Genomic DNA, 57,671 nt, shown 5'->3' on the forward strand with positions numbered 1-57,671 from the left:
CAGCGGATGCGCCTTGTTGCTGTCGACGGGATAAATGAATGTCATGGGCGAACTCCTCCCCGGCCATTTTGGTCCAGCCGGTCAACGCTTCCGCCGATCATTATAGTATATAACTAATCGGGGGAAGCGGTTTGAAAGTCCCCCTTCCCCCCTCTCTCCGGGGAGAGGGGGAGCAAGCAGTCTCAATTCAATTTCTCGATCGCAACCGCGACGCCCTGGCCGACGCCGACGCACATGGTGGCGAGCGCGAGCTTGCCGCCGCGCTTTTCCATGCCGTGCACGGCGGTAAGCGCAAGGCGCGCGCCGCTCATGCCGAGGGGATGACCGAGCGCGATCGCGCCGCCATGCGGATTGACGAAGTCGGCATCGTCCTTGACGCCGAGTTGGCGCAGGCAGGCGATGCCCTGCGAGGCGAAGGCTTCGTTGAGCTCGATCAGGTCAAAGTCGCTGATCTTCTTGCCGAGCCGTTCCATCAGCTTGCGGGTCGCCGGCACGGGGCCGATGCCCATGATGCGCGGCGGCACACCGGCCGAAGCAAGGCCGAGGATGCGGGCGCGCGGCGTGAGACCATGCTTCTTCACCGCGGCTTCGGAGGCCAGGATCATCGCGGCGGCGCCGTCATTGACGCCGGAGGCGTTGCCGGCCGTCACCGTGCCGGGATTGCGCACGATCGGCTTCAGCTTGGCGAGACCCTCGAGCGTGGTTTCGGGACGCGGATGCTCGTCCTTGTCGACGGTGATCGGACCGGCCTTGCCGCCGGGAATGGTGATCGGTGTGATTTCCTCGGCGAAATAGCCGGCCGCGATCGCAGCACCGGCGCGCTGCTGCGAGCGGATGGCGAAGGCATCCTGGTCGGCGCGCGATACCTGGAACTCCTCCGCGACGTTCTCGCCGGTCTCCGGCATGGCATCGACGCCATACTGCGCCTTTAGCAGCGGATTGATGAAGCGCCAGCCGATGGTCGTGTCGAAAATCTCGGCGGAGCGCGAGAAGGCTTCCTGCGCCTTGCCCATCACGAAGGGCGCGCGCGTCATGGATTCCACACCGCCGGCGATCGCAAGCTCGACCTCGCCCGAACGAATGGCGCGGCCCGCGGCGCCGACCGCATCGAGGCCGGAGGCGCAGAGCCGGTTCAGGGTCTGGCCGGGAACCGAATCCGGAAGACCCGCGAGCAAGAGCGCCATGCGCGCAACGTTGCGGTTGTCCTCGCCGGCCTGGTTGGCGCAGCCGAAGAAGACTTCGTCGACCTGCGCCCAGTCGAGGTTGGGATGCTTGGCCATCAGCGCCTTGATCGGGGCTGCGGCGAGATCGTCGGCGCGCACCTTGGCGAGCGACCCGCCGAAGCGGCCGATCGGGGTCCGCACGGCATCGCAGATAAACACATCACGCATCGTTGTTCTCCCTGAATGCCGCGGTTCGGCCGGATTTCTTCAATGACGGCGGAGTTTTAGGAGGGCGCCCGCGGCAGGTCAATTGACGGTTTCGCGCGTGTTCCGAGGCGCTAGCGCATGCCGCTATGCGGACAACGTGGAAAACCCGCTTCTTCCGGCCAAAGCGATAGGACCGTTGGGACGAAATTTTGTAAGTTGCGCCGCCTATGACAGTGCAACAGCCTATTCCCGCACCCGCCCTTGAACCCGCCGCGCCGCAAGCGGAGATGGCCGCGCGCGTCACGCCGATGATGGAGCAGTATCTGGAGATCAAGGCGGCGCATCCGGGCCTGCTGCTGTTCTACCGGATGGGCGATTTCTACGAATTGTTCTTCGAGGACGCCGAGATCGCCTCCAAGGCGCTCGGCATCGTGCTGACCAAGCGCGGCAAGCATCAGGGCGCTGACATCCCGATGTGCGGCGTGCCGGTCGAGCGCTCCGAGGATTATCTGCATCGCCTGATCACCGCCGGCCATCGCGTCGCGGTGTGCGAGCAGACCGAGGATCCCGCCGCCGCCAAGGCGCGCGGCAACAAGAGCGTGGTCCGTCGCGGCGTGGTGCGGCTGGTCACGCCGGGCACGCTGACCGAGGACACGCTGCTCGATGCGCGCGCCAACAACTATCTGCTGGCGATCGCGCGCGCCCGGTCCTCCGCGGGCGGGGACCGGTTTGGACTGGCCTGGATCGACATCTCGACCGCCGAATTCATGGTGACGGAGTGTGGAGGCGGCGAGCTTGCCGCGACGCTGGCGCGCATCAATCCGAACGAGGCGATCGTCACCGACGCGCTGTATAGTGACAACGAGCTCGGGCCGACCTTGCGCGAGCTGCCGGCGGTGACGCCGCTGACCCGCGACGTCTTCGACGGCGCCACCGCCGAGAAGCGCCTGTGCGACTATTTCGCCGTCGCGACCATGGACGGCCTTGCGCAGCTCACGCGCCTCGAGGCGACGGCCGCGGCGGCCGCGGTGACCTATGTCGACCGCACCCAGGTCGGCAAACATCCGCCGCTGTCACCGCCGGCGCGCGAGGCATCGGGCGCGACCATGGCGATCGATCCCGCGACCCGCGCCAATCTCGAACTGACGCGCACGCTGGCGGGCGAGCGCCGCGGCTCGCTGCTCGACGCGATCGACTGCACGGTGACCTCCGCCGGTTCGCGCCTGCTCGCGCAGCGCCTCGCAGCGCCGCTGACGGATGCAGCAGGCATCGCAAGACGGCTCGATGCGGTCAGCGCCTTCGTTGCCGATTCGGCCGCGCGCGAGGACATCCGCAGCATCCTGCGCGGCGCGCCTGACATGTCGCGCGCCCTGGCGCGGCTGTCGGTCGGCCGCGGCGGCCCGCGCGACCTCGCAGGAATCCGCGACGGCATTGTGGCCGCCGATCAGGTGCTGGCGCGGCTCTCTGAGCTCGATCAGCCGCCGCAGGAGATCGCCGCCGTCATGGCGGCCTTGCAGCGACCCTCGCGCGAGCTTGCGACAGAGTTTGCCGCAGGGCTCGCCGAGCAGCTCCCGCTGATCAAGCGCGACGGCGGCTTCGTGCGCGAGGGTTACGAGCCCGCGCTCGACGAAGCCCGCAATCTACGCGACGCCTCGCGCCTGGTGGTGGCCTCGATGCAGGCGCGCTACGCCGACGACACCGGCGTGAAAGGTCTGAAAATCCGGCACAACAACGTGCTCGGCTATTTCGTCGAAGTCACCGCGCAGCACGGCGACAAGCTGATGTCGGCGCCGCTGAACGCGACCTTCATCCACCGCCAGACGCTGGCGGGCCAGGTGCGCTTCACCACATCCGAGCTGGGCGAGATCGAGGCCAAGATCGCCAATGCCGGTGACCGCGCGCTCGGGCTTGAGCTCGAGATCTTCGAGCGGCTCTGTGCCAAGGCGCTGGCGATCAGCGACGATTTGCGCGCCGCCGCGCACGCCTTCGCGCTGCTCGATGTCGCAACGTCGCTGGCAAAACTCGCTGTCGACGAGAATTACGTGCGGCCCGAGGTCGACGGCTCCCTTGGCTTTGCCATCGAGGCCGGCCGCCATCCCGTGGTCGAGCAGGCGCTCAAGCGCAACGGCGAGCCGTTCATCGCCAATGCGTGCGACCTGTCGCCGGCGCCGGGACAAAAGTCCGGCCAGCTCTGGCTGCTCACCGGCCCCAACATGGCCGGTAAATCGACCTTCCTGCGCCAGAACGCGCTGATCGCCCTGCTCGCCCAGATCGGCAGCTTCGTGCCGGCCTCGCGGGCGCGGATCGGCATCATCGACCGGCTGTTCTCGCGCGTCGGCGCTGCCGACGATCTCGCCCGCGGCCGCTCGACCTTCATGGTCGAGATGGTCGAGACCGCGGCGATCCTGAACCAGGCCGGCGAGCGCTCGCTCGTCATCCTCGACGAGATCGGGCGCGGGACGGCGACCTTCGACGGTCTCTCGATCGCCTGGGCCGCGATCGAGCATCTGCACGAAGGTAACCGCTGCCGCACGCTATTCGCCACGCATTACCATGAGCTGACCGCGCTCTCGGCAAAGCTGCCGCGCATGTTCAACGCCACGGTGCGGGTGAAGGAGTGGCAGGGCCACGTCGTGTTCCTGCACGAGGTGCTACCTGGTTCGGCCGACCGTTCCTATGGCATCCAAGTGGCGAAGCTTGCGGGACTCCCGCCCGCGGTAATCACGCGCGCAAAATCCGTGCTGGCCAAGCTCGAGGCCCAGGACCGCGGCCAGACCGCACGCGCGCTGGTCGACGATCTGCCGCTGTTCGCGGTGCCCTCGCGCGCCGCCGCCGAGGCGGCGCCGCCAAGCGAAGCCGAACTGCTGATGGACGCGGTGAAGGCGCTGCACCCGGACGAGATGTCCCCGCGCGAGGCGCTGGACGCGCTGTATGCGTTGAAGGCCAAGCTGCCGAAGCAGTGACGATGCGGTAGGGTGGGTTAGCCGAAGGCGTAACCCACCCTACGAATCCTATGCCGGCGCCAGCCGCTTCCGCCGCCCGTTCCACCACAGCGTCAAATTCCAGGTGATGCAGGTCGCGAGCGCGAGGCTCAGTCCGACGGTGGAGCCGAAGTTGAGCGCGCCGAGGTGAAGCACGGCGATCGCCATGCCGAATCCGAGCAGGCCCCACGCGGAGTTGGCGAGCACGGCCGCGGTCGGCGGGCCGCCGATGCGCGGATGCAGGATCACCATCATGCTGGTGAAGACGATCGGGTACAGCGCGATGACGCCGGAGACCCGCGGGCCGACCCAGCCCGACGTCGAGACCACGATCGCGACCAGTGTTGCAACCAGCGAGGCGCGGAACGGAATGTCGTACCAGCGGCGCGTGACTAGCGGCATCTTCACATGGCGGTAGCGCGCCAGCAGCGGAATGCAGATGCCGAACGCGATGAGGTTAACGGCAAGCCCGGCAGTCAGCGTCCAGTCGAACAGACGGATGATGGACGCAAGCACGATCCAGACACCGACCGCCGTGCCACAACTCACCGCGAGATTCTGCCGCTGTGCCAGCACGACGTAAGTGAGCCCGAGAACGATCGTCGCCGCGTTGACCGGCAGGCTCGCCAGCGCGCCCTGCGCAATGAAGGCGGCGTCATGGTCGAGTGCAAGGAAGACGTAGGAGGGACCGGCCGAGATCGGCAGGGTCGCGACCAGCGCTCCGATCACCGGCCCCGAACGCTCGGTGATAACAGACGCCGACACGACGAACGCCGCAGCGATCGCCATGCGGAGGAGGAGAAGGAGGATGAAGTGGAGCTCGGGGGGCATTTTCTTGTTTGTGGTCCCGGACAAGCGAAGCGCTGATCCGGATGGAAGGCGAAGCACTTTGTCCGTCATTCCTAGGCGCGCGAAGCGCGAGCCCGGAATCCATAACCACAGGCCGTGGTCGTTTTAGAAGGCTGGGGCAACGACCGTCCGAAAACACAACGGCCTGGGGTTATGGATTCCCGCCCCCCGTGCGCAATTGCGCACTAGGCGGGAACGACACCGATTGTTGGGCATTGCGCTTCACATCCGCTGCATCGACACCGAAATCTTCGGGCCGTTCTTGATGGTCTGATAGACCACGCAGTAGCGTTCGGTGAGCTTGAGCAGGAGATCGAGCTTGTCCTGCGGCGCTGATGTGTCGACCTCGAAGCGCAGGCGGATCTCGGCGAAGCCGACCGGCGTCTCCTTGTCGACACCGAGCGTGCCGCGGAAATCGAGATCGCCCTCGGCATAGACGTTGCCGCTTCTGAGCGGCACCTCGATCGCGGTTGCAACCGACTTCAGCGTGACGCCGGCACAGGCGACCAGCGCCTCCAGCAGCATGTCGCCAGAGCAGAGCTCGAGGCCGGAGCCGCCGGTGGCCGGATGGAGGCCCGCAACGGCAAGCGCGCGGCCGGTCTCGACCTTGCAGGCGATGCCCTCGCTGTCGGTCGAGCCCTTCGCCTTCAAGGTGATCATCGCGGCTTTGGGATCGGTCTTATAGCGCTCCTTGATCGGAGCCTGCATCTGGCGCAGTTCCGCAGCGTCCATTCCTGATCTCCTCCGGCGGGTCATTAGCTGAGAAGCGGTATAGAAGGCGATGGATCTCGTGTCAGCCCACGATTGATGGAAGCTGCCATGAGCGGCCAGGTCACAACAATAAAAAAACCTAGTCTATTCATGATGTTATACTAAGGACCGAGACCAGATCCGCGGCCATTCCACGGGCTGGCCGGGCTCGTCTGCCGCTCATGCCGCGAATGTCTCGTGACAGCGCCTGTCACCTCTTATATCCGGTGAGGCATGGACAGCGTTGCGACCCAGCACAAGGCAGAGGTGGATGACCGCTTCGACACCGCACGGATCACCGCCGCGGTCGATGCGCTCGCTGAAAAGCATGAAGGGCGCGAGGACGCGTTCCGCTCCGCGCTGGCGCAGCTTCTCAAGGCCGAGCTGATCGCGGCCCGCGCCGAGGCGCAGCAGATCCTGCTGAAAGACCGTCACGGCCGGCGCTGCGCCGAACGGCTGTGCCACGTGCAGGACGAGATCATCCGCATCCTGTACGCGGCCGCGACCCAGCATCTCTACCGCTCGCCGATCCCGAGTGGAGCCGAGCGCATGTCGGTGGTCGCGACCGGCGGCTATGGCCGCGGCCTGATGGCACCGGAATCCGACATCGATCTTTTGTTCATCCTGCCCTACAAGCAAACCGCCTGGGGCGAGCAGGTGGCGGAAGCCATCCTCTATTGCCTGTGGGACATGGGGCTGAAGGTCGGCCACGCCACGCGCTCGGTCGACGAGTCGATCCGCCAGGCGCGCGGCGACATGACCATCCGCACCGCGATCCTGGAGACGCGCTTCCTCACCGGCGACAAGCCGCTCTATGAGGAGCTGGTCGCCCGTTTCGACAAGGAAGTGGTGCAGGGCACCGCGTCCGAATTCGTCACCGCGAAACTCGCCGAGCGCGAGGAGCGGCACCGCCGCGGCGGCCAGTCGCGCTATCTGGTCGAGCCCAACGTCAAGGACGGCAAGGGCGGCCTGCGCGACCTGCACACGCTGTTCTGGATCGCAAAATACGTCTACCGCGTCCGCGACACCAACGAGCTGGTCGAACGCGGCGTGTTCGACGCGCAGGAATACCGCACGTTCCGCCGCTGCGCCGATTTCCTCTGGTCGGTGCGCTGCAATCTGCACTTCTACTGCGGCCGCGCCGAAGAGCGCCTCTCCTTCGACCTCCAGCGCGAGATTGCGGTCCGCCTCGGCTACACCTCGCATCCCGGCATGCAGGACGTCGAGCGCTTCATGAAGCACTACTTCCTGGTGGCCAAGGAGGTCGGCAACCTCACCGCCATCCTTTGCGCCAAGCTCGAGGACCAGCAGGCCAAGCCCGCGCCGGTCTTGAGCCGGATGATGGCGCGGCTGCGGCCCAGCGCGGTGAAGCGGCGGGTGCCCGAAAGCGACGACTTCATCGTCGACAACAACCGCATCAACGTCGCCGCGCCCGACGTCTTCAAGCACGATCCGGTCAACCTGATCCGCATCTTCCGCCTGGCGCAGAAGAACAACCTCGCCTTCCACCCCGATGCGATGCGGGACGTGACGCGCTCGCTCAGCCTGATCAACGGGACCTTGCGGGAAAATCCCGAGGCCAACCGCCTCTTCATGGAGATCCTGACGTCCGACAACGCGGAGATCGTGCTGCGACGGATGAACGAGACCGGCGTGCTCGGCCATTTCATCCGCGCCTTCGGCAAGATCGTCTCGATGATGCAGTTCAACATGTATCATCACTACACCGTCGACGAGCACTTGATCCGCTGCATCGGCTTTCTCCAGGATATCGAACGCGGCGGCATCGAGGAGTTCACGCTCGCCAGCGACCTCATGCGCAAGACCCGGCCCGAGCACCGGCCTGTGATCTACATCGCGACGCTCCTGCATGATGTCGCCAAGGGCCGGCTCGAGGATCACTCGATTGCCGGCGCCAAGGTGGCCCGCCGGCTCTGCCCGCGGCTCGGCTTCAGCCCGGCCGACACGGAGCTCGTGGCCTGGCTGATCGAGGAGCATCTGACCATGTCCACGGTCGCACAGTCGCGCGACCTCTCCGACCGCAAGACGATCGAGAATTTCGCCGCGGTGGTGCAGTCGGTCGAGCAGATGAAGCTGCTTACGATCCTGACCACGGCCGACATCCGCGGCGTCGGTCCGGGGGTGTGGAACGGCTGGAAGGCACAGCTTCTGCGCTCGCTTTATTATGAGACCGAGCCGGTGCTGACCGGCGGCTTCTCGGAAGTGGACCGCGGCAAGCGTCTCGCGGCGGCGCACGCCGAATTCCGCATGGCCTTCGCCGAATGGCCGAAGGACGAGCTCGACGCTTACATCGGCCGGCACTATCCGGCCTATTGGCTCAAGGTCGAGCTGCCGCGAAAAATCCGTCACGCCCGTTTCGTGCGGTCGAGCGAACAGGCCGGCCACAAGCTCGCGATCAATGTCGGCTTCGATGAGGTGCGCGGCGTCACCGAGCTGACGATCTTCGCCGCCGACCATCCCTGGCTGTTGTCGATCATCGCGGGCGCCTGCGCCTCAGCCGGCGCCAACATCGTCGACGCCCAGATCTACACCACGACCGACGGCCGCGCGCTCGACACCATCTCGATCTCGCGGGAATACGACCGCGACGAGGACGAGGGCCGCCGCGCCACGCGGATCGGCGAGATGATCGAGGACGTGCTGGAAGGCAAGCTACGCCTGCCGGAGGTGGTGGCACGGCGCACCGTGCGCAGCAAGGCGCGCCCCTTCGTGATCGAGCCGGAAGTCATCATCAACAACCAGTGGTCCGACCGCTACACCGTCATCGAGGTGTCCGGCCTCGACCGACCCGGCCTGCTCTACGAGCTGACCACCGCGATCTCGAAGCTCAACCTCAACATCGCCTCGGCCCATGTCGCGACCTTCGGCGAGCGCGCGCGCGACGTGTTCTACGTCACCGACCTCCTCGGCGCACAGATCAACGCCCCGACGCGCCAGGCCGCGATCAAGAGCGCGCTGATCCATGTGATGGCCGGCGACAAGGCGGTTCAGCCGGCGGCGTGAGGGCGGACATCGCGCACAATTCCCTCCACTCGTCATTCCACATTGCGCAATAGCGCAATGGGGGCGCCGCGTAGCGGCGAGCCCGGAATCCATTGTGCCACCGGTTGTGCGGTTGAATGGATTCCGGGCTCGCGCTCCGCGCGCCTCGGAATGACGAAGGAGATGTTGACGCGCCTGACCGCTACACCTCCACGCCCTCGTGCCGCAGCAGCCAGCGCTTGCGTTCGAGGCCGCCGCCGTACTTCACCAGCGAGCCGTCGGCGCCGATCAGACGGTGACAGGGCAGCACCACGCTGATCGGGTTGGAGCCGTTGGCGTGGCCGACGGCGCGGACGGCCCTCGGCATATGAAGCCTCAACGCAAGCGCGCCGTAGCTGAGCGTCGTGCCCACCGGGATCTTCGCGAGCGCCGTCCAGACCTTGCGCTGGAACGGCGTGCCGGCGACCCGCCAAGTGACTGTCGCGAGCTGCGCAAGATCGCCGTCGAAATAGCCGGACAGCGCAGCCTTCATGCCGGCCGGTGCCGACTCTTTGCGCAGATCCACCGCGCCGTAATGCAGGCGCAGGAGCTCGCGCATGCGGTGCTCGTAGTCCTCCCAGTCGAGCGCGCGCAGCACGCCTTCGGCATCAGTGACGAGCAGCGCGATCCCGATCGGCGTCTGCAGGCGATCGAGGCCAAAACTCTCGGGCGGATGTGTCGATCGACCGGTCATTGCGACACCCTTACAGGGAACACGTATCGCACGTGCCACACCGGGCATGCTAGCGTCCACCCGAAAGCTGACGCTTGAGTGGGGAGCGACCGCCCTGGTTGCATTTGTTCCTCGCCCAAAGACGCTACGGCGCGGGGCCACGATCCTTGCGCGGTACCTCGCCTTCCTCCACAATCTTCGGCAGCGATGGCGACCGTTGCAATCAACGGGAAAAGACCGTCGGCAGAAAATTCCGTCAGGAGGAACATCCCAACATGAACAATCGCAGGGCCTACATAGCTGCCGCGGCGGTGCTCGCTTTCGCATTCTCCGCCAGCCAAGCACTCGCACAGAAGAAGTATGACACCGGTCCCAGCGACACCGAGATCAAGATCGGCCAGACCGTGCCGTTCTCCGGCGCCTACTCGGTCTACGCCAATATCGGCAAGACCCAGGCCGCGTACTTCAAGATGATTAATGATCAGGGCGGCATCAATGGCCGCAAGATCAATCTGATCCAGTATGACGACGCCTATTCGCCGCCGAAGACCGTCGAGCAGGTGCGCAAGCTCGTCGAGGGCGACGAGGTCCTGTTCACGTTCCAGCTCATCGGCACCGCCGCCAACGCAGCCGTGCAAAAATATCTCAACGGCAAGAAGGTGCCGCAGCTCCTGGCCTCGACCGGCGCTGCGCGCTTCAACGATCCGAAGAACTATCCCTGGACCATCGCCTACAATCCCAACTACGTGTCCGAGGGGCGCATCTACGCAAAATACATCCTCGCCAATCACCCCAACGCCAAGATCGGCGTGCTCTACCAGAACGACGACATGGGGCGCGACTATCTCGCAGGGCTCAAGAGCGGCCTCGGCGACAAGGCCGCCAGCATGATCGTCGGCGAGGTGTCCTACGAGGTCACCGACCCCACCGTCGACTCGCAGGTGGTCAAGCTGAAGTCGATGGGCGTCGACCTGTTCTATGACGCCTCGACGCCGAAGTTCGCGGCACAGGCGATCAAGAAGCTTGCCGACCTCGGCTGGACGCCGGTGCACATTCTCGATATCAATGCGAGCCCGATTTCGGCGACGCTGAAACCTGCGGGCCTCGACATCTCCAAGGGGATCATCTCGACGCAGTACGGCAAGGAGCCGAGCGATCCGCAGTGGAAGGACGATCCGGGCGTGAAGGCGTTCTTCGCCTTCATGGACAAATATTTCCCCGAAGGCGACAAGCTCAACACGGTCAACACCTATGCCTATTCCGTGGCCGAGCTACTGGTGCAGGTGCTGAAGCAATGCGGCGACGACCTGACGCGGGAGAACGTCATGAAGCAGGTCGCCAACATCAAGGACTTCACCCCGAGCTTCGCGCTGCCCGGCATCAAGGTCAACACCGGGCCGAACGACTATCGCGTCAACAAGCAGATGCAGATGATGAAGTTCAATGGCGAGCGCTGGGAGCTGTTCGGCCCGATCATCGAGGACTCCGGTCCGTCGGGTTAGCCCCACGGCCGAATTTGTAGGGTGGGTTAGCCCTGCGGCTGCGCGAAGCGCAGTCCGCTAGGCGTAACCCACCTCTTTCCTTTCCGCGTGGCGCAAGAAGTGGTCGGTTACGCTTCGCTAACCCACCCTACGAACTGCGCGGATGCGCCGACCTTGCGCAGCAACAACGGCTCCGCCACACTTCCGTGCAGCGATGGCGTCCAGCGCGCAACAGCGCATCGGACAGACCATCGGCAATAACAATTCGAGGAAATTGCGAATGAGGAATGGAGTTCTGCACCTGGTCGCCGGGACGGCACTGGCTTTGGCGCTGTCGGTCTCAGCGGCCAGCGCCCAGAAGAAATACGATCCGGGTGCCAGCGACACCGAGATCAAGGTCGGGCAGACCGTGCCGTTCTCAGGTCCGGCGTCGGCCTATGCCACGATCGGCAAGGCCCAGGCCGCCTATTTCAAGATGATCAACGATCAGGGCGGCGTGAACGGACGCAAGATCAACCTGATCCAATATGACGACGCCTATTCGCCGCCGAAAGCCGTGGAGCAGGTGCGCAAGCTGGTCGAGAGCGACGAGGTGCTGCTGACCTTCCAGATCGTCGGCACGCCTTCCAACGCTGCCGTGCAAAAATACCTCAATGCTAAGAAAGTGCCGCAGCTCTTTGCGGCGACCGGCGCCTCGAAGTTCACCGATCCGAAGAACTTTCCCTGGACCATGGGCTACAATCCGAACTACTTCGTCGAGGGGCGCATCTACGGCCAGTACATCCTGAAGGAGCACCCGAACGCCAAGATCGGCGTGCTCTATCAGAACGACGATCTCGGCAAGGACTATCTGAACGGCATCAAGGCGGGCCTCGGTGACAAGGCCGCCAAGATGATCGTGGCGGAAGCGTCCTACGAGGTCTCGGATCCGACCGTCGACTCGCAGATCCTCAAGATCAAGGATGCAGGTGCAGACCTGTTCTTCAGTGCCACGACGCCGAAGCAGGCGGCGCAGGCGATCAAGAAGATCGCCGAGATGGGCTGGCATCCGGTGCAGATCGTCGACATCAACGCCACCTCGGTCGGTGCGGTGATGAAGCCGGCGGGGTTAGAAGCCGCCAAGGGCGTGATCAGCGTCAACTACGGCAAGGATCCGCTCGATCCGACCTGGAAGGATGACGCCGGCATGAAGAAATATTTCGACTTCATGGCGAAGTACTATCCCGACGGCGACAAGGATTCGAACTTCAACGTCTATGGCTATGGCACCGCCCAGCTTCTGGTCCACGTGCTGCAGCAGTGCGGCGACAACCTGACGCGCGAGAACGTCATGAAGCAGGCCGCCTCGCTGAAGGACGTGACCGGCGACGTCGGGTTGCCCGGCATCAAGGCCAACACCTCGCCGACCGACTACCGCGTCAACAAGCAGCTTCAGATGATGAAGTTCAACGGCGAGCGCTGGGAGCTGTTCGGCCCGATCCTCGAGGATACGGGCCCGGCGGGTTAGGTCGCTTGGACTCTGGAGCTAGTCTTCTTGAGCCACATTGTACGCTCTCTCGCTCCCTCCTCCCTTGCGGGGGAGGGTTGGCGAGGGGGCGCCGCACGGCACGGCTTATCCGTGATGCCGTGATCGGCCTCGCTTCTAATTCAGTCATTGCAAGAGTTTGCGTTCGGAACGCCGACCTCTCCCGGGGCCACCCCCCTCTCTCGCCCTCCCCCGCAAGGGGGGAGGGAACGCAGCGGAATGCTTGGCTAGAACCACGTCTCATCGAGACGGGATGCAGCTCCTACTCCCTCCCTCTTATTTCCTCTCTCTTATTTCGGTATCTCGCCAAAATTCTTGCCGACCGGCAGCACCGCGTGTCGGATCAGCCGCGAGTCCTCGACCGCGGCCTGCCGGTGCTTCACCGCTTCGCGATAGACGGGGTCGCGGATCATCTCGACGAAGGCGGCGACGCTTGGGTATTCGGCGATGAAGCAGTGGTCCCAGCGTTCCTCCTGCGGGCCGATCAGCATCAGCTCGAATTTGCCTTGCCACACGATGCGGCCGCCGAGACGTTCGAACACCGGCCCGCTCTCGCGACCATAGGCCGCATAGGCTTCCGCGCCGGTCGCCTTGCGGCCATCGGGATAGGCCGCCTCTTTGCGCAAGCGCACCAGGTTGAGCATGTGGATCGGACCCGGGCGGTTGTTGTCCCGGAATTGCGCGAAGATTTCCTTGGTCGGATCGATATGGCCCATGCGAGTTCCCTCATCTTGGTGCCGCCGATCCTAGCCTCGCTGCCTCGCCTTCGAAACTGCTGCAGACGAATGCCGCACCTCCTAATCACGCGTTAAACTTTGGGTAACCGGGCCTTAAACAGCGACAGCTAGCGTGCGGCAGGGCGGGCTGACCGGGCGTTTTGCGTATGGCGTGGGGAAAGAAAAAGGGCGGCGGACGGAAAGAGCCGCTATTTGGCTTGCCCGCGGCGCTCGCCGATCTGCGCCTGACGGCAGCCGACCGCATCCCGAACGCCGAGGAGAAGCCGAAGAAGTCAGCCAAATCATCCGCCAAGCGTCGAAGCGACGATTCCGATGCCGAGCCGCCGCGCGAGCGCAAGGCGCCAGCCAGCCGCAGCGCCGCCAAGCGCCGGTCGAAGTCGCGCGGAAACCTCAGTATCGGCCGCCTGATCTATTGGGGTGCAGTGCTCGGCCTGTGGGGCGTGATCGCCGTGATCGGCGTCGTGATCTGGGTCGGCGCCCATCTGCCGCCGATCCAATCGCTGGAAATTCCCAAACGCCCGCCGACGATCCAGATCGTCGGCATGGATGGCAGCATGCTGGCGCAGCGCGGCGAGATGGCCGGCGCGAATGTCGCACTGAAGGATCTGCCGCCCTATTTGCCAAAAGCGTTCATCGCCATCGAGGACCGCCGCTTCTATTCGCATTTCGGCATCGACCCGCTCGGCATTGTCCGCGCAGCCGTGACCAATATCCTGCATCGCGGCGTGTCGCAGGGCGGCTCGACGCTGAGCCAGCAGCTCGCCAAGAATCTGTTCCTGACCCAGGAGCGCACCTTCCAGCGCAAGCTGCAAGAGGCCGAGCTCGCGATCTGGCTGGAGCGCAAGCATTCCAAGAACGAGATCCTGGAGCTCTATCTCAACCGCGTCTATTTCGGCTCCGGCGCCTATGGCGTCGAAGCCGCGGCGCAACGCTATTTTGGCAAGTCGGCGAAGAACGTCACCATTGCCGAAGCCGCGATGCTGGCGGGCCTCGTCAAATCACCCTCGCGGCTGGCGCCCAATCGGAACCCGGAAGGCGCCGAACAACGCGCGCAGGTCGTGCTTGCGGCGATGGCGGATGCCAAATTCATCACCGAAGCGCAGGCCAAGGCCTCGATCGGCCACCCTGCGATCAACGTGAAGCCGGCGGGCGCCGGCACCGTCAACTACGTCGCCGACTGGATCGGCGAGGTGCTGGACGATCTCGTCGGCCAGATCGACCAGAGCATCACGGTCGAGACCACGATCGATCCGAAACTCCAGAGTGTGGCGGAAGCCGCCATCATCGACGAGCTGGCGGCGAAAAGCGTGAAGTTCAACGTCAGCCAGGGAGCGCTGGTGGCAATGACGCCTGACGGCGCGGTGCGTGCCATGGTCGGCGGCCGGAACTATTCCGAGAGCCAGTACAACCGCGCGGTAACCGCCAAGCGCCAGCCGGGCTCCTCGTTCAAGCCATTCGTCTATCTGACCGCGCTCGAGCAGGGCCTGACGCCCGACACCATCCGCCAGGACGCGCCGATCGAGGTCAAGGGCTGGAAGCCCGAGAACTACACCCATGAATATTTCGGCGCGGTGACGCTGACCCAGGCACTCGCGATGTCGCTGAACACGGTCGCAATTCGCCTCGGCCTCGAGGTCGGGCCGAAGAACGTGGTGCGCACCGCGCACCGGCTCGGCATCTCCTCGAAGCTGGAGCCGAACGCCTCGATCGCGCTCGGCACCTCCGAGGTCTCCGTGGTCGAGCTGGTCGGCGCCTATGCGCCCTTCGCCAATGGCGGCTTCGCCGTATCGCCGCATGTGGTGACGCGGATCAAGACGGTCGACGGCAAGCTGCTCTACATGCGCCAGCCCGAGGAGCGCAACCCGGTGATCGAGCCGCGCTACGTGGCGATGATGAACACGATGATGCGGGAGACGCTGATCTCCGGCACGGCGAAGAAGGCGGAAATCCCCGGCTGGCAGGCGGCCGGCAAGACCGGCACGAGCCAGGACTATCGCGACGCCTGGTTCATCGGTTACACCGCCAACCTCGTCACCGGCGTCTGGCTCGGCAATGACGACAACTCGCCGACCAAGAAGGCGACCGGCGGCGGCTTGCCGGTGGAAGTCTGGTCCCGCTTCATGCGCACGGCGCACGAGGGCGTGCCGGTGGCAGCCTTGCCGAGTTCGCAAGTCGGCTGGGGTCTGTCGAACCTCGCCCAGGCCGCATCGCAAGTGTCGGCACCGATACCTCCGCCTCCAGCCGCCAACAATGCTGGCTATCGCCCGGCCCCAACGCGCACGGCGGTGCGGCCGGAAGCGGCGGCAGGTCTCGATGGCTGGCTGATGGACCGGCTGTTCGGCGGGAATAGGTAGCGCCTCAAGCGCGACGAGATCCGGTCTGCAACAAAAACGTCGAAAACAACCCCATGCAAAGTAGCCGGTGAGTTCCGGCGCGATGCTCGGTGAATTCCATCAAACCACTGATACGGCGGATCAAATCAGGGGCGCCGCGCCATCATCGCAGCGTGCGGGTCCGTCGAGCGAAACGCGCAGACGTCGCCTCATTCGCAACTGTCATTCCCCGCGCAGGCGGGGAATCCCGTATTCCAGAGACATCGGGATTCACAACGACTGCCGCGGCATACTGGATCGCCCGCTTTCGCGGGCGATGACGGCTTCAAATACGGCCGACGGCTTACAACCGGGCTAATGAACCCTATTCGTCGATCCCATACCGGTGCAGATCATTGCCGTGGGTGTCGAGCCACTTCTTGGCGCGCTCGACGGACGGACAGATCCTGTCGCAGACGCGCCAGAACCGCGACGAGTGGTTCATCTCGACGAGATGGGCGACTTCGTGGGCGGCGAGATAGTCGAGAACGTAGGGCGGCGCGAGGATCAACCGCCAGGAGAACGACAACGAGCCCGCCGAAGTGCAGGAACCCCAGCGGCTTGATTGATCGCGAATCGAGAGCCGCTTGACCCTGACGCCAAGCTCGGCGGCATAGGCTTCAGCCGAGCGCTGCAGATCGCGGCGCGCTTCGCGCTTGAGGAAGTCATGGACGCGGCGGTCGACGTGCTCGACGCCGCCCGCGACGCAGAGAATGCGCTCGCCGCTATCGCGCACTTCGGTCCACACCGTGCCGCGGATGCCGGCGCGATGGACGATGCGGTGGTGCACGCCGCGCAGCGGTATCACCGTGCCCGCCTGGAAGGGTGCCGCCTTCGGCAAGCGGCCAAGACGGGCCGCGATCCACGCACCGTGGCGCTGCGCGAAGTCTTTGGCGTCGGCAAGCGTACCCCGCGGCGGCATGGTGAGGATGGCTTCGCGATCACTCGGATGAATTCTGAGCGTGTAGCGACGCGCGCGACGGTGCCGGCGCAATCGGATGGCAAAAAATTGCGATCCGTGGGTGATGACGAGGGTCTTTGGTTCGTGGGGCCGCCGATAGAGGAGAGCGCGAGTGGCCATGTCTGTCAGTCCGGGGGGCAGGAGTTGGCCCGGATTCTGCCATAACCGCCGCCAGGGAAAGCGCTCGGCGCAAAAACAAATCATTTGCCCAATATACAGGGGTTGGCCGTCCGGGAGACCCTACAGACTGGGGTTGGAACCCCAATTTTTCGCCCTCGCGTGACGCATGCGGCCTCCCCAAGGGTTGAGGAGAGACTCACTCCTATAAGGCTACCTAAATACCGCGAATCTGGCGGGAACTTACCCTCTGTCGAGGCCTCCGACAGGGCCCAATTTCCAGCGGGAAAGCCGAAGAACGCGGTTATTCGGCAGCGAGAGCCTGCGCTGCCTTCGGATTCGCGGCCGAGACCATGAAGTCATGAATCCGCGGCACGATTTCCGACTTGAAACGCGAGCCGTTGAACACGCCGTAATGTCCGACGCCCTTCTGGACGTAATGAACACGGCGATGATGGGGGATCGAGCTGCACAATCCATGCGTTGCTTCGGTCTGGCCGAGACCTGAGATGTCGTCATTCTCGCCTTCGACCGTCATCAACGCCACGCGGGTGATCTTCGAAGGATCGACCCGTGTTCCACGATGGGTCATCTCACCCTTCGGCAAGGCGTGTTTCACAAAGACGGTATCGACCGTCTGAAGATAGTACTCGGCGGAGAGATCCATCACCGCGAGGTATTCGTCGTAGAAGTCGCGATGCTTGTCGACGAGGTCGCCGTCGCCCTTCACCAGATTGGCGAAGAGCTGCTTATGTGCATCCATGTGACGGTCGAGATTCATGCTGATGAAGCCGTTGAGCTGCAGGAATCCCGGATAGACGTCGCGCATCATGCCCGGATGCGGGAACGGCACCTTGGTGATGACGGTGTTGCGGAACCAGTCGATGCCACGCTGTTCCGCGAGCTTGTTCACCGCGGTCGGATTGCGGCGGGTGTCGATCGGACCACCCATCAGCGTCATCGACAACGGCACGAACGGGTCGCGCTGCGCTTCCATGATCGAGACGGCGGCGACGACGGGGACCGAAGGCTGGCACACCGCCATCACATGAGTGTTGCCGCCGAGCACGTGGAGCATCTCGATGACGTAGTCGATGTAATCGTCGAGATCGAAGCGGCCCTCGCTGAGCGGGACCATGCGCGCGTCGGCCCAATCGGTGATGTAGACCTCATGCGCCGGCAGGAAGGCTTCGACCGTGCCGCGCAGCAGCGTCGCATAGTGGCCGGACATCGGCGCGACGATCAGCACGCGCGGCTGCGGGCTGCGCAGCGGGCGCGTGAACTTGCGATCGAAATAGAGCAGCTTGCAGAACGGCTTTTCCCAGACCGAGCGGATCTCGACGGGGACGCGGATGCCGTTGACCTCGGTGTCGTCGAGCCCCCATTCCGGCTTGCCGTAGCGGCGCGTGGTGCGCTCGAACAGCTCGCAGGCCGCGGCCACCGACTTGCCGACATCGGTGTGCGTCCAGGGATTCATGGGATTCTGAAACAGAATCTTTGTGGCGTCGGTGACCGCGCGTGCCGGATTCAGAGAGGCGTGCGCCATCTCGTACATCCAGTACATCGGCGTCGTCAGGACCGGACTGCCTTCGGCCGCCAGGGGCGGTGCGCCGCCAAACTCACCAATGGGCATATTTAATTCCTCTCGCATCGCAGCATACTGCCGAATGCGCAATATTGCGTCAATGCACGGTTCCGTACATCTACGTGCTCTGGATCGCTAAAACAGGGAGAATCCACGGGAAAGTGACGCTATTCGCCGCTCGAGAGCAGCGACCCGTGCTTCTTGGCGCTGCGCAAAAGGGCAAGGAATGCCCCGAAGGATGCAATGAGAAGGCAGACATTGATCGCCAGGGCATCCAGCATCAGGTCGGTCCGGAAGGTGTGCTCGATCAGCAACGCCCGCATCCCTTCGAACACATAGGTCGGCGGCAGCGACCAGGCGACGTATTGCAGCCAGACCGGCAGCACGCTGACGGGATAATAGATGCAGGCGAGCGGCATGATCGCGAACATCAGCGTCCAGACGATGCTCTCGGCCCCGAGTCCATTCCGCAGGACCAGGCCGGAGACGAAAATCCCGACCGCCCAGCTCGTGAAGATCAGATTGCAGAAGAAGGCGATCAGCGGCAGGCCGAGACTGTAGACATTGAAGTGAAACAGGAACAGCGCGAGAAGCGTCATCGGGATGATGCCGATCGCAAGCCGGATCAGACTCATGGTCATGAGCGCGAGCAGAAACTCGATCGGCCTCAAGGGACTCATCATGAGGTTGCCGATGTTGCGCGCCCACATCTCCTCCAGGAAGGAGATGGAGAAGCCGAGCTGCCCACGGAACAGGATGTCCCAGAGGATGACGGCGCCGATCAGCGTGCCGCCGGCGCGCGCAAAGAAGTTGGCGTTCTGCGCGATGTAAAGCTGGAGAAAGCCCCAGGTGAGGACCTGGAGCGCCGGCCAGTACAGGAGCTCCAACAGCCGCGGCCAGGACGACAGCAGCAGGTACCAGTACCGCAGGATCATCGCGCCGATGCGCTGCATGGACAGGCCGTGATGGAGGAAGATCTCGCTCATCGCTGCACCGAGCAGCCCGTCCGTAACCAGGAGCCCGGATGCCGCGAAGCGAAATCCGGGGCCGCTGCATACGGATGGTTTGGTCCCGGATTTCGCTGCGCTTCATCCGGGCTACGGCCGAAACATAGAGGCTTGCTCATCGCGCCGCCTCCTCGCGCAGGCCATTCACGCGGCCGCGCGCGACATCCAGGAACACATCCTCCAGCGTGGAGCGGTTGTAGCGGGCCATGATCGCCTCGGGCGTATCGTCGTCCTCGATGCGGCCGCGCTTCATGATGATGACGCGGTCGCAGAGCCGCTCGACCTCGAGCATGTTGTGCGAGGCGAGCAGGATGGTGGCGCTGTTGTCCTTGCGGTAGCGCTCCAGATGCGCCCGCACCCAGTCGGCGGTATCAGGGTCGAGCGAGGCGGTCGGCTCGTCCAGCAAGAGCAGCTCGGGCTGGTTGATCAGTGCTTTGGCGAGCGCAACGCGGGTCTTCTGCCCGGCGGAGAGCTTGCCGTTGGCGCGGTCGATGAAATCGGTGAGATCGAGATCGTCGGCCAGCTCCGCGATGCGGTCGGACAGGTTCTTCACCGCATAGAGCTTGCCGAAGATGGTGAGGTTCTGCCGCACGGTGAGCCGCATCGGCATGTCGACATAGGGGCTCTCGAAATTCATCCGCCCCAGGACTTCGGCGCTCTGCTCGGGCATGGCATGGCCGAGCACGCGCACGCGCCCCGACGTCGGCAGCACCAGGCCCATGATCATGGCGATGGTGGTGGTCTTGCCGGCACCGTTGCCGCCCAGAAGCCCCGTGATGCTGCCGCGCGGAAGCGAAAAAGAGATGCCATCGACGGCGCGGGTCTGCTTGTAGACCTTGACGAGGCGGTCGACCGCAATCGCCGGGGACAGTGCGCCATCCGCGACAGTCGGCCGACTTGAAGCATTGTCATTCCCGGTCATGCTGGGCCGTTCTTCGGCTATTGCGCGGTCGAGTGCAAGGCTTGATGTAAATGCTTGATGTAAGAGGGTTGTAACCAGATGGAATGCGCGGGCCTCCATGTTTGTGATCGGACCTGCGCACCGCTAGATTGGCTGAGATGACCGACACCGCCGCCTCCGACTTTCGCCACCCGCAGCGGCATATCCGCCTGGATACGATCCTGCGGCTGCGCTGGCTCGCGGTGCTCGGTCAGCTCGCCGCGATCTTCATCGTGGCACAGGGGCTCGAGTTCAACGTCGAGATCGTCCCTTGCGTCAGCATCATCGCCTTGTCGGCGACGCTCAATCTGGCGCTGCAGATGGCGGTCAATCCGATGCAGCGGCTTGAGCCGGTCCACGCCGCCGGACTGCTCGCGCTGAACATCGTGGAACTGGCCGGCCTGCTCTTCTTCACCGGCGGATTGCAGAACCCGTTCTCGTTCCTGTTCCTCGCCCCCGTGCTGATCTCCGCGACGGCGCTGCCGGCGCGCCTCACCTTCGGTCTCGGTCTTTTGGCCGTCGCCTGCGCCTCCATCCTGTTCTTCTTCCATCTGCCGCTGCCCTGGGACTCCGACGATCCCCTGGTGCTGCCGCCGATCTACCTCGTCGGTGTCTGGCTCTCGATCGTGCTCGCGATCGGCGTCACCAGCCTCTACTCCTTCCAGGTCACCGAGGAGGCGCGGAAGCTTGCGGACGCGCTGGCCGCGACCGAACTGGTGCTGACGCGCGAGCAGCATCTGACCCAGCTCGACGGGCTGGCCGCGGCCGCCGCGCATGAGCTCGGCACGCCGCTCGCAACGATCTTCCTGATCTCGCGCGAGCTCGAGAAGACGGTGAAAGACCCGAGCTTTGCCGCCGATCTCAAGACCTTGCGCGAGCAGACGCAACGCTGCCGCGACATCTTGAGCAAGATCACCCAGCTCTCTTCCACCGGCGCACCATTCGACCGCATGAAATTGTCGGAGCTGATCGAGGAGGTGGTGGCGCCGCACCGCGATTTCGGTGTCGCGATCAAGGTACGGATCGCGGTGGCCGCCGCAACGGAACCGGTCGGCTCGCGCAACCCGGCGATCCTCTACGGCGTCGGCAATATCGTCGAGAACGCCGTCGATTTCGCCCACACGACGGTCGAGGTGAATGCCTGGTGGAACAACGACACTATCGAGCTTGTGATCTCCGACGATGGTCCCGGGATTCCGCCCGACCTCCTCAACCGGATCGGCGAGCCTTATCTGTCGCGGCGTCGCAGCCAGGACGAGGGCGGCGGTCTGGGGCTGGGCGTGTTCATCGCGCGCACGCTGCTCGAGCGCACCGGCGCCAAGGTCTCGTTTACCAACCGGACCTTTCCGGAGCACGGCGCGGTGGTCCAGATCGCGTGGCCCAGACAACGTTTTGAGGCTACCGAGACGCTTGAAGAAACAATAGGATAGACCGCGACCTTGCGTCGCACAGAAGGGCCGATCGACCATTGACGGCCTTGGCACCGCCCGATTGCGACGCCATATGTAGATGCGCTGGAGAGAGGACAAAACCTTGAACGCCATCGCCGAATTGAACGAACAGACCGACCGCTCGCTGCTCATCGTGGAGGACGACAAGCCGTTTCTGGAGCGGCTGTCGCGCGCGATGGAGACGCGCGGATTCACGGTGACGTCGTGTGACACGGTGTCCGACGGATTGGCGCAGATCGGCAAAGCCGCGCCGGCTTTTGCGGTGGTGGACCTCAGGCTCGGCGACGGCAATGGCCTCGACGTGGTCTCCGCCTTGAAGAAGAAGCGACCCGAAGCACGCGCAATCGTGCTGACCGGCTATGGCAACATCGCCACCGCCGTCACCGCGGTGAAGATGGGCGCGATCGATTACCTCTCCAAGCCCGCCGATGCCGACGACGTCGTCGCAGCGCTGCTCTCGACCGGCACGGAAAAGTCCGAACTGCCGGCGAACCCGATGTCGGCCGACCGCGTGCGCTGGGAGCACATCCAGCGCATCTACGAGATGTGCAACCGCAACGTCTCGGAAACTGCGCGCCGCCTCAACATGCACCGCCGCACGCTGCAGCGAATCCTGGCGAAGCGCGCGCCAAGGTAAACTATGATCTTGTAGGGTGGGCAAAGGCGCACAGCGCCGTGCCCACCAGCTCTCTACGCTCATGATCGGCTTGAATGGTGGGCACGCTTCGCTTTGCCCACCCTACGGCTTAGCTCCATCCGGGCTACGAAATCCCGATCGCAGCTACTCCCAAAAATCCGCGTGACCCTGCGGATCGACCAGCCGGTTGATCCGGAGCGCCGCCGCCATGGCAAAGCGCACCGTCATCTGCTTACGCGTAGGCGCGGGCAGCTTGTGCTCAGGCGCCTCGCAATGCAGATGCGCGCCATAGGCATCCGCGATGATCAGGCCGGTACCTTCCGGAAAGATCTCGCAGGGAAGATCCTGCGTGAAGGCAAAGAACAGCCGGTCGCAATGGGCGCGGTATTCTTGCCATTTCTGGTCGGCACGCAAATCCTCGACCGACGACTTGATCTCGACGATCCAGATCTCGCCGCGCTCGTTCAAGGCGACCAGGTCGGCGCGCCGGCCTGACGGCAGCGGCAATTCGCTGATGCAGGAAAAGCCGAGCGAGCGCAACAGCCGCGCCGTGCCGCGCGCGACCGCCAGCGCCGTCTCCGACTGGCGGCGATCCAGCGGCGGCACGAGGGCGATGTTGCGGGCGGTGTTGTCCATGAGATGAGCTTATCCGATTCCGATGCGTGCGCACACCTTAAGTCACCCGTCATTCCGGGGCGCGCACAGCGCGAGCCCGGAATCCATAACCACGGGGTGTCGTTGTGGCGCGCGACTGGTAATCAAGAGTCTCCGCCAAACCTGATCCTGCGGTTATGGGTCCCGGGCTCGCGACTTCGTCGCGCCCCGGGACGACAGCTAGGCGCGTGGCGGCGCAACGATTACCCCCTCATTGCCGCGCAGGTCGAGCACGCCCTCCAGCCTTTCACGGTCGCGGTCGAGGAACGTCGAGAGCAGGATTTCGCTGCCGAAGCGAATGGCGCTGGTGGTGACGGCGATCGGGTCGGGACCGAGATTGAGCGCGACAATCACCGCCCTGCCCTCGGTCTCGCGGCGATAGAGCAACAGGTCGCCTTGCGCCGCGAGCGGAACGTAGTCACCCGACACCAGCGGCGAACAGGCCTTGCGCAACGCGATCAGGCGCTTGTACAGGTTGAGGATCGAGCGCGCATCGGCCTCGAGATTGGCGACGTTCTCATGGATATGGTCCTCCGGCAGCGGCAGCCACGGCCGCGTGCCGGAGAAGCCGCCGGCCGGCGAGGAATCCCATTGCATCGGCGTGCGGCAGCCGTCGCGGCCGACGCCGATGCCGGGCACGTTCTTCTCGAAGGGGTCGCGCACGTCTTCGGGCGCAATCGCCATCTGGTGCATGCCGATCTCGTCGCCATAATAGAGCGTCGGCGTGCCGCGCAGGGTCAGCAGCAGCATGGCGGCGACACGGGCTTGCTCCGGACCGACACGGCTTGCGACCCGCGGACGATCGTGATTGCCGAGCACCCAGTTCGGCCAGGCGCCTTTCGGTAGCGCGTTCTCGTAATCCTCGATGATGTTCTCGATCGAGCGCGCGCTCCAGAAGGTCGAGAGCAGCGCGAAGTTGAACGGCATCTGCGCGCCGGTGAGGTCGTTGCCGTAATAGGCCATGAGCCGGTGCAGCGGCAGATAGATTTCGCCGATCAGCACGCGCGAATCATAGGCGTCGGTGACGCGCCGCATCTCGGCGATGACGTCATGCACCTCGGGCTGGTCGGTCGAATATTGCGTGAGGACCTTTTCATTGGGCGGCCGGCCCTCGACAAAATGCGGGTTCGGCGGGTTGTCGCGGAATTCGGCGTCCTTGATCAGGTGCCAGATCACGTCGACGCGAAATCCGTCGACGCCCTTCTCCAGCCAGAACCGCATCACGTCGTAGATCGCGGCGCGAACTTGCGGATTGCGCCAGTTAAGGTCCGGCTGCTGGGCCAGGAAGGCGTGGTAGTAATATTGACCTGTCGTCTCGTCATATTGCCACGCGCTGCCGCCGAACTCGGACAGCCAGTTGTTCGGTGCGCTGCCATCAGCCTTCGGGTCGCGCCAGATGTACCAGTCGCGCTTGGGGTTGTCGCGCGATGAGCGGCTCTCCACGAACCAGGGATGCTGGTCGGACGTGTGATTGGGCACGAGATCGAGGATCAGCTTCAGGCCGTTGTCGTGCGCGGCAGCGAGCAGCGCTTCGAAATCCGCCATCGCGCCGAACAGCGGCGCGATGCCGGTGTAATCGGAGATGTCGTAGCCGAAATCCGCCATCGGCGACGGAAAGATCGGCGACAGCCAGATCGCGTCGACCCCGAGCGATTTCACATAAGATAGCCGCTGGAAGATGCCGGCGAGATCGCCGACGCCGTCGCCATCACTGTCCTGAAACGAGCGCGGGTAGATCTGATAGAAGATGCCCTCGCGCCACCAATTCTCGCCGCTTTGAGCCATGCCGGAAACACCCCCTGAAATCCGTCCTGCGCCGGAGAACGCGGAAGCAATGCCCAGGCTCAGACCAGCAGGCCTTTGGGACGGCCGTGTGACGGCGGGTGCGGCTGTTCCCGCGCCGAGGCGAATCTTTTGCTTGGCGGCTCGGCAAAAATCGGCATTGTGCGGCCATGACCGAGCAAAATGACACCAAAACCAAGGCGGGCGCGATCATCGTTCCCGTAACGCTGTTCGAGCAGAACTGCACCATCATCTGGGACGAACCCGGCAAGAAGGCCGTGGTGATCGATCCCGGCGGCGACGTGCCCAAGATCCTCGAAGCGATCAAGCAGACCGGCGTTACGGTCGAGAAGATCTGGCTGACGCACGGCCATATCGACCATGTCGGCGGTGCGGCCGAATTGCGCGATGCGCTGAAGGTGCCGATCGAGGGCCCGCATGTCGCGGACAAGTTCCTGCTCGACAATGTGGTGGAAAGCGGCGCGCGCTTCGGCATGACCGGCGGGCGCAATTTCACTCCCGACCGCTGGCTCGACGAAGGCGATACCGTGTCGATCGGCGGCTTGCAGTTCGACATCCTGCACTGCCCCGGCCACTCACCCGGCAGCGTGGTGTTCTTCAACAAGGATCTGCGCTTCGCCCATGTCGGCGACGTGCTGTTCGCAGGTTCAGTCGGGCGCACCGACCTGCCCGGCGGCAATCATGCGACGCTGATCAACTCGATCAAGACCAAGCTGCTGCCGCTCGGCGATGACGTCGGCTTCATCTGCGGCCACGGCGCGGGCTCGAGCATCGGCCAGGAGCGGATCACCAACCCGTTCATCACTGGCGAAATGTAGCCTTACTGCGTCACAAGCACACGCCCCTCATCCTGAGGAGCCCGCGACGAGCGGGCGTCTCGAAGGATGGCCGCGGGTGAGAGCTGGGTCTTCATGGTTCGTCCGGCGATGCAAAGCATCGTCCGGAGATGCGCGTTCCGCGCTCCTCACCATGAGGGTCTTGTGACACAGTAAGTTCAGGCCGCGCTACTCGGCGGCGTCCGCGAGCGCCGCCGGCTCGCCGAGGTGACGCTCGCCCCACTCGCGGATCGCGGCGACGACCGGCACGAAGCTCCTGCCTTTGCGGGTCAGGCGATATTCGACCTTGGGCGGCACCTCGCCGAAATCCTTGCGGTCGATCAGACCGCTCTCCGTCAGCGCCTTCAGTTCGCGGCTGAGCACGCGCGGCGTGATCTCTGCGCTACCGGCAGCACCACGCAAGAGGCCGCTTCGGATCTCGCCATAACGGCGCGGGCCATCCTTAAGATCCCAGACGATGCGGAGCTTGTATTTGCCGCTGATCATCTTCTGAAACGCCGCGACCGGACAGGTGCGCGCCGAAACCCCCTTTGCCTTTGCCATGTCGTCTCCTCCATGCGCCAGCCAGGCCTTGCACGAGGATAGGAGCGACGTCGAAAAAGTCCATACTATCAATTTTGTCCATACTTGCAGGACCGCGCGCAAGGCGCAGATGATGGCGCACAGACGAACAGGGAGCGTCACATGAAGCACTTCATGATCAAATACCAGTTCAAGAACGGCACGACCGAGGCCTGGCACCAGGAGATCGCCCGCTTCATTAAGGCGATCAACGACGATCCGGAGCTGAAAGGGCGGATCGGCTATCGCTGCATGAAGAACCGCGACGACGGCAACTACTTCCATCTCGCCAGCGTCACCGACGACGCCGCCCAGAAGACGCTGCAATCGCGCGACTTCTTCAAGCACTACACGGAGATGACGCGGAAGGTTGCCGGCGGCGAAGTGACGGTCACGCCGATCGATGTGATCGACGCGACGGCGTAGCTTCGGCGGACTTGATGCGACGGCGCCGCCGCAGGCTCAACTGTCGTCCCGGCGAAGGCCGGGACGACGGCGGAGTGTGGGTCGCTTACGGAGCAACCAACTACTTCATCAATCCCGCGGCGGTCAGCGCCCGCGTGATGAAGGCGCCGAGATCGAAGCCGCGGCTTTGCTTGCGTTTCGGCTTGCGCTTCGGCTCGGCCGGCTGTTCGGCCATCGCCGAGCGGATCGATCGCGCGAGGTGGGGCGCGGGCGACAAGGCCGCCGGCGGCTTGGCGGCGACGGCCGGCTTTGCCGTCGGCTTCGCCGTCCCGGTGCTGCGGATCCAGTCGGTCAGGCCGAAGAATTTCGCGATGTGATAGGACGAGGAGATGCCGGCCTCGATCAGGAACGCGCCTTCCATGCCATAACGATGATCGTTGTCGGCGATACCGAGCGGGGTGCCATGCGCCATGTCGGTGATGGTGTAGGACTCGACGAGGGTCTCGCCGTTCCTGTTCCACCAGGCCTGGCGCGGATAGCCGTCGACATCGGTCTCCGCCATCGGCTCCGCCGGCAGATCATGCAGGTCGAGCCACTGCTTGACGATCTCATTGGCATTGCCGGGATTGACGGTGCGGTCGGCGCTGCCGTGCCACACCGAGATTTTCGGCCAGGGTCCGCGATGGTCCGAAGCGTCACGCACGAGATCGCCGAGCGCGCTGGCAGAGCGCTCCGGTGAATGGAACATGCCGTCCAGTGCTTCGCGCAGGTTGGAAGCGATACCGTAGGGAAGTCCGGCGATCACGGCGCCGGCCGCGAAGATTTCGGGGTAGGTCGCCAGCATCACCGACGTCATGCCGCCGCCGGCGGACAGGCCGGTGATGAAGACGCGCCGCAGGTCGATGTCATGCGCCTCGACCATGTGCGCGATCATCTCGCGGATCGAACGCGCCTCGCCGCTGTCGCGCGCGGTGTCTTCCGGATTGAACCAGTTGAAGCAGGTGTTGCCGTTGTTGACGCGCTGCTGCTCGGGCATCAGAAGCGCAAAGCCGTAGTGACTTGCGAGCGTCGACCATCCAGCGCCGAGATCGTAGGACGCAGCAGTCTGGCCGCAGCCATGCAGCACGACGACGAGCGCGTGCGGCTGCTGCAACTGCGCCGGCACGAACGCAAACATGCGCAAATTGCCGGGATTGGCGCCGAAGTCCGTGACTTCCTGCAGCGGGCTGGATGAATCAGCGCTGTTGCCGAACTCGGCGAGGCGCAAACCGTCCAGCTTTGGCAGACGTCTTAACAGATCAACATTTCTGGCTAACGACACGGCAACTTCCTGGTGGGCGACTTTCAACGTTCACCCAAACCAAATAGTTGCTGCAGCGCAAAATAAAAAGACCGTGTGCTGTCGATACGCACGAAATCACCGGAAAACCCGCAAGAATCCGCAAGTATTAACGGCACTGCCTCAACTTCGTGCAGATGCGCGGCGCATCCACGCCAGAAATGCGGCGCAGATCATTATTAACGTCACGAACAAGGCGAGCGAGACGACGAATCCTGCGCGCGCTGATTGCAGCGCTTCAACGGCGAAGAAGACTGCGCCGATTGCGGCCACACCGGCCGCATTTCCGATCTGCGCTGTCGTGCCGTACATGCCCGAAGCAGAGCCTGCGGCAGTGGGCTTCACCGTTGAAAGCACCGCGCCGGAGAGCGGCGCCATCACCAGCCCCTGGCCATAGCCGAAGATGATCATGGCGAGCGCGAGCCAGACCGGCGACGGCGCATCGACATAGCATGTCACGAGCGCAAGCGCGGCAAGGCCCGCAATCTGAAGTGCGCAACCCTCGATCAATACCTTGGTGCCGCGATGCCGCGACCGCGCGCCGCTGTGGCGCGACGCCACCACGAACGCGAGCGCAAGCGGAATGAAGGCCATGCCGGCCCACAACGGCGGGATCTTCAATCCCCTCTGCATGAACAGCGTCATGACCAGATAGAAGGAGAGATTGGCGACGAAGAAGAAGAAGGCTGCGCCAAGGCCACGCAGGAAGCCCGCATCCGACAGCAGCGTGAGATCAATCAGTGGCATGCCGCCGGTCCGCGCAACCGCATGTTCGAGCTTCAGGAACGCCATGAGAATCACACCGCCAATTGCCATCACCGCCCACAGCCACGGTGCCCAGCCGACATCATGGCCGAACAATAACGGCCCGATCAGGCACAAGAGGCCAACGAACAGGACTATGCTGCCCTTGACGTCGAGCCGGGTTGCGGCCCGGCGCGGCACCGAGGGCATGATGCGCCATGCGGCGCCGGCGATAACGAGGCCGCACGGCACGTTGACGAAGAACACCGAGCGCCAGCCGGTGCCCGCAAGATCGAGCGTGACCAGAAGCCCGCCGAGCAGGAAGCCCGCGGCGCCGGCGAGCCCGAGCACGATGCCATAGATGCCGAAGGCGCGGCTGCGCGATTCATCCGTGAACAAGAGGTGCAGCGTCGCCAGCACTTGCGGCACCATCAGCGCCGCGGTGGCGCCCTGCGCCAGCCGCGCGATGATCAGCTCCGTGCCGGATTGCGCGAGGCCGCACCACAGCGACGTCGCGGTGAAGCCGAGCACGCCGGTCAGAAACACGTTTTTGGTGCCGTGGATGTCGCCGAGCCGGCCGCCGGTGACGACCAGGATCGCATAGGCAATCAGATAGATCGCGATCACGGATTCGATCTGCGCGGGCGTGGCATGCAGATCGACCGCGATGGTCGGGATGGCGACGTTGACCACGAAGGCATCGACACCGAACATGAACTGCGCCGCCACGACGATCGCCAGCACCCACCAGCGGCGGGACGAATCGACGTGTTGTGTGACGATCTGATGCATCGGCGCAGGGCCCCCAGAATTTGGTTGCCTGATGATTTCAGATCGCATGCAGTGCCGCGATTACCTCAGAGGTAGGATTTCGGCGATTCGCCATCGAGGCATGCTCTTCCCTCTCCCCGCGCGCGGGGAGAGGGAGAAGAAATTGCGCATGCCCGCATTCCGCTGCGCGGGAGATGCCGCGATTGCCTTCGCATCCGCCAGCACGTAGCCTCGCGCGGGCCAACAAACAGAAAATCAAACCGGAGAGAACGCCATGGCACGCCTGAAATTCGGAGCCTTTCTTGCCCCGCATCACCCGATCGGGGAGCATCCGATGCTTCAGTTCCGGCGCGATCTCGACCTGGTCGAGCAGTTGGATAGCCTCGGCTATGACGAGTTCTGGTGCGGCGAGCATCATTCCTCCGGTTGGGAGATGATCGCATCGCCCGAGATGTTCCTGGCCGCGGCCGGCGAGCGCACCAAGCGCATCAGGCTCGGCACCGGCGTGGTGTCGCTGCCCTATCATCATCCCTTCAACGTCGCCCAGCGCATGGTCCAGCTCGACCACATGACCGGCGGCCGCGCCATTTTCGGCTCCGGCCCCGGCGCGCTTGCCTCGGACGCCCACACGCTCGGCATCGACCCGATGACTCAGCGCGACCGCCAGGACGAGGCGATCGCCGTGATCCGCCGCCTCTTCAACGGCGAGCGCGTCACCGCCAGGAGCGACTGGTTCATCATGAACGACGCCGCGCTCCAGATCCTGCCGCTGCAGGAGGAGATGCCGTTCGTCGTGGCCTCGCAGATCTCGCCCTCGGGCATGACGCTCGCCGGCAAATACGGCATCGGCATCATCTCGCTGGGCTCGATGACGACGCAGGGCCTGATGTCGCTGCAGCAACAATGGCAGTTTGCCGAGGACGCGGCGAAGAAGCACGGCACCACGGTCAGCCGCGCCGACTGGCGCGTGCTCCTGACCTGGCACATCGCCGAGACCCGCGAGCAGGCGCGCCGCGAGGCCGGCGCGGGCCTGATGCGCTGGCACAACGAGTATAATGTCGGCACTCTGCAACGACCGGGACTGACCGCGTTCTCCTCTCCCGACGAAGCCGTGGACAAGACCGCCTTCGTCGAGGGCGCCGCCTCCACCATTGGCACGCCCGACGATCTCGTCAAAACCATCAAGAACGTGATGCAGGTGTCCGGCGGCGTCGGCGCCATCATCGGCTTCGTGCACGATTGGGCCAATCCGGAAGCCACGCGCCGGAGCTGGGACATGGTCGCGCGCTACGTGGTGCCGGAGATCAACGGCTATATCGACGGCCTGCGCAAGTCGCAAAAATTCGTGATCGAGAACCGCGCGATCTTCGAGCGCGCCGGCCAGGCCGTGATGGCCAAGATCCTGGAAAACGAGAAGGCCGCCGAGGCGCTGAAGGTGACCGGGCCGGGCCGCGTCGCAATTCCGGCCGTGAACGCACCGGATTTGCAGAAGGAAGCGGCGAAGCGGTAGGGCCGATCCGCGGCCACGTGCGTGGCCGCTATCACACATGACATGCCTCGGCTTGTGCTATGCTGCTCCCATCGGCGCGGCGCGGACGCAGCAACGCCGCGGCCGCGCTGTTCCGCCCAGCCGGCCAACCGGAGCACTCGTCATGTCGATGCAGAATGTCGCCTCGCCTGCGCTCGGCTACACCGCGCCCAAGCGCAACGAGCTGACGCATATCCCCGGCGATGAGGGCTGGCCGGTCATCGGCAAGACCTTCCAGGTGCTGGCCGATCCCAAGGGCCATATCGAACGGAACGGCGCCAAATACGGCCTGGTCTACCGCACCCATATCTTCGGCGAGACCAATATCGTGCTGCTCGGGCCCGAGGCTAACGAGCTCGTGCTGTTCGACCAGCAAAAGCTGTTCTCCTCGACCCATGGCTGGAACAAGGTGCTCGGCCTGTTGTTTCCACGCGGGCTGATGCTGCTCGATTTCGACGAGCACCGCCTGCACCGCAAGACGCTCTCGGTCGCCTTCAAATCCGGGCCGATGAAGTCCTATCTCGCCGATCTCGACAGGGGCATCGCTGCGCGCGTGGCGCAATGGAAGGCGAAGCCGGGCGTGATGCAGCTCTATCCGGCGATGAAGCAGCTCACGCTCGATCTCGCCGCGACATCCTTCCTCGGCGCCGATATCGGGCCGGAGGTCGACGAGATCAACCGTGCCTTCGTCGACATGGTGGCCGCGGCCGTCGCGCCAATCCGCCGGCCGCTGCCGGGCACGCAGATGGCGCGCGGCGTGAAGGGACGCAAGCGCATCGTCGCCTATTTCCGCGAGCAGATCCCGCTTCGCCGCGCCGGACGAGGCGGCGAGGACTTGTTCACCCAGCTCTGCCACGCCACCCATGAGGACGGCGCGCTCTTGTCCGAGCAGGACATCATCGACCACATGAGCTTCCTGATGATGGCCGCGCACGACACGCTGACGTCATCGCTCACATCCTTCATCGGCGAGCTCGCCGCGCATCCGGATTGGCAGAGCAGGTTGCGCGCCGAGGTCTTGGCGCTCGGCTTGCCTGCGGACGCGCCGACCAGCTTCGATGATCTCGAGAAAATGCCGCTGTCGGAGATGGCCTTCAAGGAAGCACTGCGGATCAAGCCGCCGGTGCCCTCGATGCCGCGCCGCGCCATGCGCGATTTCACCTTCAGGGGGTACAAGATCCCCGCCGGCACGGCGATCGGCGTCAATCCGCTCTTTACGCACCACATGAAGGACATCTGGCCGGAGCCGGAGCGCTTCGATCCCCTGCGCTTCACCGACGAGGCGCAGCGCAACCGCCACCGCTTCGCCTGGGTACCGTTCGGCGGCGGCGCGCATATGTGCCTCGGCCTGCACTTCGCCTACATGCAGGCGAAATGCTTCGCGCGGCATTTCCTGCAGAACATCGAGGTGTCGCTGCAGCCCGGCTACAAGCCGAACTGGCAGATGTGGCCGATCCCGAAGCCGAGGGACGGGTTGCGGGTGGTGATGAAGGCGGTATAGCGCTCAGATCGTAGGGTGGCTGCGCGAAGCGCGGGCCGCTCGGCGTAACCCACCTCTTCCCTCGCCCGTGGCGCGGTGGGTTACGCCTGCCGTCGTCGCACGTTGAACCCACCGAGCAAGCAGTCGGCTAACCCACCCTACGGTTTCGTCGCCGTGGCAGCTACGCCCCCTGATCGAACGCCTTGCGCAGCGCGACATAGCCATGCTGCTGCTGGGTCCAGTTGCGGCCGCCGGTGATGGCACCGTCGACGACGAGGTCGTGGCCGTTGATGAAGCTCGATTCGTCGCTCGCGAGGAATACCGCGGCGTGCGCAATGTCGTCGGGAAGACCCGCGCGCGGAATCGGCTGCGCGCTCTTGTAGACCTCGCGCATCACCGCGGGCGTCTTCTCGGCGGCTTCGGTCGACAGGCCCAGCGCCTTGCCGAAGATGCCGGTCGCGATCGCCCCGGGCGAGATCGAGTTGACGCGGACGTTGGACTCGCCGAGTTCCATCGCCGTGCATTTGGTGAGATGGATCACTGCGGCCTTGGCCGCACCATAGACCATCGAGGAGGAGAAGCCGGCGAGGCGGCCGGCGATGCTGCCGTTGTTGATGATGCTGCCAGAACCCTGCCTCTTCATGTAGGGTGCGGCATGCTTCATGCCGAGCATGACGCTGCGCACCAGCGTCGCCATCGCCGCATCGAAGCGCTCGACCTCGAGGCCCTCGATGCCGCCGGTCTGCGCCGGGCCGCCGGCGTTGTTGAAGAGGCAATCGATCCGGCCGAATTTCTCCACCGCGAGCGCGATCAGCGCGCGCATCTGCTCTTCGACCGTCACATCCGTCTGGCGGAAGATGCAGGCCGCGCCGAGCTGTTTCGCCAGGGCCTCGCCCTCCGGCACGCGGCGCCCTGCGATCACAATTTTGGCACCTTCGGCAACGAAGACTTCCGCCGTACGCAGTCCAATTCCGCTCGTCGCACCGGTAATCACCGCAATCTTGCCGTCCAGCCTGCCCATTGAATGTTCCCGTTCTCGAACGATTTGATGCCAATTGGCGGACACCGGTCGATGCCGGGGCCGCGATGGCCACTATTCCTGCCCACTCCCGGCAAGGCAAGCTATGCTTGCGCGCGCGGCATGCGTAACATTCTCGCCTGCCGCTCGAATTTCGAAACCCCGGCGCGATTGGGCAGCGCATGAAGCTCGTCGACGAATTCCGGAAAGGCTGGCAGGGCGTGGCGCCGCCGTCACTCGGCTTGAGCCTCGTCTTCGCGGCAACCTGCCTGCTGCTGGCAACGCTGGCACGCTGGGGCCTCGCCCAGGTGCGCCCTGACATTTACTTCACGCCGTATTTCCCGGCCGTGTTCTTTGCCACCGCGTTCGGGGGCTTTCGGATCGGCATTTTGACGGCGCTCGTCGGCGGCGTGCTCGGCGTCGTCCTGAACTTCGGCGACGCTTTTGCCGATCGCGCGCGATTTGCGCTGCTGGCGATGTATTGGGCCGTCTGCGCGCTCACCATCTGGGGCGTCGAGCACTATCGCTCGATGCTGGTGGAGCAGCGGCGTATCGCCAAACGCCTGATCGAGGAGGAAGACTATCGCAAGCTTTTGGTCGACGAGCTGCAGCACCGGCTGAAGAACAAGCTCTCGACGGTGCATGCAGTGCTGCACCAAGTGCTGCACGACCACCCGCAGGTCTGGTCCAGGATCGATCCGCGGTTGCGGTCGCTGGCCGCGACAGACGACCTGATCTCGCGGATCGACAATACCGGCTGCGACATCCGCGACCTCCTGATCTCGGAACTCGGTCCCTACGGTCATGTCCGCTTCACCCTCAACGGCGAGCGACTGTTCCTGCCGGCGAAGCTCGCGGTCACGCTGTCACTGATGTTTCACGAGCTCGCCACCAATGCGGGCAAGTACGGCGCCTTCTCCTCGCCGCGCGGGCTGCTGCAGGTGTCGTGGACCGTCGACGACGATCGCCTGACCATCACCTGGGACGAAACCGAGGGCCCGCCGGTCGACAATGTGTCCGCGCCCGGCTTCGGCACCAAATTGCTGAAATCGGCGCTGTCCGCGTTCGATGGCAAGAGCGAGATCTCTTATCTGAAGACTGGGCTGCATTGCATCATGCAGTGTCGCATCCCCCACAAGGGCTAGCTCCGGCTTTAAGCGAAGGCAGACCACGCGGTTCGCCTGCAGTTTCGAAAAGCGCTGTTGACGCTCTGTTAATGACGATCGGCAGGGCGCGTCGCAACGCCGCAAGTTTCCCCCAAAACACACTCGTATTTCTGCGGACCCCTTAACCAAACCTAAGAGGGACCTGCGCATGATCTCGCGCATTGCAAAGACGCGCCTGAACAAGAAGATTCATCAGTTCTATGAACGACAGCAAATACACCGGCGCGACTGAAGCCGAACTCGGATTTCTCAAGGAAATCATTAGAATGCTGCCGGCCGGCGTGACCGTGCAGGACGAGCGCGGCGACCTTCTCCTGGTTAACGATGCCGCAGCCGCCCAACTCGGCATGGACGGCAGCCACCCCGCGCACCATCTCGCCCAACGCCGGGATACCTGCCAGCGGGCGTTGAGAGCCGGCCAGGCCATCGTCATCGAGGAATCGCTGCACGAAGGCGCCGCGCGCCAGGTGCTGCTCACCACCCACCGGCCGGTTCGCCTCGCCGGCCGCGACCTCCTGATCTCGGCCTCCGCCGACATCACCGAGCAGAAGAACTTCGAGGACCAGCTTTTCCGCTCCGCCTATTTCGACGAGCTGACCGGACTGCCCTCGCGGCGCGTGATCGAGCATCGCGCCAACGGCATCCTTGCGCGCGAGAAGATCGGCGAACGCTTCGCGCTTGCCTTCCTCGATGTCGACAATTTCAAGCACATCAACGACTATTACGGCCACGCTGTCGGCGATGCGCTGCTGGTCGAGCTGTCCAAGCGGCTCGGCCGGGACTTGCGTGAATCCGACATGCTGTCGCGCATATCCGGCGACGAATTCCTGCTCCTGCTCTCGCCGGTCGAAAGCGAGCAGGAGGTCGCCGACTTCATGCAGTCGACGCTGAAGCGGCTGACCGCGCCTTTCTTCATCGACAACTCCGAGATCTTCGCCTCCACGTCCGTCGGCGTCAGCCTGTACCCGGATCACGGCCGCAGCTTCGAGATGCTGCGACAGAATGCCGACATCGCGATGTACCGCATCAAGAACAGCGGCAAAGGTACGGCGGCCTTCTTCGATTCCGGCATGGAGCGCGAGGCGCTCGCGCGCATGAAGATCGAGCAGTCGCTGCGGCTCGCGATCCTGGAGAAGCGATTCTGCTGCGCCTTCCAGTCCAAGGTCGACATCAGGACGCAGGCGGTGAAGGGCATCGAGGCGCTGGTGCGCCTGCGCGACGACGAAGGCGTGATCCAGGCGCCCGGCTCCTTCATCAACCTCGCCGGCGAGCTGGGACTGATCGACGAGCTGACGCATCTCGTGCTCGCCGAGATCGTGAAATCGATCGACCTGATTAACGACACGTTCGGCGCTGAAGCCACCATCAGCATCAACGTCGCTGCCAAGCAGGCCGGCAATCCCGAATTCATGCGCACCTTCGCGCAGGCGCTGGAGGAGACCGGCTTCCCCAAACGCTTCATGATCGAGGTGACGGAAGACGCCTTCGTCGCCAAGAATCATTTTCAGGCCGAGATCCTGCCGATGTTCCGCAAGCTCGGCGTCGGCATCTCGATCGACGATTTCGGCACCGGCTATTCCTCGCTCTCGGCGCTCGCCGACATCACCGCCGATGAGATCAAGATCGACCGCTCCTTCATCACCGACATCCATAAGCGTCCGCGCAGCCAGGGCATCCTGCGCGCCATCGAATCCCTGAGCGAGGCGCTCGGCATGACCGTCATCGCCGAGGGTCTCGAATCCTACGAGGAGCTGGCCTACCTCCAGGCCGCGACCAAGATCCGCTACGCACAGGGCTACTATTTCGCCCGTCCGATCTTCCTGGAGGAGCTGAAGCTGGCAACGCCCGTCTCGAGCGAGGCACGGGTGAACGTGGCAAGCCGCCCGATGCAGCAAAACCGGCAAGGCTATTCACGGGCGAGCGGGTACCGGCGGTAGGAGCGAACTGGCGCAACAACCTCGATGTCGTCCCGGGGCGCGCGAAGCGCGAGCCCGGGACCCATACCCCCAGGGAGCAGTTGTGGCGCAAGCTGGGAACCGCGAGTCTTCGCCAAACTCCTCCCTGTGGTAATCGCGACGCGCGCAAAGCGCTCGCGAGGGGGTCCTGGATCAGCACTCACTTCGTTCGCTTGTCCAGGACGACGAGCTGAGCGGGCCAGCTCCGTTTCCCTTCGTTTTCACCCTTTGAAATTACTCGCCTTTTGGTAATAAGCAGGTGGACTTCGTCCGAGGTACGCCATGCCTGCCCCCTCTTCCGTCAGCGATCCCGCCTATCTCCGTGCGCGCGCGATGGAGACGCTGTTCGAGCGGCTGGAAAAGCTCTGCGAGGGCGCGATTGCGATCGATCGCACCGGGCGGGTCGTCTACGTCAACGAGAAATACCTCGCTGCGCTCGGCCTCAAGCGCACCAGCGAGGCGATCGGCAGGCCGATCGAGGAGATCATCCCGAACAGCCTGATGCGCAAGGTGGCCGAGACCGGCGAGCCGATCCTGCTCGACATCATGGAGCTCGGCGGCGAGCAGCTCGTGGTCACGCGCATGCCGATCGAGGACGAGAGGGGGACGGTGATCGGCGCGATCGGCTTCGTGCTGTATGACCAGCTCGACAGCCTCAAGCCCCTGCTCGCCCGCGTCGCCCAGCTCGAGAGCGACCTGCGGCTGGCGCGCCGGCAATTGTCGAACGCGCGCGCGGCGCGCTTCACCTTCGCCGACTTCGTCGGCAAGACAACCGCGATCACGCGGGCGAAGGAGCTCGCGGGCCGCGCCGCGCGGCAGAGCGTCACGGTGCTTCTCACCGGCGAAACGGGAACGGGCAAGGAGATGCTGGCGCAGGCGATTCACAACGCCTCGTCCCGCGCCGAGAAGCCGTTCGTCAGCGTCAACGTCGCCGCGATCCCGGACACGCTGATCGAATCGGAATTCTTCGGCACCGCGCCCGGTGCTTATACCGGTGCCGACCGCAAGGGCCGCGAGGGGAAATTCCGCATCGCCGACGGCGGCACGCTGTTCCTCGACGAGATCGGCGAGATGCCGCTGCAATTGCAGGCCAAGCTCTTGCGCGTGTTGCAGGAGCGCGAAATCGAGCCGCTCGGCTCGGACAAGGTATCGAGGGTCGACGTCCGCGTGGTTGCCGCCACCAATGTCGATCTGCACAAGCGCGTCAGCGAAGGCGCGTTCCGGGCCGACCTCTACTACCGCCTGAACGTGCTCTCGATCGACCTGCCGCCCTTACGCGACTGCCTCGATGATCTGCCCGAGATTTGCGCGCGGCTGCTCGAGGACATCAGCGCGTCCGGCGATTACGTCAACGCCAAGATCACGCCGAGCGCGCTCGCCGCGCTTGCCCACTACGATTGGCCGGGCAACGTCCGCGAACTCCGCAACATCCTGGAGCGCGCGCTGATCCTCAGCGATTCCGCCCGGCTGACCGGTGACGATTTCGTCCGCATCCTTCCCGTCGGCATGGAGACCAGGCTCGCCGCGCCGGCGCGGCCGGCCGGCATCGTGGTGCCCTATGCCGAGGCCGAGGCCGAGTTCGAGAAGCACACGCTCGAACAGGCGCTCGCTGCCTCGAACGGCCAGATCTCGGAAGCCGCCAAGATGCTGCGCATCTCGCGCGCGACCTTCTACAAGAAGCTCGCCAAGTTCGGTCTGGCCTCGGGACCCTCCTCCGTCTGAGTTTCGAGACTAAGATTGTCAGGAGTCTCAGACTCCGGACACGCCGCGCCGCGTGTCTTTCCCGGTGCGCGACGCGCGAATTGCCGGGTTTTCAGCCACTTTTCTCATCTCCATCGCATCTGGCGCGGAGCTTGCTTTTCGCTCTGCACAAAGACGCATGCTGCAAGTGCGCGCTTGGCAAAAATCAGGGAGCACCCAAGATGAGTGGAGCGATCACAGTCAACCAGCTTCAGGCACGACATCCTTCGCACGTCACGGTCGCCACCGCGAGCCTGATCGGCACGGCGATCGAATGGTACGATTTCTTCCTCTACGGCACCGCCGCAGCGCTGATCTTCAACAAGCTGTTCTTTCCAACCTTCGATGCGATGGTCGGCACGCTGCTGGCGTTTGCGACCTACGCGCTCGGCTTCGTCGCGCGCCCGCTCGGCGGCGTGGTGTTCGGCCACTACGGCGACAAAATCGGCCGCAAGACCATGCTCTATCTGACCCTCCTGATCATGGGCGCCGCGACCGCAGCGATCGGCTTCCTTCCGACCTATGAGACCGCCGGCATCTGGGCCGCGGTCCTGCTCGTCACCTGCCGGCTGGTCCAGGGCTTCGGCCTCGGCGGCGAATGGGGCGGCGCGGTGCTGATGGCGGTCGAGCACGCGCCCGAGGACAAGAAGGGCTTTTATGGAAGCTGGCCGCAGCTCGGCGCGCCGCTCGGCCTCGTGCTCGGCACGCTGGTGTTCTCGGTGGTATCCTCGATGCTGACCGACGCCCAGCTCTACGCCTGGGGCTGGCGCATCCCGTTCCTGTTCTCGATCGCGCTGGTGCTGGTCGGGCTCTGGATCCGCTTCACCATCGCTGAATCGCCGGAGTTCCAGAAGGTCAAGGACACCAAGCAGGAAGTGAAGATGCCGATCGTGGACGCGATCCGGATGTATCCGAAGAACATCGTGCTGGCGATGGGCGCGCGCTTTGCCGAGAACGGCTTCTTCTACATCTACGCGACCTTCGTGCTCGCTTATGCGACGCAATCGCTCGGCATGAACAAGCAGGACATGCTGAACGGCGTCCTGATCGCAGCAGCGATCGAAACCTTCACCATTCCGGCTTTCGGCGCTCTGTCGGACCGGGTCGGACGGCGGCCGATCTACATCTTCGGCGCGGTGTTCTCGGCGTTGATGTCGTTCCCGCTGTTCATGCTGCTGTCGACCAAGAACCCGCAACTTGCCTGGATCGCGATCGTGCTGGGCCTCGCCGTCGGTCACGCCGCGATGTACGGGCCGCAGGCGAGCTTCCTGTCCGAGCTGTTCGGCACTAAGGTGCGCTATAGCGGTGTCTCGCTCGGCTACAACCTCGCCTCGATCTTTGCCGGCGCGCTGTCGCCGCTGATCGCCACCGGCCTGATGACGGCTTACGCCCCGGCGACCTGGCCGATCTCGCTCTACATGATCGCGCTGGCCATCATCACCGTCGTCTCGGTGTATTTCGCCACCGAAACGCGCAAGATCGCTCAGCCCTGAACGGGCTGAGCGCGGCACCTGCGACGCCGCGAGCGGCTGGTCGCCAGCCGCTCCACGCGCTACCATCAAAGCAAAGCCAGAAGAACGGGCATGCGGTCCGCAACAGACATGGGAGGGAATGCCGTGAGCCAGCATCCTGCCTTGCCCTATTTGCGCAACGCCGAGAAGGGCAAAGTCGTCACCGCGGCGGAAGCCGTGATGCTCATCCGTGACGGTGACACGGTTGCAACCGGCGGCTTCGTCGGCATCGGCTTTGCCGAGGAGATCGCGCTGGCGCTGGAGGAGCTGTATCTCTCGAACGAAGGTGACGCGCCCTACACGCAAGGCAAGCCGCGCAATTTGACGCTGGTCTATGCCGCAGGCCAAGGCGACGGCAAGCATCGCGGCCTCAATCATTTTGCGCATGAAGGGCTGGTTCGACGCGTGATCGGCGGGCACTGGGGTCTTGCACCAAAACTCCAGCAGCTCGCGATCGCCAACCAGATCGAGGCCTACAACCTACCGCAGGGCGTGATCACGCACCTGTTCCGTGACATCGCCGCGCACCGCCCCGGACACATTACCCGCGTCGGCATGGGCACGTTCGTCGACCCCCGGCACGGCGGCGGCAAGCTGAATGCGCGCACGACCGAGGAGATGGTGGAGCTGATCACGCTTCGCGGCGAAGAGTGCCTGCTTTACAAAACCTTCCCGATCAATGTCGGGATCATCCGCGCCACCACCGGCGATCCCGACGGCAATCTCACCATGGAAAAGGAAGCGCTGACGCTCGAGGCGCTCGCCATCGCGATGGCGGCGCATAATTCCGGCGGCATCGTCATCGCCCAGGTCGAACGGGTCGCCGAGAGCGGCAGCCTCAATCCCCGCCAGGTCAAGATCCCCGGCATCCTCGTCGACTGCGTCGTCGTGGCCAAGCCGGAACATCATTGGCAGACCTTTGGCACGCAATACAATCCGGCCTTCAGCAGCGAGATCCGGGTCCGCGCCGCTTCGCTGCCGGTGATGCCGATGAGCGAACGCAAGATCATCGCGCGCCGCGCTGCCTTCGAGCTGAAAGCCAACAGCGTGGTCAATCTGGGCATCGGCATGCCCGAGGGGATCGCCTCGATTGCCAATGAAGAGCGGATCATCGACCTGATCACGCTGACGGCCGAGCCCGGCGTGATCGGTGGCATTCCCGCAAGCGGCATCGATTTCGGCGCGGCGATCAACACGCAGGCCGTGATCGACCAGCCCTACCAGTTCGACTTCTATGACGGCGGCGGGCTGGATGCCGCCTTCCTCGGGCTCGCCCAGGTCGACCGCGCCGGCAATCTCAATGTCAGCAAGTTCGGGCCGAAGCTCGCCGGCGCCGGCGGCTTCGTCAACATCAGCCAGAACGCCAAGGAGGTCGTCTTCGTCGGCACCTTCGGTGCGGGCAGGCAGCGCGTTGCGGTCAACGACGGCAAGCTGTCGATCACCCAGGAGGCCGCGTCACGCAAATTCGTCGAGGCGGTCGAGCACGTCACCTTCAGCGGCGCCGTGGCCGCCGCGCGAGGGCAGCGGGTCCTCTATGTCACCGAGCGCTGCGTCTTCCTGCTCCGGCCAGACGGGCTCGAGCTCACGGAAGTCGCGCCCGGCGTCGACATCGAGCGCGACATTCTGCGCCTGATGGACTTCAAGCCGCTGATTCCGCGCGATCCCGTGCTGATGGACGCACGCATCTTCCGTGACGATCCCATGGAGCTGCGCGAGCGACTGCTCACCATCCCGCTCGACCAGCGCTTCACGCTGGACGAGCAGCAGAACCTGTTCTTCGTCAACCTGGAGCGCTTTCCGCTGCGCAGCAAGGCCGAGATCGACGCGATAGCGGCGATCGTCGAGGCCAGGCTCGCCCCCCTCCGCCGCCGGGTCTACGCCATCGTCAACTATGACAACTTTTCGATCCTGCCCGAGCTGCTCGACGATTATTCCGCCATGGTGCGCAGCCTCACCGACCGCTTCTATTCGGGCGTGTCGCGCTACACCACCTCCGGCTTCCTGCGGATCAAGCTCGGCGAAGCGCTGGAGAAGCGCGGCGTCGCGCCGCACATCTTCGAGAGCGCCGAAGAGGCGCAATCAGATCGGCGCCGGATCGAGGAAGCCGCATCCGATGGGAGCGTGCAACGCGCGGTGCGGCAGGGTTAAGATGATGCACGCTTCGCAGGCACGGCCTCGGCCGGAAGGTTGAATTGCAATGTTCGTCAGGCTGTGCAAATCGCTGTTGCCCAACAAAATTGATCAGGAGGGATCGTCTTGCGTTTGTCATTTATCATAACAACAACCATTCTCAGCCTTACCGCGGCCACGTCCGCGCGCGCGGACGACCTCAAGGTCGCGCTGATCTATGGCAAGACCGGTCCGCTCGAGGCCTATGCCAAGCAGACCGAGACCGGCCTGCAGATGGGCTTTGAATACGCCACCAGGGGCACGATGACGCTCGACGGGCGCAAGATCGTCATCATCACCAAGGACGACCAGGGCAAGCCGGACCTCTCGAAGGCGGCGCTCGCCGAGGCCTATCAGGACGACAAGGCCGACATTGCGATCGGCACGACCTCGTCGGCCGCGGCGCTCGCCATTCTCCCAGTCGCCGAGGAGAACAAGAAGATTTTGATCGTCGAACCGGCGGTCGCGGACCAGATTACCGGCGAGAAGTGGAATCGCTACATCTTCCGCACCGCGCGTAACTCCTCGCAGGACGCGATCTCCAACGCGGTCGCGATCGGCAAGCAGGGCGTCACCGTTGCGACGCTGGCGCAGGACTACGCCTTCGGCCGCGACGGCGTCGCCGCCTTCAAGGAGGCGCTCGCCAAGACCGGCGCAACGCTCGCTGCGGAAGAATATGCGCCGACCAACACCACCGACTTCACCGCCGTCGGCCAGCGCCTGTTCGATGCGCTGAAGGACAAGCCCGGCCGCAAGGTGATCTGGGTGATCTGGGCCGGCGCCGGCAATCCGCTGGCAAAGCTCCAGGACATGGATCCGAAGCGCTACGGCATCGAGCTCTCCACCGGCGGCAACATCCTGCCGGCGCTGGCGGCCTACAAAGGCCTGCCCGGCATGGAAGGCGCGACCTATTACTACTATGACATCCCGAAGAACCCGGTGAACGACTGGCTGGTCGCCGAGCACCAGAAGCGCTTCAACGCGCCGCCGGACTTCTTCACCGCGGGCGGCTTCGCGGCAGCGATGTCCGTCGTCGCCGCCGTCACCAAGGCGAAGTCGACCGACACCGAGAAGCTGATCACCGCGATGGAAGGCCTGGAGTTCGACACGCCCAAGGGCAAGATGGTGTTCCGGAAAGAAGACCATCAGGCACTCCAGAGCATGTATCACTTCAAGGTCAAGGTCGATCCGAACGTCGCCTGGGCCGTGCTCGAGCCGGTGCGCGAGCTGAAGATCGAGGACATGAACGTTCCCGTCCGCAACAAGCGGTGAGATGCCCTCTCCTCTCCCCGCGTGCGCGGGGAGAGGAGGCTTCGAGAATGCCAAGAGCTTCCCAAATGGCCCTGACGCTAGAGACCCGCGATCTCACCATTCGCTTCGGCGGCCATGTCGCAGTCAACAATGTGAGCTGCACGTTTCGCCCGGGCGAGCTCACCGCCATCGTCGGGCCGAACGGCGCCGGCAAGACCACCTATTTCAACCTGATCTCGGGCCAGCTCCGCGCCTCAAGCGGCAGCATCCTGTTCGACGGCACCGACATCACCGCGCATTCCGCACCCTTACGCACCCGTGCAGGCCTCGGGCGCGCCTTCCAGCTCACCAACCTCTTCCCGAACCTGACGGTGGAAGAGAACGTCCGCCTCGCGGTGCAGGCGGCGAGCGGCGCCCATTACGACCTGCTGCGGCCCTGGATGGTGCGGCGCGACCTGATCGCGCGCGCCGACGCCATCCTCGACCAGGTTGCGCTCGGCAACCGGCGCGGCGTGCCGGCGACCGCGCTATCGCATGGCGACCAGCGCAAGCTCGAAGTCGCGCTGATGATCGCGCTGGGGCCGAAGGTCTTCATGTTCGACGAACCGACCGCCGGCATGAGCATCGACGAGGTGCCGGTCGTCCTCAACCTGATCGCGCAGCTCAAAGAGGACAAGAGCAAGATCATCCTCTTGGTCGAGCACAAGATGGACGTGGTGCGCTCGCTGTCCGACCGCATCATCGTGCTGCATAACGGCCAGCTCGTCGCCGACGGCCCGCCGGCCGAGGTGATCGCCTCGCCGATCGTGCAGGAAGCCTATCTCGGCGTTCCCCCCAAGAACGCGACGTCAGGAAGCGCCCCATGACCGACCTTCTGACGCTGTCCGGCGTGCACACCCATATCGGCCGCTATCACATCCTCCAGGGCATCGATCTTGCGGTCCCGCAGGGGCAGACCACCATGCTGCTCGGCCGCAACGGCGCCGGCAAGACCACGACGCTGCGCACCATCATGGGCCTGTGGCAGGCTTCCAGCGGCCAGATCGTGCTGGCCGGCGAGCGCATCGAGGGCTGCGCCACGCCCGATATCGCGCGGCGCGGCGTCGGCTACGTGCCGGAGAGCATGGCGGTGTTCTCCGATCTCACCGTGAAAGAAAATCTCGTGCTGGCGGCACGCGACGCGCCGCTCGACGACAGCCAGCTCGACTGGATCTTCGGCTTCTTCCCGGCGCTGCGCCGGTTCTGGCTGTCGCGCGCCGGCGGCCTCTCCGGCGGACAGAAGCAGATGCTGTCGATCGCGCGCGCCATCATCGAGCCGCGCAAGCTGCTCCTGATCGACGAGCCGACCAAGGGGCTGGCGCCCGCCATCGTCATGGCGCTGATCGAGTGCCTGAAGGAGATCAAGCGCAAGGGCGCCACCATTCTCCTCGTGGAACAGAATTTCTTCGCCGCCTGCGAGCTCGGCGACAGCGTGCTGGTCATGGACAACGGCACCATCGTGCACCGCGGCGAGATGGCGGTGCTGGCCGCCGACGTGCCGCTGCAGGAGCGGCTGCTCGGCCTGAGCCTGGAGGCGCATCAGTGACCGAACTTGCCGCAACCGACCCGCTGCCGAAGCCGAAGCGCGATCTCGCGCCGATCCTGTTGCCGATCGCACTGGCGCTGGCGGTGATCCCATTCATCGGCTCGACCAGCTCCTGGCTGACGCTAACGGCTGCGAGCCTCGCCATGGGCATGATGATCTTCATCATGGCGTCAGGCCTGACGCTGGTGTTCGGGCTGATGGACGTGCTCAACTTCGGCCACGGCGCCTTCATCGCGGTCGGCGCCTATATCGCGACGCTGGTGCTGGCGCCCTTCGCGGCCTCCATGCAGGCCGACTCGCTCTGGATGAACCTCGCCGTAGTGGCACCGGCGGCGCTGCTCTCGATGGCCGTCTCCGGTGCGCTCGGCCTGATCGTCGAACGCGTGCTGATCCTGCCCGTCTACGGCCAGCACCTGAAGCAGATCCTGATGACGACGGGTGGCCTGATCGTCGCAGAGCAGACGCTCTATGCGCTGTGGGGGCCGCAGATCATCCCGCTGCCGCTGCCGGCCTCGCTGCGCGGCTCGTTCGTCATCGGCGACGTCGCGATCGCGAAGTACCGCGTGCTCGCCACGCTGATCGGCCTCATTGTCTTCATCGCGATCCAGCTCGTGCTCAACCGCACCAAGCTCGGCCTCCTGATTCGCGCCGGCGTCGAAAATCGCGAGATGGTCGAGGCGCTCGGCTACCGCATCCGCCGCCTGTTCCTCGGCGTGTTCATGACGGGATCGGCGCTTGCCGGCCTCGGCGGGGTGATGTGGGCGCTGTATCGCGAGCAGGTCCATGCCTCCATGAGCGACGACCTCACCGTGTTGATCTTCATCGTCGTCATCATCGGCGGCCTGGGATCGATCGGCGGCTGCTTCATCGGCGCGATCCTGGTGGCGATGGTCGCCAATTACGGCGGCTTCCTGGTGCCGAAGCTCGCTCTCGTCTCCAACATCCTGCTGATGGTCGCCATCCTGATGTGGCAGCCGCGCGGCCTCTATGCGGTGACCAGCCGATGATGATTTTGTCAGGCGATCCGCCGAAGAGCCGCGTGCTCACCCTCATTCTCGTCGTCATCATCCTGGCGCTGGCGGCGACGCCCTTCCTGTTTCCCGGCGCCAAGGCGCTGAACGTCGCGGCCAAGATCTGCGTCTTCGCCGCGCTCGTTGCCTCCTACGACCTCCTGCTCGGCTATACCGGCTCGGTGTCGTTCGCTCATACCATGTTCTACGGCATCGGCAGCTACGCGATCGCGATCGCGCTGTACGCGATCGGCCCGAATTGGGCCGCGGTCGCAACCGGCATCGCCGTCGGCCTGCCGCTCGCGGCGCTGCTCGCGCTCGCCATCGGCTTGTTCTCGCTGCGGGTGGCGGCGATCTTCTTTGCCATGATCACGCTGGCGGTCGCCTCCGCCTTCCAGGTGCTGGCCTCGCAGCTCTCCTGGCTGACCGGGGGCGAGGATGGCCGCAGCTTTCAACTGCCCGAACTGCTTCGGCCCGGCACGGTGCTGATCTCCAAAAATCTCCTGGGCTTCGAGATCAACGGCCGCACCCTGACCTACTATCTCGTCTTCGCCGTCTCGGCGCTGATGATCCTCGGCCTGTTGCGGGTGGTGAACTCGCCGTTCGGGCGCGTGCTGCAGGCGATCCGCGAAAACCGCTTCCGCGCCGAGGCGCTCGGCTTCCGCACCGTCTTCCATCTCACCTACGCCAATTGCCTGGCCGCCTTGGTCGCCGCCAGCGCCGGCATTCTGAATGCGCTCTGGCTGCGCTATGCCGGGCCCGACACCTCGCTCAGCTTCTCGATCATGCTGGACATCCTCCTGATGGTGGTGATCGGCGGCATGGGCACGATCTACGGCGCGATCATCGGCGCCACGATCTTCATCCTCGCCCAGAACTATCTGCAGTCGCTGATGGGCGTTGCCTCCAAGGCAGCGACGGAGGCCGGCCTGCCGCTGCTGCCGGGGCTCCTGCATCCGGACCGCTGGCTGCTGTGGCTTGGTCTGCTGTTCATTGCGAGCGTCTACTTCTTCCCGACCGGCGTGGTGGGGCGGCTGCGCACGGGCGGCGGCGGCAAGGGCGCGGGCGCCTCGCATTAAGCTGCGATTAATGATGCAACGCAGCGCTTGTCGGACGCGCCGTGCAACCTGCGGGCAACGCGATAAAATTCCCGCTGAGCTGCACGCCAACGCGGCGGCGCAACCGGGTTAAGCCTTGGGTAACCGGCTTTCCTAAGGTTTGGGCCATTTGTGCGGTGTATTCGTGTTCCCTCAGGGAGGGGGAATGCGCCAAGTTTTTTCCAGAATGGCAACCGCGATGTTCCGGGCCGCAAAGGCCGGCTGGGACGCTGCCATGCGGCGCGGCCCGGTGCTGTGGCTGACTCTGTCCGGCGCATTGCTCGTGGCCGGCATCTTCGCCGTGACCGCCATGGCGGTCGGCGAATTTCGCGAGCGTACGCTGACCAATCGCGAGCGCGAGCTGGAAAACACCGTCAAGTTGATCGCGCGCCATTTCGATCAGCAGTTCGAAGACTCCGACCTCACCGCGGCCGATCTGATCGGGCAGATGCATCTGCCGGAGATCACCTCGCCCGAAATGTTCCGCGAGCGGATGTCCGGACCTGCCGCGAACCAGATGCTGCGCAGCAAGGTCGGCGCCGTCTCCTATCTCGGCGACATCGCGATCTACGACGCCGACGGCGAGCTGATCAACTGGTCGCGGGCCCAGAAGCTGCCCAAGATCAACGTCTCCTCGCGCGCCTACTTCCAGACCTTCAAGTCGAATCCGCTTGCCGAGCCGGTGCTGCTGGAATCCGTGCGCAGCTTCATCCTCGGCAAATGGACCACGATCGTGGCGCGCCGGCTGAGCGCGCCGGACGGCACCTTCTTCGGCGCCATGGTCCGCCGGATCGACCCCGACAGCTATCAACGCTATTTCGCCTCGGTGGCGCTCGCCGATGGCGCCGCCATCTCGCTGTTCGACCGCGAGGGCAAGATGCTGGCGCGCTACCCGCACGTCGAGGGGCTGATCGGCAGAAGCTTCAAGAATGCGCCCCTGATGCGTGAGGTGCTGACCAAGGGCGGTCAGCACACGCTTCGCGTCAAGAGCCCCGTCGATGGCGAGGAGCGGCTGGGCTCGGCGGCGTCGCTGAATCACTTCCCTCTCGTCATCGTTGCGACCAACACCACGGCGGCTGCGCTTGCGGACTGGCGGCAGCAGACCGGCTTCATGGTCACCACGGCGACCGTGTCGGCGGCGGTGATTGCGCTGATCCTCTATCTGATCATTCGCCAGATCAACCGGCAGAACCGCGAGGCCCAGGAGCGGCTGGAAGCGGAGCGGCTGCGGCTCGACACCGCCCTGAACAACATGTCGCAAGGGCTGATACTGTACGATGCCGCCGGATATATCGTCACCTGCAACCGCCGCTATGCCGACATGTTCGGCCTGTCGACCGACGTCATCAAGCCCGGCTGCCACATCCATGAAGCGATGTACCATCGCAAGGAGCGTGGAGCGTTCGACGGCGACGTCGAGGCGTTTTGCGCCGACGTCATGAGGATCGTCGCCGAAGGCACGGTCTCGACGAGGATCCATCAACTGCCCAACGGCCGCGCCTTTCAGGTCATCAACACCCCGCTCGCGCAGGGCGGGTGGGTCGCCACCATCGAGGAAATCACCGAGCGGCGCAACCTGGAGCAGGAGCGCGACCGCAACTACACGTTCCTGCGTGAGATCATCGACCACATCCCCTCGCAGATCACCGTGAAGGACGCCCGCACACGGCAATATCTGCTGGTCAACCGGATTGCCGAGGAAATCTTCAGGGAATCGGGCGACACTATCGTCGGCAAGACCGCTGCCGACATCCTGCCGACAGCGGACGCCGATATCGTCACCCGCGATGATGACGCCCTGCTGCGATCGCCCAATCGACTGTTGCTCAAGGAGCAGACCTGGAAGACGCGGACCGACGGCCAGCGTCACACCATCTCGAAACGCATCGGCATCCGCGACAAGGCGGGCGAGCCGCGCTACATCATCAACGTCATCGAGGACATCACAGAGCAGCGAAAGGCCGACGAGAAGATCGCGCATATGGCGCACTACGATGCGCTGACCGACCTGCCCAACCGCGCGCTGTTCCGCGAACAGATCGAACGCGAGCTGGAGAAGGTCGCCGACGGCGAGCAATTCGCGCTGCTCTACATCGACGTCGACGAGTTCAAGGGCATCAACGATTCGCTCGGCCACCATGTCGGCGACGAGCTGTTGAAGGCAATCGCAGGGCGCATTCGCGCCTGCCTCCAGGACGGCGATCTGATCGCACGGCTCGGCGGCGACGAATTCGCCGTGATCCAGACCAAGGTGCAGTCCTCCGCCGACGTGGTGTCGTTCGTGACCCGCATCCACGAGGCGATCCGCCGGCCCTATCATTGCCTCGGCCACCAGCTCTCGACCGATGCCAGCATCGGCATCGCGCTTGCGCCGCAGGACGGCACCGATCTCGATCAGCTCATCAAGAATGCCGACCTCGCGATGTACGGCGCCAAGGCGGAAGGGCGCCGCACATATCGCTTCTTCGTGCCCGCCATGGATGCGAGCGCCAAGGCGCGCCTCACCATGGAGCAGGATCTGCGCCAGGCCATGGTCGACGGCGGCTTCGAGCTCAATTACCAGCCGCTGGTCAATCTGCGCACCGGCGCGGTCTCCGGCTGCGAGGCGCTGCTGCGCTGGCGGCATCCCGAACGCGGCATGGTCTCGCCGGCCGAGTTCATTCCGATTGCCGAGGATACCGGCCTGATCACCGAGATCGGCGACTGGGTGCTGCGCACCGCCTGCGCCGAAGCCGCGTCCTGGCCTGCCCATGTGCGGCTCGCGGTCAACGTCTCGCCGGTGCAGCTCAAATGCGATACGCTGGCGCTGAAGATCGCGGGCGCGCTCGCCTCCTCCGGATTAGACCCGCGCCGGCTCGAACTCGAGATCACCGAGGCCGTGCTGATCCGCGACGACGAGGCGGCGCTCTCGATCCTGCACCAGCTCCGCTCGATCGGCGTGCGCATCGCGCTCGACGATTTCGGCACCGGCTATTCCTCGCTGAGCTATCTGAAGCGCTTCCCGTTCGACAAGATCAAGATCGACCGCTGCTTCGTCGCCGACATCGCGGACGCGAGCGGGGCGCCCGTCATCGTGCAGGCAGTGGTGAACATCGCCTCTGCCAGCAACATGACCACGGTGGCCGAGGGCGTCGAGACCGAGGCGCAGCGCGAGATCCTGCGCATGCTCGGCTGCACCGAGATGCAGGGTTATCTGTTCAGCGCACCGAAGGCGGCGACTGAGGTGCGCAAGCTGTTTGGTCCGGGTGCCGTCGCGGTGGCAGCGGTGGCCTAAGGATGTCGAACCGCCAGGGCCCGCGGGTCGCCACTGTGGTCAGGATCGCCGACGGCGGCGAGGACGCCGGTGATCACGTCACTCTCAGCGTCGCAAGCCACATCCCCGGTGAGAGCGATGGCGGCCCCGACCGGCTGCTCGGGGGCCGCCCGAACGAGTCTTGGGCCGAGTTCGTCAGGCTCGACCGCAAAACGCCGGAGGTTCCGGCTCCCGCCGCGCAAATCGGCCTAGATGGAGGCAGCGAGAAGCGGTTGCCCGCCCCTCGCCAATCGGCTAAATGAGCGGTCACTGCACCCGTAGCTCAGCTGGATAGAGCGTTGCCCTCCGAAGGCAAAGGTCACACGTTCGAATCGTGTCGGGTGCGCCAGTTCGGTACAAAACTGGGCACTCCAAAACCTGCCGATTTTACGCCGGAAGCGGCGACGAGCGTGCGCAGGAGCACGCTTTTCGATCCCATGATGCGAACCTCTTTCGCGTCGACTTCCACCCGTTGGGCCAGCGCTCGGAGGTGGTCGCGGCGGTAGCCGCCCGCCCCGGTCCGCATCCGCCTGCGGGCCTGGCCGGCGAAGGTCTTCAGCGTCTGCGGTGTGATGCTTGGTCCGGCTCGATCGAGCGCGCCCTCGGCCCGCTCTGCGTCGGCGCGGGCCTGGTCGCGGATGGACTTCAACTCGGTCACGCGCTCCTTGAGCATCGGGTCCGACACGTCAGCGATCCCATTTTCAATGGCGTCGTACAGCCGCTTGAGTTTGGCTTCTGCCTCAGTCGCACGCTTGCGCAATTCGGCGATATGCGTCGTTCGGCGCTCGGCGCGCTCCTTCCGGCGATGAAGGACGGCCGATAGGACTTCCTCGAGACGCTTGGGTTGCAATAGGCGTTGCTCGATATGCTCGGCCACCGCGCTGTCGAGCTTCTCCATCGGAACGGTACGGCCCGTGCAGCCAGTCTCGCCCTGCCGCGCCTTGGTCGAGCACGTGTAGTACCTGTACCGCCCACTCTTCCCGGTCCTCAGTGTCATCGCCCCGCCGCAGGTGGCGCAGAAGCAGATGCCGGTAAGGAGGGTCGGTCCGCTGACGACACGCGGCGCGTTCCTTGCGGGGCTACGTGCCTTGAGCAGCGTCTGCACAGCCTCGAACTCTGCGACCTCGATGATCGGCGGTACCGCCATCTCGACCACTTCAGTGTCCGGTTTGCGCTCGCGGGTTTTCCAAAATTTGGTGTTGAAGCGGTGGCGGCCGATATACGTCGTTCGCGTCAGTACCTTGTGCACGGCATCGACGCCCCAGCGTCCACCATCGCGCGTTCGAATGCCAGACTCGTTCAGATGCTTGGCAATCGATTTGACGCCCATCGATCCGGATGAGCCGTTTCCTTCGCGCGCCAGGCGATAGATCAGCCGCACGGTCTCGGCCTGGATCGGATCGATCTCCAGTGTCTTCTTGGTGCGGTGGCCGCGCTGCTCGGCGGCTTCGACGACGCGGTAGCCGATCGGCGGCAGCGCGCCGTTCCAGAAGCCCTGGCGCGCGTTCTCCTTCATCGCCCGCAGCGTATGCTTGGCGTTCTCCTTGGACTGGTATTCGTCGAACAGCGCCATGATCTGGCGGATCATGTTGCTCATCGGGTCGTCGCCGAGCTCCTGGGTGATCGACACCAGACGCACACCGTTCTTGGCAAGCCGGCGGACATAAAACTCAAGCTGGAATTGGTCGCGGAAGAAGCGGCTGAAGCTGTGGACGAGGATCACATCGAATGCCGGCGGCTTGATCGTCGCCGCGTCAATCATGCGCTGGAACTCCGGCCGCCGATCGTCGGTCGCGGACGCGCCCGGCTCGACATAGTCGGCGACAATCTCCCACCCACGCGATGCGCAATAGCCCTTCGCCTGGCGGCGCTGATCCGGGATGGAGAGATCGCTGTCGGCCTGCCGTCCTGTTGAGACCCGCAAGTAGAGCGCCGCCCGAACCGTTGCAGCCATGGTGATGTCCCCTCAGCCTTTCCCAAACAACTCGTCGAACAGATCACCGAACCAGGCTTCGAAGACATCAATCTCGGTTTCGGTCACCGGCACGTCCTTCGGCCAGTCGTCCGTCACCGCCCATGTCACCGAAGCGCGGTCAGGACGCGCGGGCGCCCGCACATAGTCGTAGAGATCGTCAATTGGTACGCTGTCCGGCGGACGCCGTCGCTGCGATTTGTGAGGGTGAGCCATGGCGCCACTGTGGCAAGCCTGGCCACTTCACTGAACGGCCGATGTCTACGCCACGTTACTCTGGGGTACTGCGACAGAGTCCAGCCGCTTAGGGCAGGATAAAAACGCGCAAGGTGCGCGGTCGGTTCGGGCAGGAAACACCAGCAAATTCCAACAACGCGGCAAACATTGCGAGTATCCGGCGCAACTTGTCATTCTTGGCAATGCGCTGCTGTTGCAACGCTTTCGATACCCTGTGGCGGCTAAGTTGATCAGCAATTGTCATTCCCCCGTCGATCTAGGTTGCTCGTTTCGACGCTGGTGCGGATGCTCTCGCACACGGCAAGCCATGATCGCTTGGCAGCCGAGAACCGGCTCGTCAGCAGCCGGTCAAGGCCGTAAGCCGGCGGAGCCGGTCGCGCGGAGCGCGAGCCTTGACGGGCTGACGCCGGGACGGCAGCGCTCGACCGAGCGATTATGGCTTAGATTGACCTACCCAGCCCTTCGGCACGACAGGGTACGCTGGCTGGCGCTCGGAGCTTTGACGCTGATCCCTTTTCTGTTTGAGGCGCCAGCACGGCCTCTTTCCGTGCCAGCCATGCGCCATCTCAAAAACCAATGTGCAGACAGACACTTGCAACTCCGGCGAGGCGAGCGGGCGGCGCTCGCTTTTATCTTGCCCTCTTAATCGGTCGTGTCGTCTCTCTGATCTCACCCATTCTCGCTTCCTTTCTCGCTTGCGACAAGGCCCGCTGCGCCACGCTTGAACGCGCTGCGCCACCACAGCCACGAGTCCCGGTGCGCCGTGCACTCTTCCGCGCTCAGCGACGGCATAATCTCGCTGCAGCAAGGCAGCGCGGACGCCGTCGCGGCGCATCTTTCCATCGGCATGACGGAGCCACATCACAGGCAGTCCGGCGTGGTCCACATCGCACGTCACGTGCGTGGCCACAGGCAAGATAGCGTGCGTTCCGTCGTCGTTGATCTGCACCAGGTCTCTTCCGCTTGTGGCGGAGCTCCGTGTTCAAAGCCTTGCGGTCATCGGGTCATTGATCTGCAATCGGCTCGGGTTGGTCATGCATGGGCTCCGAGCAGCTTGCGCTCCTTGACGGCGGCACGTGCCCGCACGTCCGCCTGCGAGGCCGCCGGATCGCCGCAATAAAACGTGCCATCGACCCACATCGCATGCATGATCACCGCGAGCTTGCGTGCCACCGCAACGGTCGCCTTGCGGTGGCTCGTGCGCTTGGCGATCGCAAGCCCCCAGGTCTTGACCTTGTCCTTGCGCTTGAAGCGGGTCAGCAACGCGGAGGCCGCCTCATAAAGCGCCCGCCGCACGTCGCCATCGCCCGCCTTACTGATCCGCCCCTTGACGTCGATCGAGGAGCCGGACTGCCAACGCCGCGAGGTCAAGCCAAAATAGGCCGCCACATCGCGCGACCGCTTGAAGCGTGCGGGGTCGTCGATCGCCGTCATGAAGCTCAGCGCTGCCACCGGGCCGACGCCAGGGATCTGCATGAAGCGCCGGCACAGTTCATGGCTCGCCACCAGCTTGACCACGAGATCGTGCAGCCGGCAGTACTCCTTCCACAGCGCGGCGCGCGCATTCAGCATGGCGTCGATCAACTCGCTGACCAGCGCATCGCCCGCCACCGCCTCGCGTACGACTTGCGCAAAGCCGCCGCGGCCGACATGGCTGAGGCGAATGCCAAACACCTTCAGCGAGTGCCGGATCGCGTTCTCCAGATCCAAAAACTTGCGCTTCAGATTGCGCCGGTGCGTCAAGAGCAGCCGCAGCCGGTAGCAGGCTTCGCTCTTGATATGCGCCTTGCGGAACCAACCGGTGCGCATCAAATGCGCCAGGCCGAGCGCGTCCGTCCGGTCGGTCTTGTTGCGCTGCGCCTTCAGCGCCGCGCGGACGTGGAAGGTTTCCAGGCAGACCGCCGGCAAGCCGAGCTTTAACAGTTCCGGGTGCAGCCAGGGCGACAGCGACCCCGCCTCGTGGCCGAGCCGCCGCAAGCGGCCACGATACGGCGTGAGCGCCGCCTTGATCGCGTCCGGATCGGTCACCACCGCGACCTCCAGCGCGACCTTGCCGCTGCCGTCCACCACGCAGATTGCCGTCTCGTCCATGCCGACATCCAGGCCACAGAAGTAGTCCATCGCGCGCCTCCCGCGTTGCTCAAGGCGCGCAGTGTGCGGGTTATTCATCGCGCAGGCCACTTGCGCGGCCGCCGCAACTCCCGGCGCAGACCGATTACGGGCGGCAGTCTCTTTAGCCATGACGCTTGTGAAAACCCTCGCGAATATATCGCGCGAGTTCTGTAGTGAGAGCACCGACGCCCGTCGAGGGAAGTCTCATATTGACGAACTGCCTCGGCAGCTTCGGCAAATGAGAACCGCTAAACACAGCAAGGCGTTCAGGGACCGTCTTCGACAGAAATGGCGCAATTGCCATATCCGCTTCGAGCGTGGCGAAGACCGGCTCTAGGCTGCCCACCTGACATATCGCCCTCCATTCGATCTTTGCCTTGGTCAGCGCCTGTACGGCCGACGCGCGGAAGCCGCAGCTTTCCTGCCCGAGGGCAATCGGCAATGGACGGCGGTTATGGGCGTCGCCGCCTTTTGCACCAACCCAAACCAGCCGGTCAGAAAGCAGCAGAAGATCGCGCTCGCCGGGTTGCGGCTCGGTCAGCAGCGTCAGATCGACGTCGCCCTCGACGAGGCTCTGCTTCAAAGCACGGCTCGTATCGCTGACAAGTGTGACTAGGACGTTCGGATGATCCTGTCGAAAGAGTCGCAGAATGGGTGGCATCAGCATGCCGACCACGTCATGGGGCACGCCGAGCCGCACTTCGCCTGCGAACTCGACGGCCAGCATTTGGCTCATTACTTCGTCGTTCAGCGCGATGATACGATGGGCGGCAACCATCAACCGCTCCCCGCTGCGCGTTAGCCGCACCGCAGCGGCGTGCCGCTCGAAAAGAGGCGTGCGGAACAAATCTTCCAGCCGCTTGATCTGCTGACTGACCGCGCCCTGGCTCCGGTTCACGACCTTTGCCGCCGTCGTCATGCGACCCGTCTCAGCTACGGCCACGAATGAGCGCAGCAGACTCACGTCGATGTCGTCCATACGATCCCCTCAATTAGAAAAATCAATAAGACCTATATGGATAATTAGCTCCTCCACTGGAGACAAGCCGGTTAGTCCTCAGCCGAGGACGGTCTCGGAGGGGAGCTTCGCGATGGACAGGGTCGCACTCGGCCTATTTTTGATTGCGGCGATCGGATTGCTTGGATCGCCTGGGCCTGCGATTGCGGCCCTTGTCGCGGTCGGTCGCGCCCGAGGCCTTGTTGGTGGGCTGCCCTACTTCCTGGGGCTTCAATTGGGTCTGGCAATGGCTGCCGGCATTACGGCCGCGGGACTTTTTTCGTTATTGGCAGCATTCCCGTCCGCGCTACGCGGGATGACTATATCCGCCACGATTTATCTCGTCTATCTCGCCTACAAAATTGCGTCGTCACCGGTTGGAGAAGCTGCCCGGACAAGCAATGGCGCGCACGCATCACCTGCGGCGGGATTTCTCTTGGGTATGACAAATCCGAAAGCCTATTTGGCATTCGCATCTCTGCTCGCATCGTACACTTTGATTAAAGGTAGCACGCAGCAGGATGCTTTCACCAAATGGATTTTGCTGATAGCGGTGATGATCGTGGTAGACATCGTTTGGCTCTACTTGGGGGCCATTCTGCAAGGACTGATGCTGTCGCCAAATAGCGAACGCCTGCTAAATGTCACCTTGGGATTAGCGGTGCTAATCGCAGCCGGATTGGCATTCGTTTAGCTGTCCGAGACAGGTCTTCTCACCCGTCACTAACCGTTGTACCACCCGGCCGAATCGGGAAGGCCGCCGTCCGCGCGGCGTAGTGCAAGATCGCAGGCCGTCGCAGCTTTGTCGGTTGGAGCGCGTGGCGGATTGCGGCATCATAGCGCCACGGCGAAGCAATAGTGCCCATCTTCATCGGCCGTGGCGCGCCAACCAGGCTGCGACATTCCGCGAAATTCTACGACATTGTACGATGCCGCCCCCGTCAGGCAGCGCAATGTCGCTTTCAGCTAATGCTTACCCCAGATTGCAGCAGCGGAATTTTGTGATTTGGCGGCCTCAATTCGCATCCGTCCGGGCTATTTAGTTTAGCCCGCCGAGCGTCAGCGCTCGAGGGAAAATCGGCTTTGGAGCGTGAGATAGGGAACGCGGAGTCCGGTTCGTAGCGGCCGGCAACGGCGTTCCGAATCCCCGGGCAGGCGGAAAATGAGCATAGCCATGGGCACGGTTTCCATCATCAGGCTCATCGCCGTCGCGTCCTCTGTTCTTGAACGAGTGTTGAACTTCCGGGCGGCAGACGCTTGTCCCCTCTCACCTTGCCGACGATGGGACGGAGTGGGACCGGCTGGGACGCTCTGGAGGGAGGCCTTGCATTACTTTGTGCCAATCGTTTGCGTTCCCAGGCAAGCGCATGGCGGACGATCAGGGACAGATCATCCCATTGGGGCTGCCAGCCGAGCAGATTGCGCATCCGCTCCGCCGACGCCACGACCTCCGCCGGATCGCCAGGCCGGCGGGCGACGAGTTCGACGGGAAAGTCGTTTCCGGACTCGTGCCGCATGGCGTCGATTACCTGCAAGACCGAAAAGCCGCGGCCGTAGCCGCAATTTAGCGTCAGGGACGTCCCATCATCGCGCAGATATGAAAGCGCGCGGCAATGAGCGTTTACGAGGTCGCTCACGTGGATATAGTCGCGAATGCAGGTGCCGTCGGGCGTGGGATAATCGGTGCCGAAAACCTGGATCTTCTCTCGTAGACCCACGGCGGTCTCCGCTGCAACCTTGATTAGATGCGTTGCCCCTCGCGTTGCCTGTCCAGTGCGCAGAGCGGGATCGGCGCCTGCTACGTTGAAATACCTCAAGATGACGTAGCGTAGGCCGTGAGCGCGCGCAGCATCACGCAGCATCATTTCGGCCATCAACTTGGATGAGCCGTAAGGTGACACGGGCGCGACGGGGGTTTCTTCCGTGACAGGATTTGCCGGCGGATTCCCGTACACCGCAG

46 protein-coding genes and 1 tRNA gene (2 of these 47 running past the window's edge) are annotated in these 57,671 nt (G+C 64.2%); 25 read left to right on the forward strand and 22 right to left on the reverse strand.

The window, feature by feature from the left end; translation table 11 throughout:
* Both pcaH and pcaF read right to left on the reverse strand, forming a co-directional pair.
* Positions 1 to 45 carry the 5' end (the start) of a protocatechuate 3,4-dioxygenase subunit beta gene (gene pcaH / locus MTX21_RS24470; RefSeq protein ID WP_280967236.1) on the reverse strand. It extends 657 nt beyond the left edge of the window, so only the first 45 of its 702 coding nucleotides appear in the window; the start codon lies at positions 43 to 45; its stop codon lies beyond the left edge, outside the window.
* A gap of 137 nt (positions 46 to 182) precedes the next feature.
* Positions 183 to 1,391, reverse strand: coding sequence for a 3-oxoadipyl-CoA thiolase (gene pcaF / locus MTX21_RS24475; RefSeq protein WP_280967237.1), 1,209 nt, complete (start codon positions 1,389 to 1,391; stop codon positions 183 to 185).
* 206 nt (positions 1,392 to 1,597) lie between these two features.
* Here pcaF and mutS point away from each other — a divergent pair, with 206 nt between their 5' ends.
* Positions 1,598 to 4,333, forward strand: coding sequence for a DNA mismatch repair protein MutS (mutS, locus tag MTX21_RS24480; protein ID WP_280967238.1), 2,736 nt, complete (start codon positions 1,598 to 1,600; stop codon positions 4,331 to 4,333).
* 48 nt (positions 4,334 to 4,381) lie between these two features.
* Here the strand turns inward: mutS and MTX21_RS24485 are convergent, their stop codons facing one another.
* On the reverse strand, positions 4,382 to 5,182 hold the full coding sequence (locus MTX21_RS24485; RefSeq protein ID WP_280967239.1) for a hypothetical protein: 801 nt from the start codon (positions 5,180 to 5,182) through the stop codon (positions 4,382 to 4,384).
* A 240-nt stretch (positions 5,183 to 5,422) separates the two neighbouring features.
* The gene (locus MTX21_RS24490; protein WP_280967240.1) at positions 5,423 to 5,932 is read right to left on the reverse strand and encodes an OsmC family protein; all 510 of its coding nucleotides are present in this window, start codon (positions 5,930 to 5,932) and stop codon (positions 5,423 to 5,425) included.
* A 252-nt stretch (positions 5,933 to 6,184) separates the two neighbouring features.
* Between MTX21_RS24490 and MTX21_RS24495 the strand changes: the two genes are divergently transcribed.
* Positions 6,185 to 8,974, forward strand: coding sequence for a [protein-PII] uridylyltransferase (locus MTX21_RS24495; protein WP_280967241.1), 2,790 nt, complete (start codon positions 6,185 to 6,187; stop codon positions 8,972 to 8,974).
* Between the two features lie 181 nt (positions 8,975 to 9,155).
* Here the strand turns inward: MTX21_RS24495 and MTX21_RS24500 are convergent, their stop codons facing one another.
* Complete coding sequence (locus MTX21_RS24500) at positions 9,156 to 9,686, reverse strand: methylated-DNA--[protein]-cysteine S-methyltransferase (RefSeq protein ID WP_280967242.1); 531 nt, start codon at positions 9,684 to 9,686, stop codon at positions 9,156 to 9,158.
* Between the two features lie 254 nt (positions 9,687 to 9,940).
* Between MTX21_RS24500 and MTX21_RS24505 the strand changes: the two genes are divergently transcribed.
* Positions 9,941 to 11,167 (forward strand): ABC transporter substrate-binding protein, encoded by a 1,227-nt coding sequence (locus MTX21_RS24505; RefSeq protein WP_280967243.1) that lies wholly within the window; start codon positions 9,941 to 9,943, stop codon positions 11,165 to 11,167.
* Positions 11,168 to 11,426: 259 nt separating this feature from the next.
* Positions 11,427 to 12,653, forward strand: coding sequence for an ABC transporter substrate-binding protein (locus tag MTX21_RS24510; RefSeq protein ID WP_280967244.1), 1,227 nt, complete (start codon positions 11,427 to 11,429; stop codon positions 12,651 to 12,653).
* 308 nt (positions 12,654 to 12,961) lie between these two features.
* On the opposite strand, the gene MTX21_RS24515 is transcribed toward MTX21_RS24510, so the two are convergent.
* Positions 12,962 to 13,387 (reverse strand): DUF1330 domain-containing protein, encoded by a 426-nt coding sequence (locus tag MTX21_RS24515; RefSeq protein ID WP_280967245.1) that lies wholly within the window; start codon positions 13,385 to 13,387, stop codon positions 12,962 to 12,964.
* A gap of 167 nt (positions 13,388 to 13,554) precedes the next feature.
* On the opposite strand from MTX21_RS24515, the gene MTX21_RS24520 reads away from it, so the two are divergent.
* Positions 13,555 to 15,762 carry a penicillin-binding protein 1A gene (locus tag MTX21_RS24520; protein WP_280967246.1) on the forward strand — a complete coding sequence of 736 codons (2,208 nt, stop codon included), beginning with the start codon at positions 13,555 to 13,557 and terminating at the stop codon, positions 15,760 to 15,762.
* 343 nt (positions 15,763 to 16,105) lie between these two features.
* Here the strand turns inward: MTX21_RS24520 and MTX21_RS24525 are convergent, their stop codons facing one another.
* The 4 genes from MTX21_RS24525 to MTX21_RS24540 all read right to left on the reverse strand — a co-directional run bounded on the left by MTX21_RS24525 (position 16,106) and on the right by MTX21_RS24540 (position 20,372).
* A complete protein-coding gene (locus tag MTX21_RS24525; RefSeq protein WP_280967247.1) occupies positions 16,106 to 16,945 on the reverse strand; it encodes a SprT family zinc-dependent metalloprotease in 840 nt (279 codons plus the stop codon).
* A gap of 217 nt (positions 16,946 to 17,162) precedes the next feature.
* The gene (phaZ, locus tag MTX21_RS24530) at positions 17,163 to 18,491 is read right to left on the reverse strand and encodes a polyhydroxyalkanoate depolymerase (RefSeq protein ID WP_280967248.1); all 1,329 of its coding nucleotides are present in this window, start codon (positions 18,489 to 18,491) and stop codon (positions 17,163 to 17,165) included.
* 119 nt (positions 18,492 to 18,610) lie between these two features.
* Positions 18,611 to 19,429: an ABC transporter permease gene (locus tag MTX21_RS24535; RefSeq protein ID WP_280967249.1), complete on the reverse strand. Its 819-nt coding sequence runs from the start codon at positions 19,427 to 19,429 to the stop codon at positions 18,611 to 18,613.
* Positions 19,430 to 19,565: 136 nt separating this feature from the next.
* Entirely contained in the window at positions 19,566 to 20,372 is an 807-nt protein-coding gene (locus MTX21_RS24540) for an ABC transporter ATP-binding protein (RefSeq protein WP_280967250.1), read from the reverse strand.
* Positions 20,373 to 20,509: 137 nt separating this feature from the next.
* Here MTX21_RS24540 and MTX21_RS24545 point away from each other — a divergent pair, with 137 nt between their 5' ends.
* Together MTX21_RS24545 and MTX21_RS24550 are read left to right on the forward strand one after the other, a co-directional pair.
* Positions 20,510 to 21,820 carry an ActS/PrrB/RegB family redox-sensitive histidine kinase gene (locus tag MTX21_RS24545; protein ID WP_280967251.1) on the forward strand — a complete coding sequence of 437 codons (1,311 nt, stop codon included), beginning with the start codon at positions 20,510 to 20,512 and terminating at the stop codon, positions 21,818 to 21,820.
* Positions 21,821 to 21,923: 103 nt separating this feature from the next.
* Positions 21,924 to 22,478, forward strand: coding sequence for an ActR/PrrA/RegA family redox response regulator transcription factor (locus tag MTX21_RS24550; protein WP_280967252.1), 555 nt, complete (start codon positions 21,924 to 21,926; stop codon positions 22,476 to 22,478).
* 144 nt (positions 22,479 to 22,622) lie between these two features.
* Here MTX21_RS24550 and MTX21_RS24555 read toward each other — a convergent pair whose 3' ends face one another.
* On the reverse strand, positions 22,623 to 23,114 hold the full coding sequence (locus tag MTX21_RS24555; RefSeq protein ID WP_280967253.1) for an MmcB family DNA repair protein: 492 nt from the start codon (positions 23,112 to 23,114) through the stop codon (positions 22,623 to 22,625).
* A 198-nt stretch (positions 23,115 to 23,312) separates the two neighbouring features.
* Positions 23,313 to 24,917, reverse strand: a complete 1,605-nt coding sequence (locus MTX21_RS24560; protein WP_280967254.1) for an alpha-amylase family glycosyl hydrolase — start codon at positions 24,915 to 24,917, stop codon at positions 23,313 to 23,315.
* Between the two features lie 167 nt (positions 24,918 to 25,084).
* Between MTX21_RS24560 and MTX21_RS24565 the strand changes: the two genes are divergently transcribed.
* Positions 25,085 to 25,753, forward strand: coding sequence for an MBL fold metallo-hydrolase (locus tag MTX21_RS24565; RefSeq protein ID WP_280967255.1), 669 nt, complete (start codon positions 25,085 to 25,087; stop codon positions 25,751 to 25,753).
* Between the two features lie 186 nt (positions 25,754 to 25,939).
* Here the strand turns inward: MTX21_RS24565 and MTX21_RS24570 are convergent, their stop codons facing one another.
* Positions 25,940 to 26,314 (reverse strand): helix-turn-helix domain-containing protein, encoded by a 375-nt coding sequence (locus tag MTX21_RS24570; RefSeq protein ID WP_280967256.1) that lies wholly within the window; start codon positions 26,312 to 26,314, stop codon positions 25,940 to 25,942.
* A 141-nt stretch (positions 26,315 to 26,455) separates the two neighbouring features.
* Between MTX21_RS24570 and MTX21_RS24575 the strand changes: the two genes are divergently transcribed.
* On the forward strand, positions 26,456 to 26,758 hold the full coding sequence (locus MTX21_RS24575) for a hypothetical protein (protein ID WP_280967257.1): 303 nt from the start codon (positions 26,456 to 26,458) through the stop codon (positions 26,756 to 26,758).
* A gap of 100 nt (positions 26,759 to 26,858) precedes the next feature.
* Here the strand turns inward: MTX21_RS24575 and MTX21_RS24580 are convergent, their stop codons facing one another.
* The gene (locus MTX21_RS24580; protein WP_280967258.1) at positions 26,859 to 28,058 is read right to left on the reverse strand and encodes a PHB depolymerase family esterase; all 1,200 of its coding nucleotides are present in this window, start codon (positions 28,056 to 28,058) and stop codon (positions 26,859 to 26,861) included.
* A gap of 141 nt (positions 28,059 to 28,199) precedes the next feature.
* Positions 28,200 to 29,612 (reverse strand): MFS transporter, encoded by a 1,413-nt coding sequence (locus MTX21_RS24585; RefSeq protein WP_280967259.1) that lies wholly within the window; start codon positions 29,610 to 29,612, stop codon positions 28,200 to 28,202.
* 253 nt (positions 29,613 to 29,865) lie between these two features.
* Between MTX21_RS24585 and MTX21_RS24590 the strand changes: the two genes are divergently transcribed.
* A complete protein-coding gene (locus tag MTX21_RS24590; protein WP_280967260.1) occupies positions 29,866 to 31,101 on the forward strand; it encodes an LLM class flavin-dependent oxidoreductase in 1,236 nt (411 codons plus the stop codon).
* Positions 31,102 to 31,243: 142 nt separating this feature from the next.
* The gene (locus MTX21_RS24595; protein ID WP_280967261.1) at positions 31,244 to 32,620 is read left to right on the forward strand and encodes a cytochrome P450; all 1,377 of its coding nucleotides are present in this window, start codon (positions 31,244 to 31,246) and stop codon (positions 32,618 to 32,620) included.
* A gap of 160 nt (positions 32,621 to 32,780) precedes the next feature.
* Here the strand turns inward: MTX21_RS24595 and MTX21_RS24600 are convergent, their stop codons facing one another.
* Positions 32,781 to 33,620: a glucose 1-dehydrogenase gene (locus MTX21_RS24600; RefSeq protein WP_280967262.1), complete on the reverse strand. Its 840-nt coding sequence runs from the start codon at positions 33,618 to 33,620 to the stop codon at positions 32,781 to 32,783.
* Positions 33,621 to 33,799: 179 nt separating this feature from the next.
* Here MTX21_RS24600 and MTX21_RS24605 point away from each other — a divergent pair, with 179 nt between their 5' ends.
* The 13 genes from MTX21_RS24605 (at position 33,800) to MTX21_RS24665 (ending at position 50,742) form a co-directional block, all read left to right on the forward strand.
* Entirely contained in the window at positions 33,800 to 34,762 is a 963-nt protein-coding gene (locus MTX21_RS24605) for a sensor histidine kinase (protein WP_280967263.1), read from the forward strand.
* Positions 34,763 to 34,983: 221 nt separating this feature from the next.
* Positions 34,984 to 36,720, forward strand: coding sequence for an EAL domain-containing protein (locus tag MTX21_RS24610; RefSeq protein WP_280967264.1), 1,737 nt, complete (start codon positions 34,984 to 34,986; stop codon positions 36,718 to 36,720).
* A gap of 300 nt (positions 36,721 to 37,020) precedes the next feature.
* On the forward strand, positions 37,021 to 38,460 hold the full coding sequence (locus MTX21_RS24615) for a sigma 54-interacting transcriptional regulator (RefSeq protein ID WP_280967265.1): 1,440 nt from the start codon (positions 37,021 to 37,023) through the stop codon (positions 38,458 to 38,460).
* 200 nt (positions 38,461 to 38,660) lie between these two features.
* On the forward strand, positions 38,661 to 39,971 hold the full coding sequence (locus MTX21_RS24620; protein ID WP_280967266.1) for an MFS transporter: 1,311 nt from the start codon (positions 38,661 to 38,663) through the stop codon (positions 39,969 to 39,971).
* A 123-nt stretch (positions 39,972 to 40,094) separates the two neighbouring features.
* Positions 40,095 to 42,137, forward strand: a complete 2,043-nt coding sequence (locus MTX21_RS24625; RefSeq protein WP_280967267.1) for an acyl CoA:acetate/3-ketoacid CoA transferase — start codon at positions 40,095 to 40,097, stop codon at positions 42,135 to 42,137.
* Between the two features lie 108 nt (positions 42,138 to 42,245).
* Positions 42,246 to 43,430 carry a substrate-binding domain-containing protein gene (locus MTX21_RS24630; RefSeq protein ID WP_280967268.1) on the forward strand — a complete coding sequence of 395 codons (1,185 nt, stop codon included), beginning with the start codon at positions 42,246 to 42,248 and terminating at the stop codon, positions 43,428 to 43,430.
* Positions 43,431 to 43,495: 65 nt separating this feature from the next.
* Positions 43,496 to 44,275, forward strand: coding sequence for an ABC transporter ATP-binding protein (locus MTX21_RS24635; protein WP_280967269.1), 780 nt, complete (start codon positions 43,496 to 43,498; stop codon positions 44,273 to 44,275).
* The gene (locus tag MTX21_RS24640) at positions 44,272 to 44,994 is read left to right on the forward strand and encodes an ABC transporter ATP-binding protein (protein ID WP_280967270.1); all 723 of its coding nucleotides are present in this window, start codon (positions 44,272 to 44,274) and stop codon (positions 44,992 to 44,994) included. The genes MTX21_RS24635 and MTX21_RS24640 overlap by 4 nt, the downstream gene beginning before the upstream one ends.
* Entirely contained in the window at positions 44,991 to 46,001 is a 1,011-nt protein-coding gene (locus MTX21_RS24645) for a branched-chain amino acid ABC transporter permease (RefSeq protein WP_280967271.1), read from the forward strand. Before MTX21_RS24640 ends, MTX21_RS24645 begins: the two co-directional genes overlap by 4 nt.
* Positions 45,998 to 47,083, forward strand: a complete 1,086-nt coding sequence (locus MTX21_RS24650; RefSeq protein ID WP_280967272.1) for a branched-chain amino acid ABC transporter permease — start codon at positions 45,998 to 46,000, stop codon at positions 47,081 to 47,083. Before MTX21_RS24645 ends, MTX21_RS24650 begins: the two co-directional genes overlap by 4 nt.
* Before the next feature lie 184 nt (positions 47,084 to 47,267).
* Positions 47,268 to 50,375 carry an EAL domain-containing protein gene (locus tag MTX21_RS24655; protein WP_280967273.1) on the forward strand — a complete coding sequence of 1,036 codons (3,108 nt, stop codon included), beginning with the start codon at positions 47,268 to 47,270 and terminating at the stop codon, positions 50,373 to 50,375.
* Between the two features lie 2 nt (positions 50,376 to 50,377).
* A complete protein-coding gene (locus MTX21_RS24660) occupies positions 50,378 to 50,656 on the forward strand; it encodes a hypothetical protein (RefSeq protein WP_280967274.1) in 279 nt (92 codons plus the stop codon).
* Positions 50,657 to 50,665: 9 nt separating this feature from the next.
* Positions 50,666 to 50,742 (forward strand) — tRNA-Arg (locus MTX21_RS24665).
* Here the strand turns inward: MTX21_RS24665 and MTX21_RS24670 are convergent.
* From MTX21_RS24670 to MTX21_RS24690, 5 genes are all read right to left on the reverse strand, one after another.
* Positions 50,713 to 52,347, reverse strand: coding sequence for a recombinase family protein (locus tag MTX21_RS24670; RefSeq protein ID WP_280967275.1), 1,635 nt, complete (start codon positions 52,345 to 52,347; stop codon positions 50,713 to 50,715). The genes MTX21_RS24665 and MTX21_RS24670 overlap by 30 nt on opposite strands.
* Before the next feature lie 12 nt (positions 52,348 to 52,359).
* Positions 52,360 to 52,581, reverse strand: coding sequence for a hypothetical protein (locus tag MTX21_RS24675; RefSeq protein ID WP_280967276.1), 222 nt, complete (start codon positions 52,579 to 52,581; stop codon positions 52,360 to 52,362).
* An 88-nt stretch (positions 52,582 to 52,669) separates the two neighbouring features.
* Positions 52,670 to 52,846 carry a hypothetical protein gene (locus tag MTX21_RS24680; protein ID WP_280967277.1) on the reverse strand — a complete coding sequence of 59 codons (177 nt, stop codon included), beginning with the start codon at positions 52,844 to 52,846 and terminating at the stop codon, positions 52,670 to 52,672.
* 788 nt (positions 52,847 to 53,634) lie between these two features.
* Positions 53,635 to 54,723: an IS110 family transposase gene (locus MTX21_RS24685; protein ID WP_280967278.1), complete on the reverse strand. Its 1,089-nt coding sequence runs from the start codon at positions 54,721 to 54,723 to the stop codon at positions 53,635 to 53,637.
* A gap of 112 nt (positions 54,724 to 54,835) precedes the next feature.
* Complete coding sequence (locus MTX21_RS24690; protein WP_280967279.1) at positions 54,836 to 55,693, reverse strand: LysR family transcriptional regulator; 858 nt, start codon at positions 55,691 to 55,693, stop codon at positions 54,836 to 54,838.
* 112 nt (positions 55,694 to 55,805) lie between these two features.
* On the opposite strand from MTX21_RS24690, the gene MTX21_RS24695 reads away from it, so the two are divergent.
* Positions 55,806 to 56,405: a LysE family transporter gene (locus MTX21_RS24695; protein WP_280967280.1), complete on the forward strand. Its 600-nt coding sequence runs from the start codon at positions 55,806 to 55,808 to the stop codon at positions 56,403 to 56,405.
* 505 nt (positions 56,406 to 56,910) lie between these two features.
* Here the strand turns inward: MTX21_RS24695 and galE are convergent.
* Positions 56,911 to 57,671: the 3' portion of a UDP-glucose 4-epimerase GalE gene (gene galE / locus MTX21_RS24700; protein ID WP_280967281.1), read on the reverse strand. 352 nt of this gene lie beyond the right edge of the window; only the last 761 of its 1,113 coding nucleotides appear in the window; its start codon lies beyond the right edge, outside the window; it ends in the stop codon at positions 56,911 to 56,913.

Origin of the sequence: Bradyrhizobium sp. ISRA430 (genome assembly GCF_029909975.1) — a bacterium.
Classification (GTDB): Bacteria; Pseudomonadota; Alphaproteobacteria; order Rhizobiales; family Xanthobacteraceae; genus Bradyrhizobium.

Coding starts and splice junctions, on each gene's coding strand:
- pcaF (WP_280967237.1), bottom strand. CDS start 1,391: ATGCGTGATGTGTTTATCTGCGATGCCGTGCGGACCCCGATCGGCCGC.
- mutS (WP_280967238.1), top strand. CDS start 1,598: ATGACAGTGCAACAGCCTATTCCCGCACCCGCCCTTGAACCCGCCGCG.
- MTX21_RS24485 (WP_280967239.1), bottom strand. CDS start 5,182: ATGCCCCCCGAGCTCCACTTCATCCTCCTTCTCCTCCTCCGCATGGCG.
- MTX21_RS24490 (WP_280967240.1), bottom strand. CDS start 5,932: ATGGACGCTGCGGAACTGCGCCAGATGCAGGCTCCGATCAAGGAGCGC.
- MTX21_RS24495 (WP_280967241.1), top strand. CDS start 6,185: ATGGACAGCGTTGCGACCCAGCACAAGGCAGAGGTGGATGACCGCTTC.
- MTX21_RS24500 (WP_280967242.1), bottom strand. CDS start 9,686: ATGACCGGTCGATCGACACATCCGCCCGAGAGTTTTGGCCTCGATCGC.
- MTX21_RS24505 (WP_280967243.1), top strand. CDS start 9,941: ATGAACAATCGCAGGGCCTACATAGCTGCCGCGGCGGTGCTCGCTTTC.
- MTX21_RS24510 (WP_280967244.1), top strand. CDS start 11,427: ATGAGGAATGGAGTTCTGCACCTGGTCGCCGGGACGGCACTGGCTTTG.
- MTX21_RS24515 (WP_280967245.1), bottom strand. CDS start 13,387: ATGGGCCATATCGATCCGACCAAGGAAATCTTCGCGCAATTCCGGGAC.
- MTX21_RS24520 (WP_280967246.1), top strand. CDS start 13,555: ATGGCGTGGGGAAAGAAAAAGGGCGGCGGACGGAAAGAGCCGCTATTT.
- MTX21_RS24525 (WP_280967247.1), bottom strand. CDS start 16,945: ATGATTTGTTTTTGCGCCGAGCGCTTTCCCTGGCGGCGGTTATGGCAG.
- phaZ (WP_280967248.1), bottom strand. CDS start 18,491: ATGCCCATTGGTGAGTTTGGCGGCGCACCGCCCCTGGCGGCCGAAGGC.
- MTX21_RS24535 (WP_280967249.1), bottom strand. CDS start 19,429: ATGAGCGAGATCTTCCTCCATCACGGCCTGTCCATGCAGCGCATCGGC.
- MTX21_RS24540 (WP_280967250.1), bottom strand. CDS start 20,372: ATGACCGGGAATGACAATGCTTCAAGTCGGCCGACTGTCGCGGATGGC.
- MTX21_RS24545 (WP_280967251.1), top strand. CDS start 20,510: ATGACCGACACCGCCGCCTCCGACTTTCGCCACCCGCAGCGGCATATC.
- MTX21_RS24555 (WP_280967253.1), bottom strand. CDS start 23,114: ATGGACAACACCGCCCGCAACATCGCCCTCGTGCCGCCGCTGGATCGC.
- MTX21_RS24560 (WP_280967254.1), bottom strand. CDS start 24,917: ATGGCTCAAAGCGGCGAGAATTGGTGGCGCGAGGGCATCTTCTATCAG.
- MTX21_RS24565 (WP_280967255.1), top strand. CDS start 25,085: ATGACCGAGCAAAATGACACCAAAACCAAGGCGGGCGCGATCATCGTT.
- MTX21_RS24570 (WP_280967256.1), bottom strand. CDS start 26,314: ATGGCAAAGGCAAAGGGGGTTTCGGCGCGCACCTGTCCGGTCGCGGCG.
- MTX21_RS24575 (WP_280967257.1), top strand. CDS start 26,456: ATGAAGCACTTCATGATCAAATACCAGTTCAAGAACGGCACGACCGAG.
- MTX21_RS24585 (WP_280967259.1), bottom strand. CDS start 29,612: ATGCATCAGATCGTCACACAACACGTCGATTCGTCCCGCCGCTGGTGG.
- MTX21_RS24590 (WP_280967260.1), top strand. CDS start 29,866: ATGGCACGCCTGAAATTCGGAGCCTTTCTTGCCCCGCATCACCCGATC.
- MTX21_RS24595 (WP_280967261.1), top strand. CDS start 31,244: ATGTCGATGCAGAATGTCGCCTCGCCTGCGCTCGGCTACACCGCGCCC.
- MTX21_RS24600 (WP_280967262.1), bottom strand. CDS start 33,620: ATGGGCAGGCTGGACGGCAAGATTGCGGTGATTACCGGTGCGACGAGC.
- MTX21_RS24605 (WP_280967263.1), top strand. CDS start 33,800: ATGAAGCTCGTCGACGAATTCCGGAAAGGCTGGCAGGGCGTGGCGCCG.
- MTX21_RS24610 (WP_280967264.1), top strand. CDS start 34,984: ATGAACGACAGCAAATACACCGGCGCGACTGAAGCCGAACTCGGATTT.
- MTX21_RS24615 (WP_280967265.1), top strand. CDS start 37,021: ATGCCTGCCCCCTCTTCCGTCAGCGATCCCGCCTATCTCCGTGCGCGC.
- MTX21_RS24620 (WP_280967266.1), top strand. CDS start 38,661: ATGAGTGGAGCGATCACAGTCAACCAGCTTCAGGCACGACATCCTTCG.
- MTX21_RS24635 (WP_280967269.1), top strand. CDS start 43,496: ATGGCCCTGACGCTAGAGACCCGCGATCTCACCATTCGCTTCGGCGGC.
- MTX21_RS24640 (WP_280967270.1), top strand. CDS start 44,272: ATGACCGACCTTCTGACGCTGTCCGGCGTGCACACCCATATCGGCCGC.
- MTX21_RS24650 (WP_280967272.1), top strand. CDS start 45,998: ATGATGATTTTGTCAGGCGATCCGCCGAAGAGCCGCGTGCTCACCCTC.
- MTX21_RS24655 (WP_280967273.1), top strand. CDS start 47,268: ATGCGCCAAGTTTTTTCCAGAATGGCAACCGCGATGTTCCGGGCCGCA.
- MTX21_RS24660 (WP_280967274.1), top strand. CDS start 50,378: ATGTCGAACCGCCAGGGCCCGCGGGTCGCCACTGTGGTCAGGATCGCC.
- MTX21_RS24670 (WP_280967275.1), bottom strand. CDS start 52,347: ATGGCTGCAACGGTTCGGGCGGCGCTCTACTTGCGGGTCTCAACAGGA.
- MTX21_RS24675 (WP_280967276.1), bottom strand. CDS start 52,581: ATGGCTCACCCTCACAAATCGCAGCGACGGCGTCCGCCGGACAGCGTA.
- MTX21_RS24680 (WP_280967277.1), bottom strand. CDS start 52,846: ATGACAATTGCTGATCAACTTAGCCGCCACAGGGTATCGAAAGCGTTG.
- MTX21_RS24685 (WP_280967278.1), bottom strand. CDS start 54,723: ATGGACTACTTCTGTGGCCTGGATGTCGGCATGGACGAGACGGCAATC.
- MTX21_RS24690 (WP_280967279.1), bottom strand. CDS start 55,693: ATGGACGACATCGACGTGAGTCTGCTGCGCTCATTCGTGGCCGTAGCT.
- MTX21_RS24695 (WP_280967280.1), top strand. CDS start 55,806: ATGGACAGGGTCGCACTCGGCCTATTTTTGATTGCGGCGATCGGATTG.